The sequence below is a fragment of the Kineosporia sp. NBRC 101677 genome (assembly GCF_030269265.1).
GTDB lineage: Bacteria > Actinomycetota > Actinomycetes > Actinomycetales > Kineosporiaceae > Kineosporia > Kineosporia rhizophila.
This window is the reverse complement of record NZ_BSTA01000002.1, coordinates 380,744-436,432: the sequence shown is the minus strand read 5'-3', so window position 1 is coordinate 436,432 and position 55,689 is coordinate 380,744. Positions and strand designations below refer to the sequence as shown.

General features: G+C 67.7%; 54 protein-coding genes, 2 tRNA genes and 1 pseudogene (1 of these 57 running past the window's edge). 27 read left to right on the top strand and 30 right to left on the bottom strand.

The window, feature by feature from the left end:
• The first annotated feature begins 164 nt into the window (after positions 1-164).
• Complete coding sequence (locus QSK18_RS07485; RefSeq protein ID WP_232813841.1) at positions 165-1,001, top strand: hypothetical protein; 837 nt, start codon at positions 165-167, stop codon at positions 999-1,001.
• Between the two features lie 116 nt (positions 1,002-1,117).
• Entirely contained in the window at positions 1,118-1,582 is a 465-nt protein-coding gene (locus QSK18_RS07480; RefSeq protein ID WP_232813842.1) for a lamin tail domain-containing protein, read from the top strand.
• A 75-nt stretch (positions 1,583-1,657) separates the two neighbouring features.
• On the opposite strand, the gene QSK18_RS07475 is transcribed toward QSK18_RS07480, so the two are convergent.
• From QSK18_RS07475 to QSK18_RS07460, 4 genes are all read right to left on the bottom strand, one after another.
• The gene (locus tag QSK18_RS07475) at positions 1,658-3,190 is read right to left on the bottom strand and encodes a hypothetical protein (protein WP_285617441.1); all 1,533 of its coding nucleotides are present in this window, start codon (positions 3,188-3,190) and stop codon (positions 1,658-1,660) included.
• 114 nt (positions 3,191-3,304) lie between these two features.
• Positions 3,305-4,063, bottom strand: a complete 759-nt coding sequence (locus tag QSK18_RS07470) for a hypothetical protein (protein ID WP_285617439.1) — start codon at positions 4,061-4,063, stop codon at positions 3,305-3,307.
• 108 nt (positions 4,064-4,171) lie between these two features.
• On the bottom strand, positions 4,172-4,456 hold the full coding sequence (locus tag QSK18_RS07465; protein WP_285617437.1) for a hypothetical protein: 285 nt from the start codon (positions 4,454-4,456) through the stop codon (positions 4,172-4,174).
• A gap of 131 nt (positions 4,457-4,587) precedes the next feature.
• Positions 4,588-4,941, bottom strand: coding sequence for a hypothetical protein (locus QSK18_RS07460; protein ID WP_232813846.1), 354 nt, complete (start codon positions 4,939-4,941; stop codon positions 4,588-4,590).
• Between the two features lie 974 nt (positions 4,942-5,915).
• On the opposite strand from QSK18_RS07460, the gene QSK18_RS07455 reads away from it, so the two are divergent.
• Together QSK18_RS07455 and QSK18_RS07450 are read left to right on the top strand one after the other, a co-directional pair.
• Positions 5,916-6,992, top strand: coding sequence for a helix-turn-helix domain-containing protein (locus QSK18_RS07455; RefSeq protein ID WP_232813847.1), 1,077 nt, complete (start codon positions 5,916-5,918; stop codon positions 6,990-6,992).
• Entirely contained in the window at positions 6,989-8,275 is a 1,287-nt protein-coding gene (locus tag QSK18_RS07450; RefSeq protein WP_232813848.1) for a hypothetical protein, read from the top strand. Before QSK18_RS07455 ends, QSK18_RS07450 begins: the two co-directional genes overlap by 4 nt.
• Here QSK18_RS07450 and QSK18_RS07445 read toward each other — a convergent pair.
• A complete protein-coding gene (locus tag QSK18_RS07445) occupies positions 8,158-8,760 on the bottom strand; it encodes a GNAT family N-acetyltransferase (protein WP_232813849.1) in 603 nt (200 codons plus the stop codon). The two genes, QSK18_RS07450 and QSK18_RS07445, sit on opposite strands and share 118 nt — an antisense overlap.
• Positions 8,761-8,964: 204 nt before the next feature.
• Here QSK18_RS07445 and QSK18_RS07440 point away from each other — a divergent pair, with 204 nt between their 5' ends.
• Positions 8,965-10,014, top strand: coding sequence for a helix-turn-helix domain-containing protein (locus QSK18_RS07440; protein WP_232813850.1), 1,050 nt, complete (start codon positions 8,965-8,967; stop codon positions 10,012-10,014).
• A gap of 24 nt (positions 10,015-10,038) precedes the next feature.
• On the opposite strand, the gene QSK18_RS07435 is transcribed toward QSK18_RS07440, so the two are convergent.
• Together QSK18_RS07435 and QSK18_RS07430 are read right to left on the bottom strand one after the other, a co-directional pair.
• Positions 10,039-10,614, bottom strand: coding sequence for a GNAT family N-acetyltransferase (locus tag QSK18_RS07435; protein WP_285617430.1), 576 nt, complete (start codon positions 10,612-10,614; stop codon positions 10,039-10,041).
• 243 nt (positions 10,615-10,857) lie between these two features.
• On the bottom strand, positions 10,858-11,418 hold the full coding sequence (locus QSK18_RS07430) for a uridine kinase family protein (RefSeq protein ID WP_285617869.1): 561 nt from the start codon (positions 11,416-11,418) through the stop codon (positions 10,858-10,860).
• 109 nt (positions 11,419-11,527) lie between these two features.
• On the opposite strand from QSK18_RS07430, the gene QSK18_RS07425 reads away from it, so the two are divergent.
• Positions 11,528-12,502 carry an asparaginase gene (locus QSK18_RS07425; RefSeq protein WP_232813853.1) on the top strand — a complete coding sequence of 325 codons (975 nt, stop codon included), beginning with the start codon at positions 11,528-11,530 and terminating at the stop codon, positions 12,500-12,502.
• Positions 12,503-12,511: 9 nt separating this feature from the next.
• Here the strand turns inward: QSK18_RS07425 and QSK18_RS07420 are convergent, their stop codons facing one another.
• From QSK18_RS07420 to QSK18_RS07395, 5 genes and pseudogenes are all read right to left on the bottom strand, one after another.
• Entirely contained in the window at positions 12,512-13,516 is a 1,005-nt protein-coding gene (locus tag QSK18_RS07420) for an oligopeptide/dipeptide ABC transporter ATP-binding protein (protein WP_232813854.1), read from the bottom strand.
• Entirely contained in the window at positions 13,513-15,441 is a 1,929-nt protein-coding gene (locus QSK18_RS07415) for a dipeptide/oligopeptide/nickel ABC transporter permease/ATP-binding protein (protein WP_285617428.1), read from the bottom strand. The genes QSK18_RS07420 and QSK18_RS07415 overlap by 4 nt, the downstream gene beginning before the upstream one ends.
• Positions 15,438-16,378 (bottom strand): annotated as a pseudogene (locus QSK18_RS07410) (ABC transporter permease). Before QSK18_RS07410 ends, QSK18_RS07415 begins: the two are co-directional and overlap by 4 nt.
• 14 nt (positions 16,379-16,392) lie before the next feature.
• Positions 16,393-17,988, bottom strand: a complete 1,596-nt coding sequence (locus QSK18_RS07400; RefSeq protein ID WP_232813857.1) for an ABC transporter substrate-binding protein — start codon at positions 17,986-17,988, stop codon at positions 16,393-16,395.
• Positions 17,989-18,111: 123 nt separating this feature from the next.
• Entirely contained in the window at positions 18,112-19,305 is a 1,194-nt protein-coding gene (locus QSK18_RS07395) for a M20 metallopeptidase family protein (RefSeq protein ID WP_285617419.1), read from the bottom strand.
• 208 nt (positions 19,306-19,513) lie between these two features.
• On the opposite strand from QSK18_RS07395, the gene QSK18_RS07390 reads away from it, so the two are divergent.
• Complete coding sequence (locus tag QSK18_RS07390) at positions 19,514-20,302, top strand: alpha/beta fold hydrolase (protein ID WP_285617418.1); 789 nt, start codon at positions 19,514-19,516, stop codon at positions 20,300-20,302.
• On the opposite strand, the gene QSK18_RS07385 is transcribed toward QSK18_RS07390, so the two are convergent.
• The gene (locus QSK18_RS07385; protein ID WP_232813860.1) at positions 20,303-20,479 is read right to left on the bottom strand and encodes a hypothetical protein; all 177 of its coding nucleotides are present in this window, start codon (positions 20,477-20,479) and stop codon (positions 20,303-20,305) included.
• A 106-nt stretch (positions 20,480-20,585) separates the two neighbouring features.
• Between QSK18_RS07385 and QSK18_RS07380 the strand changes: the two genes are divergently transcribed.
• A tRNA-Arg gene (locus QSK18_RS07380) sits at positions 20,586-20,658 on the top strand.
• 270 nt (positions 20,659-20,928) lie between these two features.
• Here QSK18_RS07380 and QSK18_RS07375 read toward each other — a convergent pair.
• The 8 genes from QSK18_RS07375 to QSK18_RS07345 form a co-directional block, all read right to left on the bottom strand.
• Positions 20,929-22,299, bottom strand: a complete 1,371-nt coding sequence (locus tag QSK18_RS07375) for a tyrosine-type recombinase/integrase (protein ID WP_285617415.1) — start codon at positions 22,297-22,299, stop codon at positions 20,929-20,931.
• Positions 22,296-22,463 (bottom strand): helix-turn-helix transcriptional regulator, encoded by a 168-nt coding sequence (locus QSK18_RS35865; protein WP_352396474.1) that lies wholly within the window; start codon positions 22,461-22,463, stop codon positions 22,296-22,298. The genes QSK18_RS07375 and QSK18_RS35865 overlap by 4 nt, the downstream gene beginning before the upstream one ends.
• Before the next feature lie 78 nt (positions 22,464-22,541).
• Entirely contained in the window at positions 22,542-24,296 is a 1,755-nt protein-coding gene (locus QSK18_RS07370) for a replication initiator (protein ID WP_285617413.1), read from the bottom strand.
• The gene (locus tag QSK18_RS07365; protein ID WP_285617411.1) at positions 24,293-24,754 is read right to left on the bottom strand and encodes a hypothetical protein; all 462 of its coding nucleotides are present in this window, start codon (positions 24,752-24,754) and stop codon (positions 24,293-24,295) included. The genes QSK18_RS07370 and QSK18_RS07365 overlap by 4 nt, the downstream gene beginning before the upstream one ends.
• Complete coding sequence (locus QSK18_RS07360) at positions 24,751-26,277, bottom strand: FtsK/SpoIIIE domain-containing protein (protein ID WP_285617409.1); 1,527 nt, start codon at positions 26,275-26,277, stop codon at positions 24,751-24,753. Before QSK18_RS07360 ends, QSK18_RS07365 begins: the two co-directional genes overlap by 4 nt.
• Complete coding sequence (locus QSK18_RS07355) at positions 26,277-26,546, bottom strand: hypothetical protein (protein ID WP_285617407.1); 270 nt, start codon at positions 26,544-26,546, stop codon at positions 26,277-26,279. The genes QSK18_RS07360 and QSK18_RS07355 overlap by 1 nt, the downstream gene beginning before the upstream one ends.
• Positions 26,546-26,740 carry a hypothetical protein gene (locus tag QSK18_RS07350; RefSeq protein WP_285617404.1) on the bottom strand — a complete coding sequence of 65 codons (195 nt, stop codon included), beginning with the start codon at positions 26,738-26,740 and terminating at the stop codon, positions 26,546-26,548. Before QSK18_RS07350 ends, QSK18_RS07355 begins: the two co-directional genes overlap by 1 nt.
• 116 nt (positions 26,741-26,856) lie before the next feature.
• Positions 26,857-27,174, bottom strand: a complete 318-nt coding sequence (locus QSK18_RS07345) for a hypothetical protein (protein ID WP_285617402.1) — start codon at positions 27,172-27,174, stop codon at positions 26,857-26,859.
• 355 nt (positions 27,175-27,529) lie between these two features.
• Between QSK18_RS07345 and QSK18_RS07340 the strand changes: the two genes are divergently transcribed.
• Positions 27,530-27,955 carry a helix-turn-helix domain-containing protein gene (locus QSK18_RS07340; RefSeq protein WP_285617400.1) on the top strand — a complete coding sequence of 142 codons (426 nt, stop codon included), beginning with the start codon at positions 27,530-27,532 and terminating at the stop codon, positions 27,953-27,955.
• On the opposite strand, the gene QSK18_RS07335 is transcribed toward QSK18_RS07340, so the two are convergent.
• Complete coding sequence (locus QSK18_RS07335; protein WP_285617398.1) at positions 27,938-28,195, bottom strand: DUF4350 domain-containing protein; 258 nt, start codon at positions 28,193-28,195, stop codon at positions 27,938-27,940. The two genes, QSK18_RS07340 and QSK18_RS07335, sit on opposite strands and share 18 nt — an antisense overlap.
• Positions 28,196-28,836: 641 nt before the next feature.
• Between QSK18_RS07335 and QSK18_RS07330 the strand changes: the two genes are divergently transcribed.
• Complete coding sequence (locus tag QSK18_RS07330; RefSeq protein ID WP_285617396.1) at positions 28,837-29,778, top strand: helix-turn-helix domain-containing protein; 942 nt, start codon at positions 28,837-28,839, stop codon at positions 29,776-29,778.
• Complete coding sequence (locus QSK18_RS07325) at positions 29,765-30,961, top strand: hypothetical protein (protein ID WP_285617394.1); 1,197 nt, start codon at positions 29,765-29,767, stop codon at positions 30,959-30,961. Before QSK18_RS07330 ends, QSK18_RS07325 begins: the two co-directional genes overlap by 14 nt.
• A gap of 304 nt (positions 30,962-31,265) precedes the next feature.
• Here QSK18_RS07325 and QSK18_RS07320 read toward each other — a convergent pair whose 3' ends face one another.
• Complete coding sequence (locus QSK18_RS07320; protein ID WP_285617392.1) at positions 31,266-35,231, bottom strand: NACHT domain-containing protein; 3,966 nt, start codon at positions 35,229-35,231, stop codon at positions 31,266-31,268.
• Positions 35,232-35,761: 530 nt separating this feature from the next.
• Between QSK18_RS07320 and QSK18_RS07315 the strand changes: the two genes are divergently transcribed.
• Entirely contained in the window at positions 35,762-35,944 is a 183-nt protein-coding gene (locus QSK18_RS07315; protein WP_285617390.1) for a PIN domain-containing protein, read from the top strand.
• A gap of 44 nt (positions 35,945-35,988) precedes the next feature.
• A tRNA-Arg gene (locus tag QSK18_RS07310) sits at positions 35,989-36,063 on the top strand.
• 349 nt (positions 36,064-36,412) lie between these two features.
• Here the strand turns inward: QSK18_RS07310 and QSK18_RS07305 are convergent.
• From QSK18_RS07305 to QSK18_RS07280, 6 genes are all read right to left on the bottom strand, one after another.
• Positions 36,413-36,640: a hypothetical protein gene (locus QSK18_RS07305; protein WP_232813861.1), complete on the bottom strand. Its 228-nt coding sequence runs from the start codon at positions 36,638-36,640 to the stop codon at positions 36,413-36,415.
• A 110-nt stretch (positions 36,641-36,750) separates the two neighbouring features.
• Positions 36,751-37,368, bottom strand: coding sequence for a response regulator (locus tag QSK18_RS07300; protein WP_232813862.1), 618 nt, complete (start codon positions 37,366-37,368; stop codon positions 36,751-36,753).
• Entirely contained in the window at positions 37,365-38,522 is a 1,158-nt protein-coding gene (locus QSK18_RS07295; RefSeq protein WP_232813863.1) for a sensor histidine kinase, read from the bottom strand. The genes QSK18_RS07300 and QSK18_RS07295 overlap by 4 nt, the downstream gene beginning before the upstream one ends.
• 164 nt (positions 38,523-38,686) lie before the next feature.
• Entirely contained in the window at positions 38,687-39,190 is a 504-nt protein-coding gene (locus QSK18_RS07290; protein WP_232813864.1) for a hypothetical protein, read from the bottom strand.
• Positions 39,187-39,771 (bottom strand): ATP-binding cassette domain-containing protein, encoded by a 585-nt coding sequence (locus tag QSK18_RS07285; RefSeq protein WP_285617388.1) that lies wholly within the window; start codon positions 39,769-39,771, stop codon positions 39,187-39,189. The genes QSK18_RS07290 and QSK18_RS07285 overlap by 4 nt, the downstream gene beginning before the upstream one ends.
• A 335-nt stretch (positions 39,772-40,106) precedes the next feature.
• Positions 40,107-42,665 (bottom strand): class III lanthionine synthetase LanKC N-terminal domain-containing protein, encoded by a 2,559-nt coding sequence (locus QSK18_RS07280; RefSeq protein WP_285617386.1) that lies wholly within the window; start codon positions 42,663-42,665, stop codon positions 40,107-40,109.
• Positions 42,666-43,047: 382 nt separating this feature from the next.
• On the opposite strand from QSK18_RS07280, the gene mpaB reads away from it, so the two are divergent.
• The 12 genes from mpaB to lanKC all read left to right on the top strand — a co-directional run bounded on the left by mpaB (position 43,048) and on the right by lanKC (position 54,047).
• On the top strand, positions 43,048-44,034 hold the full coding sequence (mpaB, locus tag QSK18_RS07275; RefSeq protein ID WP_285617385.1) for a daptide biosynthesis RiPP recognition protein: 987 nt from the start codon (positions 43,048-43,050) through the stop codon (positions 44,032-44,034).
• On the top strand, positions 44,031-44,834 hold the full coding sequence (gene mpaM / locus QSK18_RS07270; RefSeq protein ID WP_232813868.1) for a daptide-type RiPP biosynthesis methyltransferase: 804 nt from the start codon (positions 44,031-44,033) through the stop codon (positions 44,832-44,834). Before mpaB ends, mpaM begins: the two co-directional genes overlap by 4 nt.
• Complete coding sequence (gene mpaD / locus QSK18_RS07265) at positions 44,831-46,144, top strand: daptide-type RiPP biosynthesis aminotransferase (RefSeq protein ID WP_285617382.1); 1,314 nt, start codon at positions 44,831-44,833, stop codon at positions 46,142-46,144. Before mpaM ends, mpaD begins: the two co-directional genes overlap by 4 nt.
• Positions 46,141-47,352 (top strand): iron-containing alcohol dehydrogenase, encoded by a 1,212-nt coding sequence (locus QSK18_RS07260; protein WP_285617380.1) that lies wholly within the window; start codon positions 46,141-46,143, stop codon positions 47,350-47,352. The genes mpaD and QSK18_RS07260 overlap by 4 nt, the downstream gene beginning before the upstream one ends.
• Positions 47,353-47,363: 11 nt before the next feature.
• Complete coding sequence (locus QSK18_RS07255; RefSeq protein ID WP_232813871.1) at positions 47,364-47,543, top strand: hypothetical protein; 180 nt, start codon at positions 47,364-47,366, stop codon at positions 47,541-47,543.
• A gap of 75 nt (positions 47,544-47,618) precedes the next feature.
• On the top strand, positions 47,619-47,765 hold the full coding sequence (locus tag QSK18_RS07250; protein ID WP_232813872.1) for a daptide-type RiPP: 147 nt from the start codon (positions 47,619-47,621) through the stop codon (positions 47,763-47,765).
• A gap of 54 nt (positions 47,766-47,819) precedes the next feature.
• A complete protein-coding gene (locus QSK18_RS07245) occupies positions 47,820-47,945 on the top strand; it encodes a daptide-type RiPP (RefSeq protein WP_269810923.1) in 126 nt (41 codons plus the stop codon).
• Between the two features lie 198 nt (positions 47,946-48,143).
• Complete coding sequence (locus QSK18_RS07240; RefSeq protein WP_232813873.1) at positions 48,144-48,347, top strand: hypothetical protein; 204 nt, start codon at positions 48,144-48,146, stop codon at positions 48,345-48,347.
• Positions 48,344-49,069: an ABC transporter ATP-binding protein gene (locus QSK18_RS07235; RefSeq protein WP_232813874.1), complete on the top strand. Its 726-nt coding sequence runs from the start codon at positions 48,344-48,346 to the stop codon at positions 49,067-49,069. The genes QSK18_RS07240 and QSK18_RS07235 overlap by 4 nt, the downstream gene beginning before the upstream one ends.
• Positions 49,062-49,868: a hypothetical protein gene (locus tag QSK18_RS07230; protein WP_232813875.1), complete on the top strand. Its 807-nt coding sequence runs from the start codon at positions 49,062-49,064 to the stop codon at positions 49,866-49,868. The genes QSK18_RS07235 and QSK18_RS07230 overlap by 8 nt, the downstream gene beginning before the upstream one ends.
• A complete protein-coding gene (gene mpaP / locus QSK18_RS07225; protein WP_285617375.1) occupies positions 49,865-51,541 on the top strand; it encodes a daptide biosynthesis intramembrane metalloprotease in 1,677 nt (558 codons plus the stop codon). Before QSK18_RS07230 ends, mpaP begins: the two co-directional genes overlap by 4 nt.
• Positions 51,542-51,560: 19 nt before the next feature.
• Positions 51,561-54,047 (top strand): class III lanthionine synthetase LanKC, encoded by a 2,487-nt coding sequence (gene lanKC, locus QSK18_RS07220; protein WP_285617373.1) that lies wholly within the window; start codon positions 51,561-51,563, stop codon positions 54,045-54,047.
• Between the two features lie 23 nt (positions 54,048-54,070).
• Here the strand turns inward: lanKC and QSK18_RS07215 are convergent, their stop codons facing one another.
• The gene (locus tag QSK18_RS07215) at positions 54,071-55,045 is read right to left on the bottom strand and encodes an LLM class flavin-dependent oxidoreductase (protein WP_232813878.1); all 975 of its coding nucleotides are present in this window, start codon (positions 55,043-55,045) and stop codon (positions 54,071-54,073) included.
• 254 nt (positions 55,046-55,299) lie between these two features.
• On the opposite strand from QSK18_RS07215, the gene QSK18_RS07210 reads away from it, so the two are divergent.
• Both QSK18_RS07210 and QSK18_RS07205 read left to right on the top strand, forming a co-directional pair.
• Positions 55,300-55,485, top strand: a complete 186-nt coding sequence (locus QSK18_RS07210; protein WP_232813879.1) for a hypothetical protein — start codon at positions 55,300-55,302, stop codon at positions 55,483-55,485.
• 4 nt (positions 55,486-55,489) lie between these two features.
• Positions 55,490-55,689, top strand: the beginning of a protein-coding gene (locus QSK18_RS07205; protein WP_232813880.1) for a GOLPH3/VPS74 family protein. 484 nt of this gene lie beyond the right edge of the window; the window shows 200 of its 684 coding nt (coding positions 1-200); the start codon lies at positions 55,490-55,492; its stop codon lies beyond the right edge, outside the window.

Here is a 55,689-nt window from a genome sequence, read left to right as displayed (position 1 = left end):
TTCGTGCGTCGCTGTACCTTACGCGTCATTCCTGAGACGACGAGAACCGCCGGTCGGGTGACGTCCGCCTGGGTGACAGTTCCGCCGACCCCGCCCAGATGCCCGCGGCGCCTGCCGATGCACCCCCGGCAAGGGTGACGCGACTGGTCGAGGAGGGTGTTCGGGTGGCACGGGCGAAGAACAATGGACGGCCGGTGCGCCCGAGCGGGCCCCTCACCTCCCAGCCCACAAAGGTAAGCCGAACAACCCCGTCGCCCCCATCGTCCACTGTTCGTAGCAAGAAGGACCGCACGACGCTCCTGGCCGCCTCGCTGGGACTCACCGCGATCGCCGGGGGCCTGTTCGCCACCGGGGCGCTCGATCCCGTCGTGCACGACGCCGTCGCGCTGGTCAAGGCCAAGGCTGCGGCGGACAAGGACGAGTCGGCCGAGCGCCTGAACGCGGGCAAGGTCGTGGACTGGATGTACTTCGAGGACGTACCGGAGTGGTCGCAGATCCGTAAGGTGCCCCAGGCGCCACGGGTCACCGAGCGACCGGAGGAACCGGCGCGCCCGGCCATCGCCCCGCCCGAGCACCCCCACCGCGTGCTGTTCTCCGGACCGCCGCCGATGCCGACGGTCAGCCTCCAGCCGCCCGACGCCTGCATGCAGCCGCACAACCCGGTGTCGATCGTGCGCAACTACGTGGTGACGGCAACCGGTGGCGGGGCGGTGTCGGTGCGCTGGTACGACATGGGCGACCCGGACACCCAGTGGTACGAGGTGGTGGCGGTGCCGGAGAACGTGATCCAGTTCGACTACAGCCGACCGGTGCCGCAGCCGCCCAAGAAGTTCACGAAGGTCGCCGCCGCGGACGGGTGCCAGCAGATGAACGCCCAGGTGACCGGCCTGCAACGCGGGGCGAAGTACACCTTCACGCTGATGGGGATCAACAAGTCGCCGCTGAACGGCCGGGTCTACTCGATCACCCGGCAGCGCAGTCAGGTCATCACCATCCGCTGAGGCCCGGTCTCCCCCATTCGTATGACACTGGCTGATGTCGGAAAAGCTGGGCGACAGGTGTCCCTAATCTGGGCGGCACCTTATGTCCCACATAGCCCGAAGGAAGCATCCGACCCATGCTCACCCTTTTCCGCCGCACCGGCATCGCCGCCGCCGTGGCCGCCTCCGCCCTCGCCCTCACCGTCGTCTCCCCGGCCTCTCCGGCCCAGGCGGCGAGCAAGGGGGTACGGATCATCACGGTGCAGTACGACAGCCCGGGGGCCGACCGGCGCTCGAACGAGAGCCTCAACGCCGAGTGGGTCCTGATCAAGAACACCGGCAAGAAGGCCCGCAAGATCGGCGGTTTCACGCTCTCCGACGAGACCGGCTACACCTACACGTTCAAGAAGCGCACGCTCAAGCCGGGCCAGACGATCCGGGTGCGCACCGGCAAGGGTGAGGACGCGAAGGCCAACAAGTACTGGGGCCGGGGCTGGTACGTCTGGAACAACGACGGGGACACGGCCTACCTGCTGAACGCCAAGGGCGGCACGGTGGACACGTGTGAGTGGGACGGCGGGGACACGCAGCAGAGCTGCTGAGGTCACTGTGGGCGGGATCGGCGTCATAGCCGGCGGCGGTCCCGCCCAGTCGCGCGACCTGGTTTTCGGCCTTCTTCAGTCGGTGTAACGGCGCGACCCCGAAGCCGCTGCCGCCAGTTCAGCCACCAGTAACGCCCCCGGCCCGACGGTCGAGCGAAGCACGACTGCGGCGCCCTCAGAAACGCCTTCCAAGTCAGCGTCTTTCCGAAGCAGGCTTCGGAGCCTGTTGTCGCCAAGCCGCACCAGTTCCTGCAGCTCAGACTTGACAGGCCCACCCACCCAGAGCGGCAGGTCGGGATCCGCAGACTGTTCCCGGCCGAGGCACAGCGCGGAGACGATGCCGTTGAGCCGTTCGGTCAGGGAAAACCTGGTCGGCTGAATCAGGGTGTCGGCGACCAGTTTTCGCCATGACCCGAGAAAGAAGACCGCCTTACGCACCCGCCGCAGAGCCTCACGGTCGTTGCCACTACCGGGTGGGGCACCGGCAGCTTCGTCGTAGACCTCCACCCGCACCGCATCGAGTGGCGACCCCATCAGAGGCAGTTCGCCGGTGAAGGCGCTGGCGCCATCTGCCTCGAACCTTTGTAATGCGGGCCTGTGCAGGACGCCGCACGACACTTCCCGACCATCATGGTCGACCAGACGCATACTCAGCAGCTCGTCGTCGAAGGATCGTTCTCCGGCCGGCCGGAAGGCTTGTACTCGAACGTGCACATGTCCATCACCAGCCGGAACAATCTGAATCTCCGGCGCATCCGGATCGCATCCGAGAGACAGGAGCCGAGCCGGGAACAACCGAGGGTCGAGCAGGTCACGGCCCGCGCCGGACACCGGATTCATGTCAGCACAGGCGCCCGGCTCGGCGCGACCTTCGCTCCAGGGCCACTCGGAGAACTCGTGCCAGGTCTTCTGCACAGCGGTGAGGGCCGAGTCGAGCTCGCTCAGACCGGTTCGCGGGTCACGCACCTCTTTCGCAAGAGCTCCGTAACCGACGATCAGCGGTCGGATTGCATTTTCCAGAACAGCCGGCGGTCTGGCTCCCCCCGACATAAGACGCTGCAAGTACCGGGTCACCCCCGGAGACGCCAGCCGGGCACGGCCAAGGGCCTGTTCGATCAGGCTCTTTCGATTGACGCTGTCGAGTGGCAGCGTCTCGGCAACAGCCATCTGGACAGTGGCTCGTTCCGCCTCGACCAGCAGCTGGTCCAATGAGAGCTGAAGCCAGCGATCGAACGACTCAACCGCTGCATAGCGCAGCCAGGCTTCGCGATCCCCGGTGGGATGCTCAGCGAACGGCGCGGTCAGATGGGTTGTTTCGTCATCATCTTCGGTCAGCCTGTCCATCACCCGGGGCAGTCCTCGGGCCACACCGTCACCAGCCAGTCCCCGTAAGACCGGCGCCGCCTCACTCACCGACGGCCTCTCGAACTGAAGGCTCTGCCACCGGTCCGGCGTCCAGGGCGTCCAGCTCAACTGAACGCTGGCCCCGATCATTACTCGATGAGCAAGATCAGGTACCTCTGCCTCCTGCTCCTGCGGTCTGATCACGAAGGTGGGCCGATCTGTCTCGCGCCCGCCGTCCGGCGACGTATTCACGGTGAAAGTCATCGCGGGCTCGCCTCCAGCACGTGGGCCGACGCTTCGAACTGCCGTCTCCGCGAGTTCAACTGAACTTAATCAATCCTCGTCGGAACAGACGATCGCACTTCCGAATGCTGCTGGCTAGGTTGTGTCTGTCGTCAAGACATCCGCTTGCACCTGCTGCGCGTACTGGTACGCGCAGAGCCGTCCCAGCCGCACCGGCGGCCGTCCGTCTTTCGGCAGGGACCGGGCCAAAGACTCCCCGGCCAGCTTCCTCAATGCCCGGGCTCGTACGCTCCATTCACCTCCCATACGATCCCATGTCTTCGATGCCACGTCGCCTCGTCGTGACTGTCCGAACTGGCGCAGCATTGTTGCCCGGTCGCAGAGGTCGTGCTTGTTCATCAAAGCCGGACGGTTGAAGTGCTGCGTCTGCTCGGGACCGTGCTTGCCGAGAAGGAACGGATCGAACTCGACCCAGGTATAGAACTCGATGCAGGCCAGGACAATCTCGCCGCGTCCTTTCTCGGCATCGACCACCAGTCTCCGCAAGAACTCCAACTCCTTCTGCTCGCGCTCCAGCAACCACCAGACGTTGCGGCCCAGCGCCACCGCCTTGGGCGGGCCGGGCAATTTGAGCAGGTGCAGGCGCCCAGGGCCGCCCACTGCCAGATCGTGCGCCTTGCCGAGCGCCCGGTCCGCCTCAATCAGGCGCCCCTGCGTCTGCAGGCACATGCTCTGAGCCACGAGGTGCGCGATCCGGAGGTTGAGCACGCCCAGGGCGGAAGCACCGGTCGCGGGAACACCTCCGGGCAGGAAGGCCAGCTCGAACCAGTCCCCCCGGGCCAGCCTTCGCACAGCTCTGATCAGGTCATCGATGCTCTGGTCCGATGCGGTCATGAGTGCTTCTCCTGACGCCCGCTCACCGAGGACACTGCGCTTCATCCGGGTCTCGGTGAGGCATCTACAGTGCTTCACGACCCGGCCCGCATTCCAGTCCCCGGCGGATCAGCGGCTTAGCTTGATCAGCAGTCCGACGAAGCTTCCGCCGAGAACGACGAGCAGGACCACGCAGGCCAGACCCGCCGTGGCGATCACGGTCGCAACGGCGGCGACGGCGAACAGGAGCCGGGCCGGTGCGGAGGCACGACCGATGTCTTCGACGGTGGCGGCCAGCGCGGCCAGGATCACGAAGCTCGCAGTGGCCAGCACCGTGACCAGGTCGGGGTGGCCGCCGAGGGTGAACACGGCGAGCAGGCCGTGTTCACCGAGCCGGTCTCCGACCGCCGTCATCCAGGCCACGGTCACCACGTTCAGGAGCAGTAGCGCCGGCAGCGACCGGCCGATCAGTCCGTCCGTTCGCGCTCGGGATCCTAAGGTCCGGCCCATCGTCACGACCTCCTCTGGTCAACGGTCTTTCGGGATCAGCGGGTCAGGTCCCCGTGGGTCGCACCCGCCATGACGCTGACAATCGCGATCCCAGCGACAACGACCAGGGAAAGCACAAGAGCCGACATCAGCAGCACACCGACGGCGGCGACCAGCCCGACGACCGTCAGAACGGCCAGGAGCACCGCGGTCAGCGCGCCGACCCGGGTCAGCCCCCCGGTGAACGGAGCAATACCGACCAGCACCGCGGCAACGATCAGGGAGATCACCCCGGCGGCCTGCGCATGCCCGTTCAAAGTGGTTACCTCGCAAAGTCGCCCGGCACAAGGCATCTTCTGCGCCTCGATGAGCAACAGAGTGGCCCCGGAGAGCAGGTCGATCCCGGCCACACCCCAGAGGAGCCGGGTCAGTCGGCGAGGCAACCCCACCGCGTCGAACGACCGGGAACTCGGGAGCAACGCCGGCTCGGCGGTCTCCGGCTCTGACGAGCCTTCCGATTCGACCGGGGGCCGCGTGGGCAGAGCCTCTTGTGCGGGTACGGAACGGGTCTTGCGGTGCTGGAGTGGGATCTTGACGGAAGTTCTTCTGAGCGTGTCCATGGCTTGAGCGTGCGGCGACGGGACAACGCGCAAACGCTCGAAGCGGGTTTACAAGGACGACTTGTCCTCTAGGTAAGTTGGCAGAGTCGGCGACTCGTCACCAGCACAGCAACACGGCCGGCGGACGCCGCCCGATGTAGACCTTGTCATCCCCGCCGGGGGCGACTTTGGCCAGTTCGAGAAGGACTCTTCGTCAAGCCCTCCCAGGCTCGAAAAATATTTCTGGGCAACAGACCTCATATCCGCAGTTAAACATTGCGGATTATCTTTGCTCGTGTGGGCGCTATCTCGGATCAACACTCGGCGAAGAGAAACCGCTGCCTCGGCGTTGCACTCTCCCAATCTCATCCTCGGGAAGACTTGACCCAAGCTTCTGTTGAAGGATCCGCGCGATGAGCGGATGCAGGGATTGTCCTCCTTTCCACTCCGAGGCTCCCCCTTTCTTCTGACGGCGGCCGGAGCCCATCGCCGGGTCTCTCCCTCGCCCTACCGAAGATGCCTGCCGAACAGGGCAAAGCCCTACCGAACTTGACCGGCCCGGACCGCGGTCGGCGCGAGCCACGCCTCCGGTTGCGCAGGTCGGCCGGAAAGTTCGGCAACACCTCCCGATGCCGACTTCCGCCTAACCGACAGAAAAGTTGCCCTACCCATACCCAACCCCGGGTTAACCTCGCCAAGGGCGTAGGTAAGACCTTAAACTCCGGTTGGCGAGCAAAGCACCATTCGGCCCGCTTTCGGCGCTGCTGACCTGGAGGGGGTTGGGCATGCCCGCAGCATCCGGCAACGCACGGCGTCTGGCGCACCGGCTGAAGGAGCTTCGGGAGAACCGCCCCGGACTCACCCAGACTTTGCTGGCTTCCGCCCTGGGCACCGACAAGCCGGTCGCATCCGCCACCCTGAGTTCCTGGGAGTCGGTCAACAATCCGAAGGCCCCGACCGCTGCCCGCCTCGAGGCCTACGCGCGCTTCTTCGCCACTACGGCTTCCTTCGACGGCCGCAAGGCACGCCTTCCCTCGGCCTCCGAGCTGAGGGCCGTCCCGGACGTCTGGACCGAGTACGAGCGCCTGCACGCAGAACTGGTCGAACTGCTGCAGGCCGACGAGCCGGAACCGGAAGAAGAGGGCCCCCGTCAGCGGATTCTGCTCGACTACGACGACGGTGACATTGTCATTGTCTGCCCCGACGCCCCCGCGGACGCCCGTGGCCCCCTGGCCGCCGACGACTCGCCGAACTACACCCTTCTCCATCAGTTCGCCGATACCGACGCTCTGATCGAGGTGTTCGGCCACATCCGGGCCCTGAACCCGAGCCGGAAGGTCTTCTACCGTACGTCCGACAGCGTCAGCCGCAGCGAGATCCAGAACCATCTGGTCCTGCTCGGGGGCATCGGCTGGAGCCGCACGACCCGGCGACTGCTGTCGATGCTCGATCTCCCGGTCGAGCAAATCGAGCATCCCGACCTCACCACCGGTGAGGTGTTCCGGCTGGCCAAGTCGGTCACGTCCGACGAGAAGGTGTTCTTCCCGGTCGCCGACGAGCAGACGAACGAGCTGATCGAGGACGTCGCTCTGATCGCCCGGGTCGCCAACCCGTTTAACAGCAACCGCACGCTGACCATCCTCAACGGCATACACAGCCGAGGCGTGCTGGGCGCCGCGCTGGCCGTCACCGACGAGACCATCCGCGCCGGCAATCAGGAGTACCTTGCGGAGCGGTTCCCCGAAGGCAACTTCGCCCTTCTTATGCGGGTACCGGTGATTCAGGGAAAAGTCATCGCGCCCGACTTCAAGAACGACCGGGCCAGGTTGTTCGCATGGTCCCAAGAAGAGAGTGAGCAGTGACGCCGGCCGAGGTGCAGCAGCGGCCGTCCCATGTGAAGCTGCTCGACCCCGGCCCCACCCACATCGACTTCGATTGGCCCGAAACGGCCTCAGCCCCGCTGAACGCGATCATCGTGCCGGCCTCTCGAGGGGCCCTTGCACTCCGCAGCGCCATCCGGCTCTCGGCCCACCTCGACGTCCAGCTCGTGGTGTTGTGCAGTCTCGGTACGCACGCTGACGAAGTAGTCGCCCTCGCCACCCGGTTCGCAGCCGGTCACGTGGTCGCCGTCGACATTCCGACCGGCTACCAGCATCCGCTCCTGCCGCGGCGAACCGGCGTTCAGCGTTTCCGCCTGGCCAGCGCAGGCCGTAGCAGCGATCTCAGTCTCAAGCGCAACGTGGGGCTTCTGCTGGCCCGGCTACGCGGTTGGAGCAAGGTCCTTTTCCTGGACGACGACATCGATCCGCTCTCGGACATGTCCGGCCTGGACCCGGCCGTCGTCGGGCGGATCGCCACGGAACTGGACACCCGGCAGGTGGCCGGTCTGGTCTGCAAGTCGTTCCCGGACAATTCCGTGGTCTGTCACGCCCGCCGTCTGGCCGGCCGGGCCCAGGACAACTTCGTCACCGGGGGCGCGCTCGGGGTCAACTGCTCGGACCAGCCGCTTCCGTTCTTCCCCGACATCTACAACGAGGACTGGTTCTTCTTCGCCCAGCAGGCGGCCAACCGGGAGCTCGGCGTCGTCGGCGAGGCGGGCCAGGCCCCCTACCACCCGTACGCGGACCCGCACCGGGCCCGCACCGAGGAGTTCGGGGACCTCCTGGCCGAAGGGCTCTACGCCCTGTTCGAGACCCAGGGCAGCGAACTCGCGTTCGTTGACCGGCTCGCTGCGGCCGATGCCCGGTACTGGAAGCAGTTCATCCGGGCTCGGCGTCAGGACCTGGACGAGACCGCTGTCCAACTCACCGATTGTGCCGACCCCGACCGGGACGCGGCTCTGATCTCCCTGCATGCCTCCGCCGACCAGCTGGCCCGTCTGCATCCAAGGCTGTGCGTCGACTTCATCAAGGCTTGGCGGAAAGATCTGCACTACTGGGCGCAACGTACGCAGCGCCTGGACGAAGAGCGCACCCTCACCGCTGCCCTGCAGCTTCTCGGACTACGGGCGACTCAGCCCGCGGTGTCTCAGACCAGGCACTTGCCCATGCGCCGCTCGACACGCCAGGTCGAGCCGACTTTGATCGGGCTGGTGTCTCCCTCGGGATCCCAGTCCTTGGTCGGCGTGAACTCGAGCGCCGCATAGACGTCCCGAGCGTGCTCATTCTCCTCGAACACCCACAGCAGCAGTTTCTGGATGTCCTGCTCGCGGGCGAGCTTCTCCACCTGTTCCATCAGCAGCCGCACCGCTCCTGAGCCACGACCACGAATGCCCCGGTCGACCCAGACCCCCTCTACGTAGCGGACCTCGCTGCTGGGATCGACGCCGACGTGATCGGGCGACTCGCCCCGAAGACAGGCGATGCCCACCGGCTTCCCGGTCTTGACCATCCGGACCTCGACCCAGGTCGATTCGGTCAGCAGCCGACGCCAGCGCTTCGGGCGGTACCTGCGTTCCTGCTGCAAACTGTGTGCAAACCCGTGTGGTGAGTCTTTCAGCGCGCGCAGCCGCAACTTCCGCAGATCCCGCCAGTCGCTCGGCCCCAGAATTCGCGGTTCCAAGGACGGCCGGGGCTCATCCTTCGTAGCGGCGCAGCCATAGAGCGAATGCTGCCGCTCACCTGTAGTCATCTCGCGCGCCGTCCCCAAGCTGCACTGTGCCTCTGCGGTGTCTGCATGGCTGCTGGCGCCAGATTACCCCCGGTCGTTGCGGGACGCTGACAGACACGTTTCTTCCGGAATCAAGGTGGCGGACATGCCCCGATCACCCACAATGACGAGTGAGGCACCCACGACGGTCCTCCACCTGCCCAGCACCCCGAAGGCGGACGCCAGATGACTGAGGCATTCCAGTTCCAGCCAAGCGCCCTTGCTCGCCGGTTGAGCGATCTGCGGGCAAGTCGGCCCGGGCTCACGCAAGAAGCTCTGGCCAGGGCTTTCACCACGGAACGCAAGGTATCGGCCCCGACCCTGAGTCACTGGGAGTCGGACCGCAAGACTCCGACCGCCGAACGACTTGACGCGTACGCCCGTTTGTTCGCCACTGACCGAGCTTTCATTGGCCCTGTCCTCAGGCCTCTGAGCCAGGCCGAACTGGCGGAAGATGCCGATGACCTTGATCGATATCGGACGCTGCACGACGAATTGCTCAATCTTCTGCAGGCCGGCGAAGACGATTCACCATTACAGCGAACCCTGCTGCAGTTCGACGAGGGCGACATTGTCATCGTCTGCCCCGAGGCCCCCGGCGAAGTCCAGGGAGCACTAGCCGACCCAGCCTCACCCAACTACGCCCGACTGCACCGGTACGCCGATCCGGACGCCCTGATCGAGACTTTCGGTCACCTGCGCGCCCTGAACCCGGACCGCAAGGTGTTCTACCGAGTCCCGGGCAACTTCGCTCGAGGAGACCTGCAGAACCACCTGATCCTCATCGGCGGTATTGGCTGGAGTAAGACCACCCGCCAGATCTACTCCAAGATCAATAATTTCCCGGTTTCCCAGATCGAGCACGAGGACGTGAAGACCGGGGCCGTGTTCCGGGTCAACGATCAGGACAAGATCTTCTTTCCCCAGTTCGACGAGGAGTCCGGAGAGGTCATCGAGGACGTCGCGATGATCGCCCGCGTACGCAACCCGTTCAATTCCAACCGGACCTTGACGATGCTCAACGGCATCCACAGCCGGGGGGTCTTGGCGGCCGCATTGGCCGTGACCGACGAGACCATCCGGGCCGGCAACGAGGAGTTCCTTGCGCAAAGGTTTCCTTCGGGCGACTTTTGCCTGCTCATGCGCGTAGACATCGTCGCCCGCTACCCTCTCGCCCCGGATTTCCGGAACGAGAGCGCGCGACTTTTCGAATGGTCTCCGGGCGACGTCGGATGAGCCTGCACGACTCCGGGCGGACGCTCAGAGCAGGCTCTTCATCAACCGGTTCTCCACGTCCCACCGCCGCCGCACACTGATCGGCTGGGCGATGCCGGTGTGCCGGTAGCCCAGCCGCCGGTACACCTCGGCCGCCACCGTGTTCGACTCCAGCACCCAGAGCACGAACACCCCGACCCCCTGGCGCAGGGCGTTCTCCTCCACCGAGGCCAGCAGGTGCTTCAGCACCCCGTAGCCGCGGTAGTCGGGGTGCACCCACACCGACTCGATGCAGCGGGTGCCGAACGGCGCGTCCGGCCCGCCGACCGGATCGGGCTCGTGCAGCATCCCGGCCAGGCCCACGATCTGCCCGTCGGCCCTGGCCACCGTCCAGGTGCCGGTGCGCAGGCGGCGGCGCCAGACCCGGCGGCGCACCAGCCGCTCGGAGGCGTAGTTGCCGCAGAAGGCATCGGGCGACGACCGCAGGGCCGCCAGCCGGGCCTCGCGCAAGGTCAGCCAGTCGGGCTCGTGCAACTGCACCACCTCGACCGTGCGCCCGGGCGCCCCGGGAGATGTGAAACCCTGCCTCGATCCGATGAACTCGACATCCTGAATCAGCACCGCCGCACCCCGTAAGACAGAAGCCAATGTCACGGAGCCGCGTTTCGCCGATGTTCCCGCCGCTCCGTACGCCTCAGCGCTCTCAAGATTTTCACGCGCCGGAGGGCCGCTGGCAACGGACGACCGGGCTGCGGTGCAGCGCTCATGCGCTTTCCGCAGCGCGCGAAAGCCGCCCAGTATCAAGTAACTTCAGTGCCATCAGGTGCATCCAGTGGTGCTCGCCGATGTTCAGCTGACGTCAGCTCAGGTGCGGAGAACCGCATCGAATCCATTCCTGGTCACCACCCGGCCGAAGTAGTACCGTTCCGCCTCGTCCCAGCGGGTGAACCAGGCGTCGTGCCAGTCGGCACCGTCCCGGGCCCGCAGCCGTTGTCGCCGAACGGTCAGGTCGGCCTCGACCAGCACCCGCAGGTCCACCAGGTCGGCCAGTTCCGGCCGAGCGCTGTAGGCCCCTTCCAGGATCACCACCCGCGCCGGTTCCAGGACCGTCGGATCCAGCCGCAACCGTCCGTCGAAGGCGTCCCAGTCGTAGCCGAACCATTCCGCGCGTTCCCCGGCCCGCAGCGTCCTCAGCACCGCCTGCTGGCGCGACCAGTCGATGACCTGGGCAACCTTCTCGGCCGGGGTGCGCTGGTCCCACTCTTCCTGGGCGCCGCCGGCGTAGAAGTCGTCGCCGTCGATGACCAGGCAGTCTTCGAGCAACTCGGCCACCACACCGGCGAGCGTCGACTTCCCGGCCCCCGAACGTCCATCGATCGCCACAACGAACGAACGTTCGCCGACCGACTCGAGCCGAGCTCTCACCAACCCCGCCAGCCTCTGCGCCTCTCCCGCCATCACCCCAGCGTGCAGCAATCTCAGCGCAGCGTGTTCAATTCGACGCGGCCCACCTCCACGCGCCACATTGCCGCCCATGACCAAAGTCCTGCTGATCACCCTGGGCGGCACGATCAGCTCATCCGGCGAGGGCGGGACGCCCGGTGTGATTCCCCGCAGCGGCGCCGACGAGCTGGCCGGGCAGCTCGCCCCCTACCTGCCCCACGTGCAGGTGATCCCGCACGAGCTGCGGCTGCTGCCCTCGCCCTCGCTGGGCTTCGCCGACCTGTTCGCCCTGCTGGAGCGCATTGCCGAGGCCCGCGACGTGGCCGGGATCGTGGTCTCGCAGGGCACCGACACGCTGGAGGAGACGGCCTTCTTCCTCGATGTGCTGGGAGCCGGTGAGCAGCGCCCGGTGGTGGTCACCGGAGCGATGCGCGACCGGGACACCCCCGGGGCCGACGGCGCGGCGAACCTGATCGCCGCGGTCAACGTCGCCTCGTCGCCGCTGGCCTCCGGAGTGTTGGTGGTGTTCGCCGACCGGATCTTCAGCGGGCGCACCGTGCGTAAGGACAGCGCGGTGCACGCCGACGCCTTCACCGCCTCGCCGTGGGGCGCGCTCGGTCTGGTTCGCGAGGGCGATGTGCACCTGCAGTTGTCGGCGGGCCGGGCGCCGACCCTCAAAGTGCCTTTGGACGTCGATGCCCCCCAAGTAGCTCTCATCAGTACGGGGGTGGACGACGATCTTCGGCTGCTGCCTGAACTGGCCAGATTCGGTTACGCCGGGGTCGTTCTGGAGGGGATGGGCGGCGGGCACGTGGCCGCGCGGGCGATTCCGGCGGTAGAGGCCTGCCCTCTGCCCGTGGTGCTGTGCAGCCGCGCCGGAGCCGGACCGACGCTGCGCCGTACCTATGGCTACCGCGGCGGTGAGATCGACCTGCTTGGCCGGGGCCTGATCTGGGGCGGGCACCTGACCGGGGTGAAGGCGCGCATCCTGCTCATCCTCTGTCTGATGCACGGCCTGAGCGGCGATGCTCTGCAGGAACGGTTCGAGCAGATAGCCAACAGCTGATCGAAGCGCTCACCCCTTTTCGCTCTGAACCAGATCCGAGGCCTCCCGAATCGGATGGATACAGCGGTACCGCACCTCCCCCGTCCTCAATTCTTCTACGGACAGCGCGGGAAGCTGAGCCGCGCACTCATCGGTGGCCCGCCAGCAGCGGGTGCGGAAGTTGCAGCCCGACGGGGGATTCGTGGCCGAGGGGACGCGTCCGGTCAACGGAATCGGGCGGGCGCCGGTGAGCAGGCGGGGAGTCGCAGAGAAGAGCGCGTGCGTGTAGGGGTGGCGGGCGACCTCTTCCACTGCTCCGGCCGGCGCCTCCTCGGCGATCCGGCCGAGGTACATGGTGATGATTCGGTCGGACATCCGGCGCACGGTCTGGATGTCGTGGGAGACGAAGACCATGGCCAGGCCCAGTTCGGACTGCAGGCGCATGAGCAGGTTCAGGATCTGCGCCCGCACCGACACGTCCAGCGCCGAGGTCGGCTCGTCGGCCACCAGAAGATCCGGTTCCAGCGCCAGCGCCCGCGCGATCGCCACGCGCTGCCGCTGACCGCCGGAGAGCTGTGCGGGCACGGCGTCGGCCACGGCTGCCGGTAGTCCGACCAGATCCATCAATTGACGGACGCGGGTGGCTCGGGTGGCGCGGTCACCGCGGCGGTGCACGACGAGCGGGTCGGCGATGATGCGCTGCACGCTGAGCCGGCGGTTCAGCGCGGTGGACGGATCCTGGAAGACGGTGCCGATGCGGGCTCCGAACGTCTTACGCCGGCCGGCGGCCGACATCGACCACAGCGACTGCCCCTGAAAGCTGACCTCGCCGCTGGTGGGTTTCTGCAGACCGACCAGGACCCGGGCCAGAGTTGTCTTGCCACAACCGGATTCACCCACCACACCGACCGTCTCGCCGGAGCGGATGGTGAGACTGGCCTCGGTGAGCGCGTACACCGCAGCACTGCCGAGGAGGCCGCGCCCACGGATCCGGTGAATCACCGAGACATCCTGCAGTTGCATCAGTTCGGTCATGACTGCGCCCCCACCGGGTAGTGACAGGCGACCAGATGATCGTCGTCGCCCTCGACCGGGGGCAGACGCAGCGGGCAGACGTCGTCGTGCGCCGCCGGGCAACGGTCGGCGAAGCGACAGCCCTGGTTGAAGTGCGCCGGGGCCGGCACCACACCCTTGATCTGGGCCAGTACCTGTTCCTGCTGCTCGATCGAGACCACGCTGGCCAGGAGGCCGCGGGTGTAGTGGTGCCGCGACGAGGCGATCAGCTCGGCGGTGCGCCCGGTCTCGGCCACCTGCCCGGCGTACATCACCACCACGCGATCGGTGAGCTCGGCGATCAGGGCCAGGTCGTGCGAGACCAGCACCAGCGCGAACCCGAGTTCCGCCTGCAGGGTGAGCAGCAGCTCCATCACCTGGGCCTGGACCGTGACGTCGAGGGCGGTGGTGGGCTCGTCGGCGATGATCAGCTTGGGGTCGCGGGCGAGGGCCAGGGCGATGAGCACCCGCTGGCGCTGCCCGCCGGACAGTTCGTGCGGGTACGAGCGCAGGGTGCGCCCGGGATCGAGACCGACCAGCTGCAGCAGTTCTTCCGGAGTGCGCCGGCCGCCGCGCCGGGTGACCTGCTTGAGCTGGCTCTTCACGGTCAGCGCGGGGTTCAGGGACGACAGCGCGTCCTGGTAGATCATCGCGATCTGACTGCCCATCAGCTGCCGGCGCTGCTTGGCCGACATGCCGAGCAGGTCGCGGCCCTCGAACTCGACCTCTCCGCCGAGCACCGCGCCGGGCGGCTGCAGACCCATCACGGCCAGCGCGGTGAGCGACTTGCCGCAACCGGACTCGCCGATCAGCCCGAGCACCTCACCGGCCCGCACCGAGAACGAGATGTCCTGCACCACTGCGTTTCCCCGATGACGCTGGGGAAAGCTGACCGAGAGGTGCCGCACGTCGAGCACCACCGGGGCCCCTTCGAGGTCACGGCGGCGCTCGTTCAGCCGGGCCCCGACCTCGCGCAACTGCGCCTCGGGAAGCACCGGCGGCTGGTTCTCCGAGGCGGCCCGGGCCAGTTCGCGCGCGGCCGCCTGCTGGGCCTGCGGTTTGGCCGAGGGCGCCGCCCAGGCGTCGGACACCCCTTCGGCCAGCACGTTCAGCGCCAGCACGGTGATCAGGATGAGCAGGCCCGGGAAGAAGGTGGCCCACCAGCCGCCGATCAGCACCAGGTCTTTTCCGTCGGCCAGCACCGAACCCCAGGACGGGTCGGGCGGCTGGATGCCCGCACCGATGAACGACAGCGAGCTCTCGAACACGATCGCATCGGCCACCAGGATCGTGCAGAACACCAGCACCGGCGCTGCGCAGTTCACCGCCACGTGCCGGGTGAGCGTGTAGAAACGCCTTGCCCCGATGGTCTTCTCGGCCGCCACGTAGTCTTCCGCGTACTGCGCCAGCACATTCGCTCGCACCACCCGCGTCACCTGCGGCACGTAGAGGAAGCCGATGGCCAGGATCAGCACCGGGATGTCCCGGCCGAACACCGCCACCAGCACGGCGGCGAGCGCGATCCCCGGAAAGGCCATGACCACGTCGAGCACCCGCATGACCAGCTCGTCGACCCGTTTGCCGGCGGTGGCCGTGAAGGCGCCCAGCACCGCCCCGCAGAGCAGGGCGAAGGCGGTGGCGAGCAGCCCGATGGCCAGCGACCAGCGGGTACCGTAGAGCAGCCGGGTGAACACGTCGCGGCCGTTGTCGTCGACCCCGAGCCAGTGCTCCGACGAGGGGCCGCCGGTGTCGGAGCTGATCGCGTTCGGCTCGTGCGGGGCGATCAGCGGGGCCAGCAGCGCGACCAGGGCCAGGGTGACGATCACCCCCAGGGCCAGGTAGGAAGCCCAGTTCAGGCGCTGGAAGCGGATGCCCGGCCGGGCAAGGTCGAGCAGTTTCGGCCTCATGACGCCGTCCGCAGGCGGGGATTGGCGATCAGGTAGAGCACGTCGACCACCAGATTGACCACCAGGAAACCGATCGCGATGGTCAGCACGAAGCCCTGGACCTTGGCGATGTCACCGTCGCCGACCGCCTGGATCATGTTCTGCCCCATGCCCGGCAGGGCGAACATGGTCTCGATCACCACCGCACCGCCGAGCATGTAGCCGATCCGCAGACCCAGCACGGTCAGCGGGTTCACCAGGGCGTTGCGCAGCACGTTGCGCCCGACCACGACCAGCGGAGGCAGCCCCAGACCCCGCGCGGTGCGCACGTAGTCCTTGTCCAGTTCCTCCACCACCGACGTGCGGATGATCCTCGTCATCTGCGCCGCTACCGGCAGGGCCAGCGAGAAGGCGGGCAGGGCCAGGGAATTGAGCCAGGGCCCGACGCCTTCCGACGGATTCACGTAGCCCCCGGTGGGAAAGATGCCGCGCCCCACCGCGAGCCACTGGATCAGCAGCAACGCCACCCAGAACGGCGGGGCGGCCACCCCGATCAGGCTGACCAGCCGGATCAGCTGGTCGGGCCAGCGGTCGCGGAACACCGCGGCGGTGACCCCGAGCAGGGTGGCCACGGTGAGCGCGATCGCAATGCCGAGCGCGGTGAGCTGCACGGTCAGCGGCAGCGCGGTGCGGATCGTGTCGAGCACCGGCTGCCGGGTGATCAGCGAGGTGCCAAAGTCGCCCTGGGCCAGGTCGGCCACGAACCGCACGTATCGCACCGGCAGGGGTCGTTCAGACCGTTCGCCTCACGGAACGCCTCGAGCTGGGCGGACGTGGCGCTGCCGCCCTCGAACGCGGCCAAGGCCGGATCGGTGGGGGCGAAGCGCATCACCACGAAGACGAACAGCACCACGCCGAGCACGAGCGGGACGAAGAGCAGCAGACGCCTCAGCAGCATCCGCGCCACCACGGTCACTGCTGGTCGACCCGCTGCGCGCGTATCACGTTGATGCCCGGGTAGCCCTGCGGCTGGATGCCTTCCAGCCGGTCGGGCACCCAGGCGGTGACCAGCCGGGTGAACACCACCGGGAAGAGCACGGCCTGGTCGGCGATCGCGTCGAGCACCTTCTTGTTCTCGGTCTTGGCGGTGGCCGCGTCGGGGGCGTAGGCCGCCTTGTCCATCTGCTCGTAGAGCGCGTCGGCCTCGGGCCCGGAGAACTTGGCGTAGGTGGACGACCAGAGCGACTCGGGGCTGTAGTAGAAGCGCTGCACCAGGTCGGGGTCGTTGCCGAACTGCTGGGGATTGCCCGAGGCGGCCACCACCTGGTAGTCCTCACCGCCGTCGAGCTTGGAGAACAGGGCCTTGGTGTCCTGCGGGTTCAGCGTGGTGTTCACGCCGATCGCGTCCCAGCCCTCCTTGATCACGTTGATCGTGTCGGCCACCAGAGAGGTGTTGGTGGAGCCCAGGGTGATGCTGAGGTTGCTGACCCCGGCCTCCTGCAGCAGCTGCTTGGCCTTGTCAGGGTCGTAGGCGAAGTCGGTGGCGGCCTTCTGGTAGGCCTCGAGCTCGGGGTTGAGATAGCTGTCGGCGCCCACCCCCTCGCCCTTCAGGGCGACCTGGACCACCTTCTCCTTGTCGATCGCGTAGTGCAGGGCCTGCCGGACCCGCTTGTCGTCGAACGGCTTCTTGGTGGTGTTGAACATCAGGAAGACGTTGTTCTGCCCCTGCACCGCCTCGACCTCACGGCCGTCTTTGCGCAGCTGCTCGATGTTCGCCGGCGGAATGTTGTCGGCGATCTGCGCCTGCGGCCGGGCGCCGGAGATGGCGGCCACCCGCGGCGCCGCGTCGACGATGGATCGCCAGACCATGGTGTCGTACTGGGCCGGGTGTTCACCGTTGTACTGGTCGTTCTTGACGAAGGTGGTGTGGTCGAGGGCGGCCTGCTCGGTGATCTTGTAGGGCCCGGAGCCGAGCGTCTTGCCGCCGGCCGCGTCTTCCCACTTCCCGTCGAAGACGTGCTTGGGCACGATCATCGCGGTCTGCACCCGGTCGAGGGCGTACTGGAAGGGCTGCTTGAGCTGGAACTCGACGGCGTTGTCGCCGCTGGCCACCACCTTCTCGAGCCAGCCGGAGAAGAAGGCCCGCAGCTGCACGTTCTCTTCCGGGTCGAGGATGCGGTCGTAGGTGAACACCACGTCCTCGGCCGTCACCGGTTGCCCGTCGGACCATTTCGCGCCTTCGCGCAGTTCGAAGGTGATCGTCTCGCCGTCGACCTCGGTGGGCACGGCGGCCAGGCCGGCCTGCGGTTCCCGGGTGATCGGGTCACCACTGACCAGCGGCTCGTAGACGTTGGTGAAGGCGGCCATCGAGAACGCCGAGGCGGTCTGGGTCGGGTCCCAGCTCTGGTTGTTGCCGTAGCCGATCACGGCGGTGAGGGTGCCGGTGTCGGCGCTGCTGTCGGACGAGGCCGGGCCGCCGCAGGCCGCCAGGGCCACCCCGACCGCGGTGGCGACGGCGAGCAGGGCCAGGCGCGACCGGGGTCGCCGGGGGAATGTCGAGCGCTGCATCTGGTGACTCCTTCGTCTGCCCAGCCGGCGGACCACGGGACCTTGCGCACTCAAAGCGTAGGTAGACAGCGGAAATTCTGGCAAACCGGTCTTCCTGCTGCACTCCCCCTTGACCTTTCCGCTCTAGACGGGGTGCGATGCCTTGCGCAGGCGACGCCAGGCCAGCTCGGCCAGCGTCGCGGCCTGCTGCCCGAGCAGCGAGTCGTCGAACACGGCAGTGGCCGAATGCATTGCGGGCGGCTCGTTTACAGACGTTTGTGGCGGCCGGACTCCGAGGAAGACCATCGCTCCGGGAACCTTTTCGAGCACGTACGAGAAGTCCTCCGAGGCCATGCCCGGTGTGTCGAGCAGCTCCACCTGGCCGGGGCCGTGCAGGTCGCCCAGCCACTCGAGCACCTGAGCCGTCTCGGCCGGATCGTTGACGGTGACCGGGTAGTTGCCCACGAACTCGGCCTCCAGCGAGCAGCGGTGCACGGCCGCCAGCGCGGTGAGCATGGCCGGCAGCTCGGTGCGCACGTAGGACAGCGTCTGCGGGGAGAGCGTCCGGATGTTGAGGTCGATCTCGATCTCACCCGGAATGACATTGCGTGCCAACGAATTGCTGGCCAGCCTGGTCACCGAGATCACCGCCGGATCCTGCACGGGGATCCGCCGGGTGACGAAAGCCTGGATGGCCAGGATCATCTCGGCCGCCACCGGCACCGGGTCGACCCCGCCGTGCGGCATGGCCGCGTGCCCTCCGGTGCCGCTCAGCCTCAGGTACATCACGCTGGAGCTCGCCATCAGCGGGCCGGGCCGGGTACTCCAGACACCCAGTGCCTCGCCGCAGTCGACGTGCACCGCATAGGCGGCCACCGGCTGCTCCTCCAGCAAGCCCTCTTCCAGCATGATCCGCGCCCCGCCGGCCCCTTCCTCACCGGGCTGGAACATGAACACCACGCTGCCCGGCAGCTCTTCGCGCCGCTCGTGCAGCAGCCGCGCCGCCCCGACCAGACCGGCCGTGTGCAGGTCGTGCCCGCAAGCATGCATGCGGCCGTTGGTAGCGGCGAACTCCAGAACGTTCGCCTCCCGGATCGGCAGAGCATCCATGTCGCCGCGCAACAGCACCGCCGGCCCCGGCCGACCACCCCGCAGCACCGCCACCACCGAGCTGAGCCCCCGGCCGGTGGCGATCTCCAGATCCAAGCCCTCCAGGGCAGCCAGCACGGTGGCCTGGGTCCTGGGCAGGTCCAGCATCAGCTCGGGCTCGGCGTGCAGGGTGCGGCGCAGCGCGATCAGCTCCGGCGCGATCCGCTCGGCCTGATTCAGAAAGGTCATGGCAAGTCTCCGGGCGGTGTGGGCGACGACGGCGGCCAGGCCCACCGGCTGGGCGACTTCGCTGTCTCACTCGGGACCTTCGCTCCCGGCACCATACCGCCCGACCCTCGCCACCCGTCCATAGGTGTGACCGTAAATCACGGCAGCGGGCCGGTTTCGGAAGCGTGGGCTAAGTTGGTGCGCCCCGGCGAACCGAGAGGACCACCGCATGCCGCTGTTCACCAACGCCGACGTGACCATGGAATACGAACGGCACGGCGATCCGGAGGGCAGGCCGGTCTTCGTGCATCACGGAATGCTCGGCTCAGCGGGGATTGCGCCGCAGTGGGGCGAACTGGCCACCGACGCCGGGGTTTCACTCATCACCGTCGCCCGGCCCGGCTACGGCCAGTCCACCCCCGTGGCCATGCAATCGATCGCCGACTGGGCCGCCCTGCTCGCGCCCCTAGCGGACAATCTCGGCCTACCCCGGTTCAGCGCCCTGGGTATCTCCAGCGGCGCCCCCTACTGCTACGCCCTCGCCGCCGCCCTACCTGACCGCCTGGATCGGGTGGCCGTCCTGGCCGGGGTGGGCATGGTGAACGAACCCGAGACCCGCGCCCACTATCCCGAAGAGGCCCAACGCACCTTCGAGACCTATGCGCAAATGCCCGAGACCGACGTCCGTAAGCAGTGGTTCGAAAACCTGACCGTAGGTCTGGCCCAGATGCCCCCCGAACACCCGCTGCGCCGTCCTTTGACGGATTCGATCGCCCACGAGGCCGCCGGCCCCGCCCGCGAGTGGGTGCTGCAGCAACGCGACTGGGGCTTCGACCTCCGGACCCTGAGCACCCCAGTCACCCTCTGGCACTCCCCCGCCGACGACCAGGTGCCCTTTGCCGCCGCGGAGATCGTCGCGGCCCGCATCCCCGGCGCAGTGCTGCACGAACAGACCGAGCCCGGCCACTTCCCCTCCGAGCCCACCGTGCGCGCCGCCCTCAGCTTCCTGGGCCAGTAGCTACCCCGCGTGCTGGATGCTCAGCAGCCGCGCCACCTGGTTGTCGTACTCACTGATGGCCGGCTCGGCATGGGTGGCGACCTGCTCGGCCACCTGCTGCTCGAGCGGCACATGGGCGGAGCTCTCCAGCTCGGCCAGGCTCACCGCGTACTTGGAACGTTCCCCGGACGTTGGCATACACCGATTGTGCTCCAGAACCTGACCTGGGGAAACAGCTGTCACCAGGCCGCCGCCACCCGGACGGCGGATGGGGCCGCGGGGCTGCGATAGGCTACTGCGGCCCGCCCCCGTAGCTCAGAGGATAGAGCAGAGGTTTCCTAAACCTTGTGTCGGAGGTTCGAATCCTCTCGGGGGCACCCAGGTCAAAGCCTCTTTTCCGCTCCTGACCAGCCTCTTTGCCTCCCTGCTGCGACTGCCGCCGCGTGCCACCAGATGCCGCCAAAAGCAGGGTTACGCCACTGTCTGTGTCCCATGTGTGTCCCAGAGCTGGACCCCTGCGGCCTAGCGACTGCCCAGGTCAGGCCCGCCTTTCTGCATTCCTGCCAGGCCGGCTGTGTCCCAGGACGGGCAGGGACAGACGAAGGGCCGGGACGATACCGTCCCGGCCCAGTCGTACAGCGATGTGGTCAGCTCGATAGAGCCTTGTCGATCTTGCCGTTCGCCTCGCTGGTCCCGTCGTCCATGCAGCCCGCGTAAATCTTGAGCAGGACATCGACGCTGTGCCCGGCTCGCCGGGCGACCTCAGGCGCCGGCACTCCAGAGTTCAGCCACAGAGTCACCCCGCCGTGCCGGAGGTCGTATGGTCGCGCGGCCACCGGAGTTACACGGACGCCTGGTGGCATCCCCAGCGCCCGGGCTCCCTGCCAGACGCGGTAGTAGGTATCCGGCGCGTACGGCCGTCCCATAGCCGTCCGGAACAGCACACCGTCCGGTCCGGTGCCGAAGGTGTCGACGTGATGCCGCAGGATGCGCACCAGTTCTGGCGGGATCGGTACCGGACGAACAGCCCTACGCCCGCGCCACTTCAGCCCCCGCTCCTCGCGCCCCTGGCCGCTGTCGGTCCAGGCCCGGCCGGCTTCCGGGGTGGACGACGAGAGCAGCAGCAGGCCCCAGCCCTTCTCCGGGAGTTCGCAGTCGGTGACCTTCAGCGCCAGGGCTTCGGCTGGCCGGAGCGCGGCGAAGTACAGGAGCGCGAAGAACGCGACCAGGCGAGGCCCCCTCACGCGCCCGACATACGTGCAGGCCGTCAGCAGCTCCCGAACCTGGGCGGGCGAGGCGACCACGCGCCGGTCTACTTCCTCCGACTTGTGCGGCGCCTTCCACTGCACGGTGTCGATTGGGTTCGTCGGCAGCTCCCCCTGTTCGACGCAGTAGCCGAACAGGTTGTAGAGCACCGCCCGCTTCCGCGCCGAGGTGGTCGCCGCTGCCGGTGCCCCGTCCTGCAAGGTCGCGCACGCGTCCAGAACGCGCCGAGTGTGGCGGACGCGAGTATCCGACTCGGCGAACACGCTGATGGGGACTGAATGCGCTTCCAACCAGGCCAGGGCTGCCCGCGCTTCGACCGGCTTGTCATCATCCCGCGTCTTGGCGTTGTAGGCCCACTTGGTCAGGGCATGTTGCAACACAGCATCTTTCGGACGATCAGGCGCCGCATCATCGACCATGCAGACCGCAGCGGTAGCCAGGGCCTGCGCCCGAGCTGAGCGAGACGTGCCAGCCGACCCCGGCCACTTCATATCGACGTAGGCCAGACACGCCTGATGAAACGAACGGGTCTCCGCCTTCGGCCACATCGACTCCGGCAGGCCAGTCTCAACGTCAAAGGCTTCACCACGGCGCGCGGCCTGGAGCAGATCGGAGCGGAAGTTCTCAGCCAGAGCCCGCGTGATGAACGCCTGCCGACGAGGCGCCGGCCCCACCTTCCAACGCACCGTGTACGGCTTCGGCCGGTCCCTCCGAATGCCGAGGCTATAGATCCTTACGTCCTGGCTGATCACGCCGCCTCCCGCAGCGACTCAAGCCAAGCATCCAGCGTCGGCCGCTCCACCCTCAGTTCGCCGTTCGGAAGCCGGAGGCAGCGAGGCCCGGTTCCCAGCTCACGCCAGCGCTGCCACGAGCGCCGAGGCACCCGTAGCTCTTCCAGAACCTCATCGACCGTCATCAGGTCTCGTGTACCCCGCCGAGTACTCACCAAACCTCCACAGCAACAATGGTTTCCTGCTATCAAGTGGTCCAAGCACTACGCCGAACGCAGCTCACCCGGTCGAGCCGGTGGCCCCTGCCCATCCCTGGCCGCCTCATACGCCGCCCTCCAGGTCTGGCGTTGACTGATGGCATGCAGCAGTCGCGTGGATAGCGGTGGCAGTTCGTTCGGGTTGACTGGCTCCCAGACGTAGCGGTCGGCGGTCTTGTCGCCGCGGGTTGCGTCGGCGCTGTCGGGGTCGACGCCGAGCAGGGCCAGGACGAAGGCCCGGCGTTCGTGGCGGTGGTCGGTGAGGGTCTTGCCCGACCACTTACGGGAGACCAGGACGCGCCGGCCGCCGTAGCCGAGGTGTTCGCGGCGGTGTGCTTTGGCCTTGCACGCGCCGGGGATCAGGCCGGGGCGGGCGTCTTTCGGCTGTATCCCGTAGCGCAGCCAGTTCGCGCAGCGCGGGGAGCACGGTTCGTAGCGCAGGGCGTGGACGAGGCGGTCGACGTGCGCCTTGACGGCCGGGTTCTCGTTCTCGCCGTGGGCGGTGCCCATGGACTTAGTGAGGTACTTGGCGAGGTAGCCCACGCGCCGGTCAGCGTCGGGGGATCCGGCCAGCAGGCCCTGGATGTCGGACTGGATACCGAAGCGGACCACGTGCTGTGGTTCCAGGTCGTCCATGGTGTCGAGGTCGTCGAGGGCTTCGTCCCAGGTCGGCAGCACGGCCGCTGTGGTGGGGTCGAGGTAACCGACTGATTCGCTGGCGGGGTTGCCAACCGCATCGGGTGCGTCGGCATCTTCGTCCCAGACGGGTAATTCGTCTTCGCGGACGTAAACCGGCGTATCCGCCTGGGGCCACCAGACCTGGTGATACGTGGCCGCGATGACCTGGCGGACCAGGGCACGCGGGATGGTGCCCCGGATCGCGATGTGGGCGTGTGGGGCCAGGCGCTTCTGGGGTTCGACGGTGGCGAAGTACTGCACGTCATAACCGGCGACGCGGCGCAGGTTCTGCACCAGCCGATCCAGCAGCTTGGGGAAGTGGATCGCATCCCGCGCCGCCCGCCGGTAGTCATACCGTCCCGGATCGAGGGGCACGCCGTTGCCGTCGACGCGCCCATAGCCGGGCAGGGTGACCGTGACGAACATGGACGGCCGGTAGACCTTCCCATCGTTGCCAGGGAACGTCTGTCCCACCGTGGTTTTCGCCATCACCCGCTTGGGCAGATCGGGTGCATCCTGACGTCGACGGGTGGAGCGCTTCCGCCGGGCTGCTTCCGGCTTCTCACGTTCGAGTGGCCCGCGCACGCCCAGTTCGGCCAGTTCAGCGTCGATGGCGTCCAGCGTCTCTGACGCGGCCTCAGCTACACCGAGGTCGCCGCGGGCGAGGAAGTCGTCCCGGACTGCGGTGACGTCCGCGCGGGCCGCCACGAGGTCCTGCTGGGCTGAGGTGGAGGTGTCTTCGTCGGGGATGGGGTCGGAGTCGGCGTGCCAGCCGGCCCGGCACTGGTGCATGCGAAGTCGGCGGGCACGTTGGGCGCAGGTCGGGCACTTGGACTCAAGAGTTGCCCCGCAGGGGACATCGACCAGGGTGACTTCGCCGGTGTGGGTGTCGGTGACGCGCTGAGTGATGGGGCGGACGCAGACGCCGTTGGCGATGGCGACGTCTTCGGCGACGTGGAGGGCGACGGGCATGCGGGCGCGTTCGGCGCGGCTGTTGCGGGTCAGGTTCGAGATCGAGGCTGCGGTCGGCTGCATGGGGTTGCCCAGGTTGGCCGAGGCCGTGGGAACGGGGGTGGTGGTCATCGGCGTCCCTTCAGTCGAGGCTGGAGCCAGCTCGGCAGGTGAGCGATCCGGGGGCGCGGGTCGGCGATGTGGCGCAGGGCGTGAACCCGGACGGCGTCGACGGCCGCAGGCTGGGGTGCGGTGTCGTCCCAGTCGCAGGAGGTGCACCGCACCCGCACCGGCCGATCCGTCAGCGAGGCAGGGGCCAGGGAGAACGAGACGCCCACGTCAGTGACGATCGAGCCGACCGGAGGGACGACGGTCCAGCCTTCCGGCCACACCGCCGGGGTAGGTGCTTCAGGCAGAAGGACGTCGTCGGCCGGGTTGGTCTCGGCGGTGGCGCTCTCGTCGTGGTCGGGGTCCGTAGGGCTGTGGAAGCGGGACCACCAGCCGGGCGCCGGGCTGGTCTGCCCAGTCGGGTTCTGGTCGGGGCTGGGTTCTGGCATGGCCGTTCCAGGGGTGGCCGGGTTATCGCTCACGCGTCGTCACCTTCACCCGTGGTCCAGAAGCGGAAGGGGTACGCCTCATCCGGGCCGGTTTCCCGGCCGGCGGCCGGGTCGGAGGCCGGCGTGTCGGGCAACGGCGTCCAGTCGGTGTTCTCCGGGGCCGGCCACTGCGAGGCCATGTCGACGATGTCGGTGTCGGACAGGTAGGAGAAACGGACCCGGACCGGTTCCAGGGCGCCTTCGACGCGGACGTAGGCGATGCCGGGCAGGCTGGCCGGGATCAGGTGACAGGCCGCGCCCCGTTCCAGCGCTCCCTCCCCGAGGACCATGTCGACGTGGGAGTCCTCGGCCAGCCGCAACGCGATGCGGTAGGTGAACAGGTCCCGGAACGGCAGCACCTCCTTCCGAGGGTCCTGCAACGCGGCCAGGACGCTGTACCCGACCGCCCGACCCTGGGACAGCAGAACCTGCATCGCGGCAGCGACTTTTGCCTTGATGTCCTTGGGGGCGTAGGCGGTCAGGAACGCCAGCTCGTCGATCACGATCACTTCCAGCGGATCTTCCTTGGACGGTGTGAAGACCCGTACCCCAGCGTCTTTCAGCCTGCGTTTGCGGTCGTTCATGTCCGCCACCGCCCGCTCCAGCAGGGCCAGCATGGCGTCCAAGTCTTCATCGGCGTACTCGGCGAACAGCGCCCGGCCGGGGAACAGCTCCATCCCACCCTTGGGGTCCACCCCGCGAAGGCGGACCGTGCCATCAGCAACGGCCGGAGCCAGCGCCCGCACCGTCGACCACAGCGCCGAGCCCTTCCCGGACCCGGATGCGCCGGCCAGCAGGACGTGCCGGCCGTTCAGCCACAGACAGAACACCTCACCGTCCTCCCCAAGTGCCACAGGCAGGGCATCCAGCACCGGGAGCGGCGCAGGTTCCAGCGGTGCGACCAGGTGGCGCAACGGGTCCTTGGCGTAAAACAGCACCCGCACCCGGCCCGGAGCGTCCTCGATCACACTGCACCGGTGAGCGGCGTACACATGCCGCAGGCCCTCAGCCCGAGCCGCCACATCGGCTGGTGTCTGGCCGTGTAGCAGGCGCAGGTGCAGCGTGTCCACCACCGGCGTGGAGCGGACACGGGTCACGGCCGGGACGTAGACCTCACGGTCGGGGGTGACGCGAGTAAGCCCCGTTCCGTCCATCGCCGGGTGCCAGCGCCGCTTGTATTTCGTCCACCACCGCCACACACCCCGGCTCGGTTGGGAGACCGCGACGTCGAAGGAAGCCGGCCACCGGTAGGCCCAGACCAGGCCCAGCGCGAGCCACCAGGTCAGCGCCGTCAGCGCCCACAACCCGCCCAGCCGCGACCAGATCACCAGCAGGACGAACGCGGGCAGGGACAGCCCCCAGTAGGTGAACGCCTGCCGCAGCAGCCACCGTGAAGCTCTGGCCAGGTACTTGGTAATGAAGAGCGGGACTGTGACCCACAACGGGACGACGTAGCGCTGTCGGGTGGTGAGGCCGGTGCCGGCCAGGTCTTCCACGCGGGTGCCGTTGACCAGCATCAGAGGGTGCTCCCATCCGTGGAGTCAGTTGAGGTAGTCGTGGTGGTCGAGGTGGTGTGGGTGTGCAGGGCGGGCGCATCGGGCAGGCCGAGGGCCGCGCGCAGGTCATCCACGACGTCGCGCAGGCGCACCAGACGATCGGTGTCGTCCCAGCGCTCATCCGGATCGAGCAGGGAGCCGGCCATGCCCACGGCGCGGCAGGCCGCCAGGACCCGTTGGTTGCTTTCCTGGTACTGGTCGAACCAGAACGAGTCCAGGCCGCGGGCCATCACAGGTCACCGCCGCTGGTGTGGCTGGTGAAGGAGATGAACCGGCCACCCTCACCCCGCAGCGGGAGAGCGACCAGGTGCGCGCAGTCGGGGCACTGCCCGAAGTGCAGCCGCCCCACCGGGTGAACCTCGGCGCAGGTACGGCACGGCTTGGCCAACGGACCACGACGCTTACTGCCAGTGCTGGAACGCATTTCAAACCTCAATCCTGGGGAACATGTGCTGATCGACGACGGGCGATGCCCGGGAGGGGCGCCCCGAACCCGATGGAGGGACGGGGCGCCACATCACCCGAGCGCGAGCACCTGGACTACGACGCCTGCCGCTGCGCCCGTGCCGGGGCGCGGAAACCCGTTGCCCGGTAGGCGATCGCGACGCGGGGCTTGGCGCGGTTGGAGTCCAGGTAGGGGATCACCTGCAGCCCGTCGAACTCCGCCGGAGCCATCAGCCCGGCCGGCGGTACCGGCTGGTGATCGGCCGGGATCTTGACCTTGATCTCGCGTCGTCCCTGCTGCGCGGTCGGGTCCAGGATGCTGACCGCCCACAGGCGCTGGCCGGTCTGCTTATCCAGTTCCTGGGGGTCGACATTGCCCGCCTTGCGCTTGTCGAAGTCCTCCACGGCGTCCACCGAAAGAACCATGATGGGCTGGGTGAACACGTCCTCGTGACGGACATTGATACGGCCCTCAACAGCCATTTCTTCGGCTCCCACTCTCGCCATTCAACCGCCCACACTCACCCGCCCCAATCGAGCGGTGTGAAGTGCTTTCTCTGCGGTGTCAGCCCTGTCTGAGCTGCGAGAACATCGTGAACCGCTTAGCAAGCGCGCATCAACGCTTAGGTAGGCGGTACAAGGCAGACCTAATATTTTCTATGCCAACCCCATATGGGCGGCAGGCCGGAAATAGACATGGTTTGCATAGTGGCCAGAAAGGCAATGCGTGGGGGTAAGAAATGCCCGTCTCGGCGGTTACTATTCCGGCATGGCTGAGCGGGGAACGCCTACGGTGTACACGGCCCGGGGGCAGGTCAACGGCGAAGACTGGCAGGCAGTGGCAGCAGCGCTCAACGAGCGCATGGCAGCCCGCAGGATCGGCCAGCAGGAACTGGCACGCCTGTCAGGCATCTCCGTCTCGACACTGCGCACGGTCCAGCACGGGGCGAGTCGGCGCGTGCAGAACAAAACGCTGGAAGCGATCGCCGTTGCCCTGGATTGGCCGGCCGATCACCTGATCAGCATCCTGGTGACGACCCAGCGACAGGTGCCGGCCGAAGAGCCCGGCGGGGACCAGGTGGCCGTTGCGATAGCCAGGGTCGAGCGCACGTTACAGCAGCTCAGCGACAGGTTGGCCAGTGTCGAGAACCACCTGCGGGCCGAACGGCCGACCGGCTCAGACCCACGCGCGTGAGTTCAGGCCCAGGGACGAGTACGTCACGAACATGACCCACGGCGTGATGGCCGAGAACTTCACCGAGCTCACCCCGTCGAGCTGCATCACGCAGCCACGAGCCAGTTCCCGCTGATTGCGCGTCGGATCCAGGAACACCGCCACTGCCGACTCCCCGGTGAGCGCCCGAGGTAGCGGCGAGGTGCGCTGCACCGTGACCCCGTGCTCACGCAGCATCGAAGCAAGCTCCTCTGCATCCATCCCGACTCCCTTTAGCCAGCAAAACGGGAAGCCCGCGCGCACTTTCCCCGTCGAGTGCGCGCGGGCAGTCAATGTGTGGGTGCGTGCCGGCCTTCATCCCGAATGAGGCCGGCACGCACCCCGGCGCCGCTCTTACCGCAGCGGAGGGAGGCTGACCGGGAGCCAGGCGCCGCCCCCGGCCCTCACTGGCCGGGAGTCTTCTGTCGAGGGATCACGGCGCGTCGAGCCGGACCCTTCGGTGGTTCGCTTCCGCGTTGTTCGGCCGGCACCGCTCTTGCCCGTCCTACTCTCACGCGTTGCCCCGCCGTACGTTGGCGTGGAAAACGGCTCAGATTCACAGCTTCCCTCCCGCTCCGCTCCTTGGAGCCGGCCTCTCCCGAGGACTTGCGCCGCTGTCACCCGGGAAAGGCCGGTGAGAAAAGCCTGCTTCGCGGCAAGACCTGCGGAAACGCACGGCGCATCTATACCGACCCTGCATGGACCCTGCCCAGAACGGATGCCTGTCGGCGGTTGCCGAACGCTTTCGGAGCGCCCGAGCGCTTGAAAAGCGGCATGCCGCTCATACAGGGTTGACTTGGGCGCGGTAACCTTCCGTCTACCGAGCGCAACGCAGCAGTGGGTGGGACCAGCGAGGGGGAAGCATGCGGGAGCTGTCGGACTACACGGTCTCGGAAGACCTTCTGGCCCGCGCCGACTTCCAGGAAGCGTGCCGAGAGCGCGACTTCCAGCGCATGTTCCACCTGATGAGGCAGTGGGACCACGCCAGCCAGGACCGCATTGCCGCCCCGATCGAGAACATGACCCAATCGCGGGTCAGCCGGATCATGACCGGCAAGGACCGCATCGCATCCGTCGAGGTGGTCGAGCGGATCGCAGACGGCCTGCACATCCCCGGCAGCTTCCTCGGCCTCGCGCCCCGGCTATGGGAGAGCCACGACCCGAACCGGACCACCACCGACACCGCAGCTACCGGACTACCGGGCGCCCAGCGTCCTCAATTCGCTCCCGCCACCACGGCTGGTGAGCTGGTCGATGAGCGTCTGGACGTCACGCTCGACGTCTACCCGGACGGGCGCGTCGATGTCCGCCAGGTCCACCACCTGAACAACCACGGTGACACCCCGGTCACCGGCCTCACCCGGCAGGTCTGGTTCAAGCACACCCACGCCCCGATCGTGGTCGAGGCCACCGACAGCGACCGCAGCGTCTTCATCAAGCCTATTCACGACGTGGGCGTGCAGGTGAAGTTCATGGCGCAGATCTTCCCCGCCGTCGGCCCCAATGAGTCCGCCACCGTCGGCTACACCGCGACAGGCGGGCAGTTCGCCAGCGAGCTCTACTGGCGTCAGACGGTTTTCCTCCCCACTCAGCTCCTTCGGTTGCAGCTACGCCTGCACGGGGTGGAAGCTCTCAGCGGTTGCACGGCGGTTGAAGAGCGCCTTGACGGCTCCGAGATCACCGCGACCGAGAGCCTGTCTTTGGAGTCTGAGGAGAACGTGACCGTGATCGATCTGACCCGCCGCGACCTGCGGTCCAACCAGAGCGTGACGCTTCGATGGGACGTGGCCCGTGCGACTGCGTGACCAGGTCGAATCCCTCGTCCGTTCCTGGGGAGCCTACGAGGAAGCGCGCGGCGGCCGGCAGGTCATCGACTACGACTGCGCCCCCACCAACGCCCCCATCACCCCAGCTACCAGCCGCATCGACGTCTACGACCAGCTCACCAAGCTCAACCAGCAGGCCAAGGCCGACGGCGAGACCAAGGTCGAGCAGACCACCCGCGCCCACCTCGCCTACCTCTCCTGTGTGCTGGGCGAGCGGCCCGAGCTCGACGCGTACATGCGCGCCACGCAGGGATGCGGCACGGCCGGCTGGTCCGAGGAGTATGTGACCGAGTTGGGCGATCGAGCCCGCAAGGCGTACGCCGACCTGGGCATCACCTGGGACGCGAACCTGGCCGACGAGGTGACCCAGCTCGAAACGCCCATGACCATCGAACGGGCCGCGACACAGGTCCAGGTACTGGCCGACGAGGCCGAGCCCGTCGTACGCGAGCTGACCGGAACCACGGCCACGTACACGGTGGACGTGCAGGTCGTCGACATCGACGACTACTGGTCGTTCTGGGTCGACGGGGCCGGCCACCACTCACGCCTGCGGTTCAACCAGCGCACCGCAGTGTTCACCGAGGACGGGCTGCGGTTCTTCGCCCAGCACGAACTCCTCGGCCACGCCTTACAGCTATCCAGCTTCGCCCAGACCGCCGAGAACGAAGACGTCGACTGGGTGCGCACCATGACGGTGCACCTGCCCTACCAGCCGCTGCTGGAAGGGTTGGCGACGGCGTGGCCGATCTACACCGAGCCCCACAACGCCCCGCTCATGGCCAAGGCCCGACTCAACCACTACCTGCACATCGTCCGTGGTGAAGTGCACCGGGCGATCAACGCCGGCTTCCCGCTACGCGACGTTGCCGAACACGTCCGCGCCCGCGCACCGTGGCTGAGCCTGGACCAGATCGGCAACCTCCTGTCCGACCGGGGCACCGACCCACTGCTGCGGTCCTACCTGTGGTCGTACACGGCCGGCACCGACTGGTTCATGAACCTCGGGGACCAGGCCGACGAGGCGACCATCAAGAAGGTCCTCACCGCCGTCTACCACCACCCCCACAACCCGACCGAGCTTGCCAAACTCTGGCCGGCCGGTCCCACCTTCGGCGGCGACGGCGCACCCATCGTCCTCCGACGACCCGCCGCAGCCTGACACCAGGCCCCGACATGACGAGGGCAGGAGGCACTAGCGGTGTGCTTCCTGCCCTCCACTCATGCCCGGACCCCGGTTGCCGAACAACCGCGACCGTGTCCCCGTCCACGGCAGAGCCTCAGCGACGGCAGCACGCAGACCAGTTGCCGAACACCGAGGGAGGCCGGGATGCCCCGCCGGGCATGCGGCACCTGCGGCACCGACCCGACGGGGCACCCGGCAGCTCGACACCAGCAACTCTCGTGCACTGCCGAATTACTCTCTTCTGGATCAAGGCCCTGCAGCCACCACCACAATCAAATTCCTAGGCATCCAGCAGCCCGCCGGGAAGCCCCAAGTCCTGCCACCTTTCCTTCTTACCAAGCAATGTCTTTTCTTCCTCGACGAGCTGGGTCAGGTGACTGCGTGCTGAGGAGCGGATCTGCGGCGACAGATTCTCCCGACAACTTACGAGCTCCACAAGCAGTTCCGATACTTCCGTCAGGCCTTCCGTGCGCATCCTTGCCGCGGAAAGGATCCCCGAAAGTGGATTAATGAAGCGTTCATCACTTTCCCAGCTTTGAAGCAGGCTGACCGTCTTGCTTACATCAATTCCCAGAAAACGTGAGTCGATAATTATACGTGCACAGTCGCGTAGATATCGATCAGCCTCTTTGACGTTTCGGCAATACATGTCCGCATCAAATGGTCGCGCGTCTCTCTCGAACGCAGCTTCAAATGCGATCTGCACCAGGGCACCTACGTCATTCTGCTCATTAAGTAGTCGCTCGCGAGCATCAGGGAATCTTACTTTAAGCCTGTCTCCAAACGCGTACAGGCGAAGCATTTTACTTATGTAAGTGAGTCGCTCTTCTGGGGGGAGGCATTCATTCTTTTCTATCTCTATGGATCCGAGGGCCCACGAGCCATCGACAGGAAAGGGCTCGTCCGGAGGGAACAGGGATCGATACCCGTGAGCTACGACATCAGGCGCGTCGGAGGCGTGCATATACAGGAGCCACATATTTAGCAGATTGAGGGAGTTGGCACGCATTTCGCTGATTTCCATGCCTTTGATCTTAGAGACCAAGTCGTCAAAATTCTCACTGATCAGCGCGCCTGAGAACCCGGAGACCTCTCCTCTTTGTGGATGCAAAAACATCTGTGCCCTTGCTTGCGAGAGAGGCATGCTTCCAGTCGAACACAAGGCAAATTCGCGAGGATCTCCTGCGGCTTGGTTCACGCTCGCAACGAATGAGAAGCCTACGGACCGCCACTCCTGCTCTGCAGATAGCCAAGACTCCACGACGGATTCGGAGACGTCGGAGAATACATCCGTTAGATGCGGGAGCTCTTTTTTGATCCAATTGAAGTGCCCAAGTATCCACGGCAAAATGGCTTGAAGGTCAAGCGTAGTTGAAAAGCGGCCGTCGAAGCTACAGGCCTGTTTGAAGCTTTCCATGGAGGGGGTCAAAGAGAACCTCAGCACAGCGGCCAGATAAGCCCAGCCCGGATGGGCAGAAGACCTAAGATTTTCGGGCATGAAGTCGGCCGACAAGCTAGCACCGAATTTGCCGATCTCGACAATATCGAAATGAGTGTTGGGTATCTCCTTGCAACTGACGGAGGCACGAGAACGGGTCCTCCGCGATAGCGTTCGAATAACTGTGACCAGTGGATCATCGGTTTGTATCAGCGGGAAAGATTCTCGACCGTGGTCTAGCGAGTTGACTATGCGACGGCCACGCAGGATAACCTCGAAAGGATTTAATTGCGGCAGCATTCGGAGGAGGAAGGCACAAAGATCAACGTTAGTTTGAGCAATGGCAGCGCACCGCCACCATAGTGAGGGCGAGAATACCAAGGGGGCGTGATTTCGGGCTTCCGCCTCCCAAGCGGAGTATTGAACCGTGCCTCTCTCGATAAGACTCGCCAAGAACTCCCACGAAGCGTCACCGCTGGAGCGAGATGAGATTCCCTCAGTGACGAGCTGCTGCGCAGTCTCTACGGTGTCCACGGTGACGAGACTCGCCAGTTGAGTGGGACTGGTCGGCTCTTTACCGAAAAGATCAAACGCAAGCCGAAGAAGTTGCCTCGCATATGTAGGAGCACGTCGGGGACCGCCATCCTGCAGAAGAGCTAAAGCAAGGGTGGAGCCTGCCCTTACCAATGCATGGGGCTTCGATGCCGAAAAGTCGTTTAGCTCGTGACAAATATGCACGATGTCAGCGCGGAGCGACCGCCGCAGGCGGAAGCATTTCCCTACCGCGAAGAGAAACACGTTGCGCCAATGAGGGCTCCCAGCGATGGTCCGTAACCGTTCCGGGATTAGTTCATCGCCATCCTCAGTCAAAGCTTCAGCGGCCATGAACTCCTGAAGCGAACGAATTTCGAAGCCAACGCGATCGTCCTCAACTCCGACCAAGAACACGAGCCGTTGTGCCGACGCGTCAACGATCCTGCGGGTCAAGTCATCAATGCGCTCCGGCGCATATTCTTCAATCCGTAGGTGTTCTGCCACAATGTTACTAAATGTCTCGGTTGTGAGCCGTGCATTTGCACCGCCAATGACCTCCGCTTGGACCTGTAGCAGGAGCCCAGCTAGGTGATGGACTCGGTCAATCTCGGCTTTATGCTCCCTCAGAAGCTCTGAGGCTTCAATATCACGTTCGATCTCGCGATTGTAAATTAACTGGTAGTACCTATCAAAAAGATCCCATCGATCTTCTGGTGGCTCCCCTTGTTGGTCGACGAGAAGAACCATAATTGTTACCTGCAAGGGAGATGCCATCAATCGCACAGTGGCATCAGTTCGCACCGCTCTAGTAAGGCGGCGATTGATTCGTTCGGCTCTGTCAGGGTTGTGCTTAAATTTTTGTTCTGCCAGCATTGCGCCGTACTGAAGTGCAGTATTCGGGTCAAGGGGAGTGAGCTGCCAGTGTTGATAGTACTTCGGTGAGAGTTCTTCGTTGTACCCCTGAGGTCGGGTGGTAACCAAAATCAGAGCATCCAACTCACGCATTCTAACGTCAATCTCAAAATCATTTATTGCCGTGAGCAAACGTGTGCGATTGCCACTGGCTGGAACCTCGTCCAGCCCATCCAGGATTAGCACAAAGGGGTATGCGTCAAGAAATCGATCGAGAGATTCCGGTGACATTGCACGGCTTGCGCGCTTATTGATAATCGAAGTTACGTGCTCTAGCAGGGAAAGATCGGGATTATTAGCTAAGTCATCAGCGAACTCGCTAAGAACAACACGCATTGGGAAACGCCCGCTCGTGGGCAAATCCAAATTTCGCTGCTCCGCTCCTGACTCGAGGTCACGTGCGATATCCAGAGTTTGGGGCGTCAAGACCTGGGGCGGCATTTTTGCTAGAAGGGCCAACCTGAAGAGTTGCGAGGCATATTGACCAACCGTGGTCTTGCCCTGACCAGGCCCTCCAATCAACACCACCCGACCCTGTTTTGATTTCCCTCCCTCCGCGTCATAGGTTATGGGCGTTTCAGCGAGCTCAATAAAGCTCTCAACAAACCAGATGTCGTCATCTTCAACTGCGAAAGGGTGAGCATCTCTTGCACTTGACAACATTTTAATTGGTACATCAATAAAGATTTTAGCAAGGGAAATTTCTTCTTCGGGTGCATGACCGCCTTGCTGAAGAAGCGCGTTCTGGTCACGAGCCAATTCTTTGGCAAGATACGTTGCCAAAATGCTCGCTAGGTCAGCTTCTTCGATCGCCATGGAAGAAATCAACCTGGCTAAAACATCTCCTGGGGTCGTCCACGCAGAGTACGTTTGCCGAATGGCCGCGTGATCATCAAGGAAAGTTCCTATCTGGTCGTAATCCCAAAGAGCCCAACCCTTGAGTCCATGCTCTTTGGAAAACTTCTCCAACCGTGCACTTAAGGAGTCTTTTCCGCCAGCCGTAGGGTATGGCGTGAGGGGTACATTGGTTGCGAAGATATAGTAATCTGGAAGGGTGCGGAGGCTGTCGTCCTTCTCGTATTCACGTAGTTCCGACTCTAGGTGACCCAAAGCCCATTTAGTGTTCGATTCACTGCCTGGCTGGTCTTCGCGCTGGCGGAACTTCGCTTGAATGACGCCGTAACCGTCCCAGCAGGCGTCGGGTGTCGGGTAGAGCGTTGCTCCTTGAAAAATTGCCTCTCTTCCGCCATCTCGTCCATCGCCGAATACTTGGACCATAGGCCCAACGACAGCAACGGCCAATGCTTGCACAAGGCTCTCAAATGACCTAGTCGACAGACGACTGAAATCATAATCAGACACGCGATCTCCTATTGCATGATTGCTACATTGCTCTCACGAGAGGGTAGCGTCAGCGCAAGGCGTCTGACTAGCGGAACTGCTAACTAGGTGCGTATTTCTGGAGGATTTAGCCCGGAACCTCAGCGCTAGGCAGTCGCGTCAGCAAGGTGGAGCGCAAGCGTTTCGCACGTAGATGCGCCTTGAGTGCGCTGTCCGAATCAACACCCTCGGCTTTCGGGGGACGTCAAGCTTTGGCCGCCCTGAGGATTGTCCTGTTCTTAGACAGCTTGTCGCGGTCCTGTGCAACCGCGATCTGCGGTTGAAGCATACTTCGGTGAAGCTACGCCCGCCTGTAGACTTGGTATTCGGGACCCATCGCGGCAGGAAGGGGATAGGAGCGGTGAGCGCTTCCGCAGAGCAGTACCCAGTGCCGGCCCCACGCCCCCGCCGTACGGTCGAAGAGTTGCTGGCAGCTAAGGGCACGCAACACGCGGCGCTAGAACTTCTCCGACTGGCTCTCAGGTTTCGCTGTGGTGGAGGGTGATGAGCGTGTGGCCACGACATGGGGACGGATCACGGGCTCGGCTCAGTTACGAGGACAGACCGGTCCGCAGAACGACAGTTGGATCGCGGCGGCTTGCATCACCCATGATCTGCCGCTGGCGACGCTGAACGTCAAGGACTTCCAGCGCTTCCTCGACCACAACGGCCTGCGTCTGATCACGGCTGAGTAGGTCTGTGTCCCACCTGTGTCCCACGGCCAGCCCCGCGGACGGAGAGCCCAGATCAGGGGCACAAGAGCAGAGGTTTCCTAAACCTTGTGTCGGAGGTTCGAATCCTCTCGGGGGCACCACCGGTCAGAGCCAGTCACGCCAGAAGGGGACCACCTCTGACGGCTCCTGGAACTCCCGCACCACGTAGTCCTCCAGGTCAATCCCGTACACGACGGTGTCGGACAGCCAGTGAACCGACAGGACAGAGTGCCCGCTCGTGCCTGATCCGGTGGGCAGGTATCGATGGGCATACACAGGCACTAACGTCGGTACCTCTGCCAGTAGTCGCTCTGCCTTCGCCACTCTCGAATCTTCGCTCTTCGGGCGCTTACCCCACCCACTGGGCCAGTTCCCCTCAGCGAGGTGTCGGCGAATGCTGTCTTTCGGCCAGTTGATTTGCCTGTGCAGCGTCTTTGACCCGAGATCGCGTCAGGCGGGCCACCCCCAGCTCGCCTGACTCGTACGCTCATCGAGCCCCTCCCGGACCGGCAGGCCCGCGGCCAGGAAGGAGCGGTGGTCATCGGCGAACTTGAAGCCAAAGTGTCGCTCTATACGCGCGAACTCGGCATCGGTCAGCCCATCCTGTATTTCTGCCGCCCCTGATTGCACCAAACGCTTGGCAGCCGCTTCGCCAATATTGCGGCTCCAGGCATTCATGCTCCGACGCTACGGGAGTAGGCAAGCAGCTTGTCCGCGCCGGGCTGGTACCGGGCGAATCATCGGAACAGCCCGTGTCGCAACGAGCGCCCATGTCACGAGCGCGTAGCTCAGAACCAGCCGCGGTGCCGGGCGGTGCGCACCGCCTCGACCCGCGACGAGGCGTCGAGCTTGGTCATGGTGGAGGAGAGGTAGTTGCGGACTGTTCCGTGGGAGAGGAACAGCTTGGCCGCGATCGTGCGGGTGTTCAGGCCCTGGTCGACGTAGCGCAGGATCTCCTGCTCCCGCTCGGAGAGCGGGTTGGGCCCGCTGCGCAGGGCGTCGGCCGCCAGCTGGGGGTCGATGACCGTGCCCCCGACCGCGACGGTCTTGACCGCGTCGATGAGCCGGGCCCCGGTGGTCGCCTTGACCAGGTAGCCCGAGGTTCCGGCGGCCAGGGCCTGGTGCAGGTGGCCGCTGCCGGGCAGGGCCGTCAGCAGGATGACCTTGCAGTCCGGGAACTGGGCGGTCACCAGCCGGGTGGCCTCGATCCCGGTGGCGCCGGGCATGTCCACGTCGAGCAGGGCGATGTCCGGCCGGTACTTCTCGACCGCGGCCAGCACGTGGTCACCGCGGCCGACCCGGGCGACGACCTCGAAGGCCGGCTCGGTGCTGAGCAGGGCCTCGAAGGCCTCGGCGACGAGCTCGACGTCTTCCGCGATGAGAAGTCTGAGGGTTTCCTGGGTCACGAGGCTGCCGTCTCCGGGCTGTTGGTGAGTTCTAGGGCCGCGTCGCCGTCCGGCGTGAGCGCGGGAACACGGGGAACCCGTGCGATGACGCGGAACTGGCCGCCGGGCACCGGCCCGGCGGTCAGCACACCGCCCAGCGACTCGACCCGGGCGCGGATGTCGTCGAGACCGGTGTGGGCACCGCCGTCCTGGGCGGTGCTGGTGACCCCGTCGTTGACCACGCTGACCACGATGGCCAGCGACTCGTGCCGGACCCCGATGCGGCACCAGGTGGGCTGCCCGTGCTTGAGGGTGTTGGTCACCGCCTCGCGCACGACCGCCGCCAGGGTCTGGTCGATGGCCGGGTCGTCGACCACCACCGCGTCGACCTCGGCCCGCAGCCCGAGGCGCTCGAACAGCTCACGGGCACTGGCCAGCTCGTCGTTGAGGCCGATCAGGGTCGGCCCGCTGGTCAGGGCCCGGAGCCGGGCCTGGCCGTCGATGATCGACGACCGGAGCGCGGTGAGCTGGTCGCGGCAGCGCTCGATGTCGTGGTCGAGCAGCCGCAGAGCGGCCTCGTTGCGCAGCGAGGCCGAGACCAGGGTGCGGCCGAGCAGGTCGTGCAGGTCCCGGGAGATCCGCAGCCTTTCCTCGTCCACCCGGACCCGGGCGATCTGCTCCCGGGTGCGGCGCAGCTCGTCGAGCACCACGTAGAGCCGGGTCATCGAGTAGAGGGTGAAGGCGATGACGACGGTGGTGACGCAGATGACCAGGATGGACTCGTTGCTGGTGCCGTCGTGCCGCCCCAGCATCACGGCCACGTCCAGTGCACCGAGCCCGGCCACCAGCAGGAACCGCTGCGGCCAGGCCGTCAGCAGCAACACCGTGGTGAGGGCCAGGGCCAGCGTCATCCAGGCGCCCCCGAGCGCCAGGACCAATAGCGAGGCCACCACCTGGGCCCCGGCCAGGGTCCGCAGCTGCCGCCCCGGCCTCCCCCTGACCAGCAGCGACTGCATCCGCAGGAAGCAGGCGACGACGACCAGGCTGAGCAGGCCACAGAAGATCTTGACCAGGAGGGTCGAGTCCTCCTGGGCGACGACCTGGCCGATACTGACGAACAGGATGAGCGTGGCTGCAGACCACGCCCCGACCACCCCCGAAGAACTCCCCCGCACCATAAGACGATCCCCTTGAGCCCATTGCAGTCGGCAAATAGCACCGCACGGCACATCACTGGTTCGGCGCGCGTGACTGCACGCCTCGAAGTGCCCCCCTTACAGTGACACTCTATTCTGTCACTTTTGCTACCTGTGGGGTAGTAGATGGCATTCGGGGGAAGTCAGGCGGATGGACGGTGCCGCAGCAGGAGTGCGGTGGACATGCCGACCGCGGTCACGCCGACCAGGTCGCCGAAGGCGCCTCCGAGCAGGCGGGGGGTCACCGCCGAGCCCATCAGGGCGGCGACCACGGACACTGCGACCAGCACCGTCGGCAACGACAGGACCAGGGCCCAGATGCTCGACTCGAGCAGCCAGCGGACGTGGTAATCGGTCTGCTCGGGGCGCGTGGCCTGCGCGGCGGTGAGAGCGCTGCGGTCTCGGCGCACCCCGGCCACCACCAGGCGCCGCCACGGAAGCACCACGTTCATGACGGCGACGACAGCCACGCCCCACCCCAGGACGACCGGGACGGCAAGGACCGGCGACACCCCGCTGTCGGTGTGCCGGCCCAGGCCGATGAGCAACAGGGGGGCGGTCAGTCCGACGACGATCCCAGCGACGACAGCCGCGATCAGATGCGGTCTCGCCGGAGCGGCACGACGCCCCCAGGGCGCCGCCGTCATGCGTTCGTTCCGATCGGCCGGCCGTCGAGCAGGGTGAGGACCTGGTCGGCGCCGGCCTGGACGATCGGGGTGGCCAAACTGGTGACGATGGTGCGCCCCTCGAGTCGGACCAGGTCGACGAGCGTCCGGGAGAGCTGGTCGAGTCCGGCCGACCCCGGGTCGGCCGCGACCACGAGCAGGTCCGGGTCGTACGCCAGCGCCATCGCGATGGCCACCCGTTGCTGCTCGGCCGGGTCCAGCTCGGCCGGCCAGCAGTCGTTGACCGCGTCCAGGCCGACCGAGCGGCAGAGCTTGCCGATCTCCTCGCGGGGGTGCCGTTTCCCGCTCCACCGCACCGGCAACCCGATGTTGCCGGCCACGCTGAGGTGCCCGAACAGGACCGGCCGGGCATCCACGAACCCGACCCGACGCCGCCACGGCTCCGGAGAGCGGACGGCGTCGGTCCCGCGGCGGGAGACCGGGGCGCCGGCGATCTCGAGCGATCCACCGGCCAGGGCGACGCGTCCGGCCAGGGTGAGCAGCAGGGTGTGGACCTCGTTCGCCGATCTCCCCTGCACCGCCACCAGGGTCCCGGACGTCACACTGAGGTCCCGGACCTGAAGAGCGGAAAGACCGGCGGTGGAGTCCGTTTCGACCTGGACGCCACGCAGTCGGACCGCAGTGGTCAACCGATGGAGGCGGTTCGCTGACATGGCAAGTTCCTACCGGCAGGGTGATCGGTCGGGCACGATCGGTGGCGGAGCCACTGAGATCGTCAGCACCAGAAGTACGAGAACGTACTCATTGCTTCCAGAAAAGCTGCGCTGTCGTCTTTTTCGATTTCCAGGGAGTGCAACTGGTCGAGCGACATGGCTACCTCGTTCCGTGCGGACCATCTCCGATTCCGTTGGCTCAATTCTGGTCCAGCGGTGGTCGCTCACCTAGTGGACGGCGTCACGCACGCATCCTGACGTTTGTCATCTCGAGATGCAGACCAGCTGGTGAGGGCCGGAGGAAGGCTCTGGTGGCGGGGTAGCCGCAGAACGGCGTGCAAGGCGTCCTGGGCCAGCGGCGCGAGGGCGACCAGCGCCCCAGCACTGCCGGTGGCCAGATCGGTGGAGAGCCGGTAGCCCGCGTGGCCGAGCAGGACGGTCGCCGGCTGATCCCCGCCGGGCAGCGGCATGACGTTCCATCCGACCCGGCCCTCGTGCAGCGCCACCCCGGCATCGTCGTCCCCCGCCAGCCTGCGCAGGGTGGCGAGCAGGCCACAGCGCCCGAGACCGAGGCCAGGTCCGGGCGCAGCCGGGGTTCGGCAGGTCTGCCGCACTCCCGCAACGAGCGGCTCGAGCCGGGCGATCTCGGCGGTACCGAGCCCCGCGGCCTCGGGCCGGCTGAGCAGGGCGGCGGCGGCCAGGCCAAGAGCAGCGCTCCCCTGGGCCAGGTCGGGCAGGAGCCGCCCGGTGCCCTGGATCAGTACCGCGGGCCCGACCGTGACGGCGTTCTCGGCTTCCCTGAGCACGGCCTGGTGCGCGGCGCGCAGACAGACCTGAGCCCGGTCGTCGCCGGAGATGTCGGCGATCGCGATCAGCGCGAGCGCGACTCCCGCCCAGCCGTCCAGCAGGCCGCTGCCCGGGCGAGGGCCACTCGCGCTCACGGACAAGGTGGTTGCGGCCAGGTGATGCTGGGCAGGCTCGTCGAACTCGGGCCCCAGCAGACCGGCCAGCTCGGTGAAGGCCAGGGCCCGCCCGGCGTGCCCGTACTCCCAGGACGGGGGCAGCGGACTGCGGGGGTTGGCGGCGGCCCGACGAGCCACCGTGCGGGCCTGCTCGGGGCGGCCGAGCAGGGCGAGAGCCAGGGCCACCCCTTCCAGACCGTGCCCCAACCCCCCGACCGGCCGTTCCCGCCCGGCAGCGGCCACGATCCAGTCGAGCCACGGTTCCGGGACCAGGGCACCGGTCGCCTGCAGGGCCAGGCACACCCCGGTCGCCCCGTGCAGCAGGCCAAGACCTCCACCCGGGGTGGTGAACTGGGCGATGTCCCCAGGCAGGAGCCGGTCGGTGCGGTGCACGGTGGCAGCCGCGGTCAGACCGCGCACCAGCGCCGCGCGGTCGGGAGCCGGTCCGACCACGGCCGGGCCGGGCCCCAGGTCGGCCAGAGCGGCCTGCTCGAGTTCCTGCTCCAGCTCCGGCCGCCAGTTGAGGACGTCGAGGTGCGGGGCGAGGAGAGTCAGCCGGATCAGCTCCACCGCCCGCAGATCGCTGCCGAGCGTGGGGATCGCGTCGCCCGGGATGTTGAGCGCGGTGATACCGGTGGAGACCGCCCGGCCGTCCAGACTCGCCGATTCCAGATCCACGAGCACCAGTCGTTCGTCGCCTTCCAGGACGTTGCCCGGATGCAGGTCCCCGTGAGCAACTCCGTGATCGGCCAGGACCTGCGCCATCACCCGCAGCCGGGCGGCCGTCCGCTCCACCCACCCCAGGTAGGCGGCTTCCTCCGATGCCGTCGCATCCGGCCGGATCGCGGGGTTCGTGGTCAGGCCGGCACTGAGGGTCTGGCCGGGGATGTACTCCAGGACCAGGAAGTCGCTGTCCCGCAGGCTGATCAGGTCGAGCACCTCGGGTACCAGCCCGGTCCCCGCCAGCCGGGTCAGCACCGCGTGCTCGTGCCGCAGCCGGGCGGTGGCGTCGACCCCGGCCACGTCCAGCCCGGCGTGTCTGCGGGCCTCCTTGAGCACGACGGTCGAGCGCCCCCGCCAGCGGGCCCGGTAGACCCCGCCGCCGGTGGACCGGTGAAGCACGACCACTTCGTCGATCTCCAGCTTGGGCTCCAGGTCGGCCGCCCGGAAGCGCTGCAGCGGTTCGGGCAACGGCGGGGCTCCCAGCGCCCCGGCCGGCCCACGCCGGTCGAGCACCGCGCGCCCGGCCCGCGTCCATCCCGGGCGTAGCCGACCGTCGGCGCCGGTGCACCAGCTCTCACCGAAACCGCCGTACCGCAGATAGATCGGCGCACCAGCGACCGGGACCTCACCCACGATCCGGGGTCCCGGCTCATCGGCCAGACCGGCCACCAGGCGCTCGAGCAGCAGTTCGGCGAGTGCCGGGGTGGCCGGGTAGGCCGTCACCACCTTGCCGCTGCTCTCCGGGGCGGCGTACTTGAGCTGGGTCGCCAGGACCGTTCGTTCGGTGCGCAGGGTCTTGACCGGGACACCGAGGTCCCAGCAGGCCCGCACCGCGATGTCGGCCACCCGCCGGGCGTTGCCCGGCAGAGCGGCGACGTGAACCTTCCAGCCCTGCTCGGGCAGGGAGTAGACGGGTGGGACGAAGACCGTCCACGGCCCGTACTCCACCCGTTGCCAGCCGGCCGGCGGCATCTCCGGCATCAGCAGAGGGCTGCTGTCGACGGCCTCCGAGGAGCCCAGGACGTCGTAGAAAAGGCTGTGGGCCATGGTGAACGGGATGTAGGCGGACTTCAGACGCTGGTTCAGGGACGACTTCACAGGACCCCCCCCCGGGTCGGATCGGCACCGTTGATGTGCACCCCCCGGTGCACGTGGCACTGATCCTGCGGCCCCTCCTGTCACATCCGCGAGTGTTCGATGTCAGGACGATGGGATGACAACTGTCAGGACACCCCCTCCGGGGCGCCCGGACACCCGTCTCCGGAGCCCGCCTGGCCTCGGCGGCTGACAGTTGTCACCCGGACAACCTGTAGTCGTTCACCCCGCCCCAGTGACAGCCGCCCCTAGGCGCCCGTCCCGGCCGCTACGTACTGTTCTGCCATGCCCCACCGAAACCGCAAGTCGGGAAGGCAGTCTCGAAAGTTTCGAAAGCCCACCGGTGCCGCGAGGCGCCCGAGCAGGACGAAGGAGTGATGACGCGGTGCCCGACCCGACCAGCCTGACCCACCTCGCTGAGGTCACGACCGGCACGACCCGGTCCCGCGAGGGACGCGGCCGGCTGAGCGTCTTCCTCGAGGACGCCGGCCACCTGCAGACGCTGACCCGTCGCGGCATCGTCGGCCCCGAATCCGTGGTCTTCCTGCCGGATTCCGCCCCGTCGGCCGCACCGACGCTGGTGAATTACCAGGGCGGCCTCGGGACGCCGGGCGACCAGCTGTGGCTCGACGACTCCTTCGTGATGGAGGTCCAGTCGTACGCAGTGAGCGGCTTCCTCGCCGTGCACGGCCCGACCCTGCTGCGGATCTGCGGCCCGGAAGACCTGCTCGCGCTCGGCGCTGACGCGGTCGCCGCCCGGGACCTCGGCCGCCTGCCGCGAGTGGCCACCAGTCCGCTGGTGTACCTGGCCGACGGCCCGGCCCTGGGCCGGCCCGGAGCGCACAACCGCAGCCACCGCATCCACGTACGAGCAGACGGCACGGTGACGGTGTCGCCCACGGGGTCGCCGGTGGCCACCCTCGACACCCTCTCGGCCGACACCCTCACCCACCTCGCCGAGTCCGGGGCAGGGGCCGAGACGGCCCTGCGAGCGGTCGTCGACGACGCGGACCTCGAGCGGATCCACCGCGACATCCCCTACCTGACGCGCTATCTCGCCGTGGTCACGGCCGTGCGAGCGGCCCGGGCCTGCGGCGCCGAGGTCGAAGCAGTGTCCGGTTTCGGCCTTCGCCTCGACCCCCGGATCCCCCTCGACGACGGCACCGCGACCGCACAGCGGCCGGTGATCGTCCGGACCGCCGACGGCGCCCTGGTCGTCGACCCGGTCCAGGGCCGGATCGTGCCTCTGGACCTGGCCTCGGCCACCGCTCTGGAACGCCAGCTCGACGGCTCCGGCGACCCCGACGGGGCCCGGCTCGTCACCGCTCTCGGCGCCCGGGGGTTCGGCACCGGAATGGAGCTGGCGGCATGAGCACCACCGTCCACGTCGGCGCCGCCGTCGCTGCCCTCGGCGAGAACGTCCAGCACTGCGATCTTTACGACGAGATCGGCTCGGCGATGTACCACGACATCACTCTCGGGGACGACAGTGAGCTGCGCGAGATCCTGGCCCTGCTGCGATCGGCACCGCCGGGCCCGGTCCTGGAGCTCGCGGCGGGAGCCGGCCGGATGTCCCTGCCGATCGCCGCGAGTGGACGCCCGGTGGTGGCCCTGGACATGTCCCCGAGCCTGCTGCACCTGCTCTCGGAACGTGCGGACACCACGCTCGTCCGGCCCGCCCGTGACCGGGTCGAGCCGGTGGCCGGCGACATGGCCGACTTCCACCTCGGCCGCCGGTTCGCCGTGATCGCCCTCGGCAGCACCTCGATCACCCTGCTCTCGGCCGAGCAGCGGCAGGGCCTGTACCGCTGTGTCCGTGAGCATCTCGAGCCCGGTGGGATCTTCCTGGTCACCGTGCCGGTCCCCTCGCACGAGGCGGCCGAGGTGACCGACATCCACCGCATCGTCACCGGCTGGTCCGGCCGCGAGTACGACATGTACGACGCCATCGTGCCCGGCGAGGACCACCGGACGGTCACCGTGATCCTGCGCTCACCCCCGGACGAGGGGCAGCGGGTGCCGGTGGCGGTGTCCCGGCCCCGGCTGTTCGACGGCCGGGTGATCGGCACCGAACTGGCCGAGCACGGATTCAGCCATCGCACCGACGCGGCGATCGGCGACTGCACCGAGCGACTCGACGTACTGGTCCAGACCTGGGAGATGACGGCATGAGCCCGACCGCGCGACCGCCGGCCCTGTGGCCGGCCCTGATCCCCCGCGCCGACCACCTCCGGGAAGACCTCTGCCTGGTGGGTGCCAAGGGACACCGGGTGCGCTTCGCCGACGGCCGGGAGGCCCTGTGCGGCACGAGCGGCCTGTGGAACGTCAACCTCGGCTACGGCAACGAGGCGGTGGCCGAGGCCTCGGCCCAGGCCCTGCGGGACGCGTCCTATCTCAGCGTCTTCCGCTACAGCAACAGCTACGCCCGGGCCGCCGCCGAGACGGTCGTCGGTCTCGCCGGCCCGGACCGCTTCGCCCGGGTCCTGTTCTCCACGTCCGGCGGGGCCGCCAACGATGCGGTGCTCAAGCTCGTCCGGCACGTACATGCGATCGAAGGACATTCGGCGCGCCGGATCGTCATCGGCCTGCGCGGCTCGTACCACGGCCTCACCTACGGCGGTTTCTCGCTGACCGGTGAGAACCTGGGCCAGCAGCTCTACGGTGTCGACCCACGGTTCGTACGCCACGTGAACCCCAACGCCGTGGACGAACTCACCGAGGTCCTGGCCGAACTGGGCGACCGGGTGGCCGCCGTGGTGGTCGAGCCGGTCCTGGGCTCGGGCACCATCGCTCTGGACGACGACTACGTGGCCGCCCTGCTCGCCCTGCGGTCCCAGCACGGTTTCCTTCTCGTCGCCGACGAGGTCGCCACCGGGTACGGCCGCACCGGGCCGATGTTCGCCTCCTCGGCGTGGCCGGCCGCCCCCGACGTCCTGATCACCTCGAAGGGCCTGACCAACGGGGCCGCGGCCGCCGCGGCGGTCCTGGTGAGCCATCGGATCGCTCAGGCCTTCGAAGGCTCCGACCAGGTGCTGGTGCACGCCGAGACCCAGGCCGGCACCCCGGCCAGCTGCGCCGTGATCAGTGCGGTGGCCGAGGAGTTCGCCCGCCTGGACGCCCTCGGGAACGGGCAGCGCCTCGCCGCCGCCCTAGACGCCGGACTGACCTCGCTGGCAGACCGTCTACCGGTGCCCACCAGCGCTGCGGGCCGCGGACTCTTCCGCACCCTGCACGCCCACACCGCCGACGGAGCACCGGTCGGACCGGCCGTGGTCGCCCAGCTGATCACCGCCGTCCGGGAGGCCGGCGCGGTGGTTCACCCGGGACCCGGCGGTATCCAGCTGATCCCGGCCCTCACCTACTCCGAGGCCGAGGTCACCGAGCTGCTCGGCTGCGTGGAGCTGGGCTTCGCCCGGGTCGCCGCGAGCGGTGGCTTCGGCCGGCCGGAGTCACCGGCACCGGTCCTGGAGCGGGCGTCATGAGGGCCACCTGGCTGAGCGCCGCCCATGCCGTCGAGTCGGCCTTCGTCCGCTCGGGCCGCACCACCGTGCGACTCGTGGTCGACGCCGGGGTCGAGGGTGCTCCCGTCCACGGGCGGGTCCTCTCCTGGCTGGGCGTCCTGGGCGCCCGTCCCGCGGGGATCGAGACCCTGGTGGTTCCCAGCAGCAGTCCCGACCTGACCGGCCCGCTGCTGCCCCCCGGGGACGCGGACGTGACGGTTGTCGTCGGGGGCGGCGCGGTCCTGGACCGGGTCAAGCTCGCCACCCTCGACCACGACTACGCCGGCTGGACCCGCACCCGCAGCGGACTCGTCGCACTGCCGCCCGGGCCGGGCCGGAAGGCCCCCCTGGTCGCCGTCCCCACCACCCTCGGCACCGGGGCAGAAGCCAGTGCCGTGGCCCTGGGGCACCTGGGAGAGCGCCGGCTGCTGGTGATGGACCGCAGTCTCCGACCCACGGCGTACGCCCACGACCCGACGGCCTACCTGACCCTGCCCGGAGCGCTGCTGCGCGAGGGACTCGCCGAGATCCTTTCCCGGCTGGTCGGACCCGTCGTCGGGGACGCCGTCGGGGAGCCGCTCACCGACACGGTGTGCCTGGCGCTCATCGCCCGGCTGGTCGAGCGTGCCGACGAGGTGGTCACGGCGCTCGACGCCGGCCACGAACCGGGCCTGGCCGCGCTGGGTGAGGCCGCCCGGATCGGGGTCCTCGGCCACAGCGACCACGTGCAGCGTCCCCACCAGCCCTGGGCGGTCAAGCTCTGGGCCCTGGCCAACGAGGTGGCCGGCCTGACCGGTGGGGCGAAGATACCGACGACCGTGCGACTGTGGCCCGCCTTCTGGGCCGCGATCGACGCGGGCGCCGAGACCCTGGGCAGTCCGGCCCAGCTCCGCACCGTGTGGGACACCGTCCGCACGGCGCACCACAAGCCCTTGCCGGCCGAGCCCGGCGACGGGATCCGCGTGCTACTCACGCACTGGGGCGTCCAGGCCGACTCGTCGTGCGACGCCTTGCCCATCCCGCTCGTCACCGAGCGGGTGCTCCGGGCCTGGGGGGCGGGGCTTCCCCCGTACCAGGGCGTCCGGGCGGGGGACATCGGGCAGCTGCTCGAGCGAACCCGCACCATCACACCGGTCGGCACGTTCACCGACATCACCCCGCCGCGCACCGGCGCGGTGCTGACACGCTGAAAGGACGCGAGATGCCGGAGACCAGAGGCGCTTTCGAGCCCTATCCGGAGGGCCCCCAAAAACGACCCGCCATCCACCTCGACATCCAGGAACTCGAGCCGTTCGAGTCCCCGGACTGGGTGACCATGGGCAGCCTGGCTGCCGGCGGGGTCATCTTCCTGAGTGCGGTCGCGTTCGCGGTGGCCACCTGAGCCCTCAGGCGGCCACCTGACCACGGTCAGGCGGAACAGCACAACCGAAAATCACCGAGAGAAAAGGAAAACGCCATGAGCGAGAACAACACCCCGAAGCAGGCCGGCGCCGAGCCGGCCGAGCTGGAGCTGCAGGAGCTGGAGTCGATGGAGGCTCCCGGCTGGTGGACCGCGGGCGGCGTCGCCGTCGGCATCTCGATCACCGTGATCGCCGCCACCTGATCTGCCCGTCCCGCAGGAAAATCCGAGAAAACCCTTACCCGAAGGAGCATGACCATGCCGAACGCCGACCAGAACAACGAACTCGAACTGCAGGAGCTCGAGGAGATGAGCGCCCCCGGTTTCTGGGAGGGCGTCAGCGTCGGGGTGACGATCGTCAGCACGATCATCGCCGCGACCTGAGAGCCGCAGCACCCCTGAGAACGTCTGCCGAACCACCTGCTCGGGTCTAGACCACCCGATCACTGCACCAGCGCACCACTTCATCACCGGCCGGGACCTGTATCTGTTGGCGCAGTGCAGGTCCTGGCTGGTGATGCTACCCGCTGACCGCCGTCAGCGCGAGACCGCAAGCCCATCCGGATCGAAAAGGACATCACCATGCCCACGCTGTCTGTCCCCGCCGCCCTGACCACCGTGCCCCCCATCACCAAGCCGATCCTGCTGGCGTTCGGCGGCATCGTCGCGGTCCTGCCCGTGCTGCCCCTCTCGCCCGCCGCCCGCACGGCCAGCGCCATCGCCCTGGCGGGCCTGCTCACCGGCGCGCTCGGCCACGACGTGGCCACGAAGCGGCTGTCCCGATGACGACCCCCGTCATCCGGGTGGAGAACCTCACCAAGCAGTTCCGGGGGGTGCGCGCGGTCGACGACGTGACCTTCGAGGCCGCGCCCGGCCGCGTCGTGGGGCTGCTCGGCCCCAACGGCGCGGGCAAGACCACCCTGATCCGCATGGTGCTGGGACTGGCCGCACCCACGGCCGGGCGGGCCCTGCTGTGGGGCAAGCCCTACTCGCAACTGTCCGACGCCGGCCGCCGGGTCGGCGTCATGCTCGACGGGATGGCCCCGATCGCCGGGGCCAGTGCCCGCGACGAGCTGAAGATCTGGGCCTGTGCCCTCGGCCTGGCACCGGGCCGGGTCGAGGAGGTGCTGGCCCTCGTCGGCCTCACCGACGCCGCCGACCGGAAGGCCTCGGCCTACTCGACGGGTATGAAGCAGCGTCTCTCCCTGGCCGTCGCCATGCTCGGCGACCCCGAGCTGCTCATCCTCGACGAGCCGACCAACGGCCTGGACCCGGAGGGCATCACCTGGCTGCGCGGCCTGGTCCGGGGCCTGGCCGCCGAGGGCCGCACGGTGCTGGTCTGCAGCCACCTCCTGGCCGAGATCGAGCGCACCGTCGACGACGTGGTGGTGCTCGACAAGAAGATCCTCTTCACCGGCTCCGCCCCGTCCCTGGTCTCCCAGGCGGGCGGCCTGGAGGAGAGCTTCCTCGCCCTGCTCCGATCCCAGAAGGAGGAGAACCATGTCTAACACCACCTCCACACCGGTGACGCTCGACGCCACCCCGGCCGGTTCCGACCGGGGCCGGTTCGACCGGGTCGTGCGGTCCGAGCTGTGGCGGGCGTTGCAGGGCCGACAGCTTTTGAGCCTGTCGATCGGCGCCGTCGTGCTGTGCCTGCTCACCTCGTACGCGCTGGCCGCCCAGGTGCAGTCGGGCTCCTCCACGCAGGGCCCGGCCGAGCTCACCGAGGGCCAGGTGCGGTCCTGGATGATGACCTTCCTGCTGGCCGGCATCTTCGGCTCGATGCTGTTCACCCGGGACGCCCGGACCGGGGCGCTGACCCGGAGCATCCTGATGAGCAGCCGGAGCACCGTGTTCGCGGCCAAGATCGTGGTGAGCGCGGTGGCCGGCCTCGGTTTCGGCGCCCTCGCCGCGGTGATGGCGACGACCACCACCTACGGCATCAACACCGGCCTGGGCGTGCCGTTCTCGTGGACCGCGGAGGCCACCTGGATCACCCTCGGCATCGTGGCCTGCTGCGTGCTCGCCTCCGTCTTCGGTTTCTTCGTCGGGGTTCTCGCCCGCAGCGGCACGATCGCGCTGCTCGTCCTGCTCCTGCAGACCCTCCTGGTCGACCCGGGTCTGCAGCGCATCTGGCCCGACTTCGCCAAGTACCTGTTCACCATCGCGCTCAGCTCGGTCTACCGGGACGTGCTGCCGGACCTCCTGCCGCTCGCCGCCGGCGCCGCCGTCGCCGTGGCCTGGGTCGCAGTCCTCGGAGCGATCGCCTGGACCAGCTTCAGCAGAAAGGACGTCACGACCTCATGAACAGCAGCGGAGCCGTCAGCGGCACCCCGGGGCTCCGCAGCGCGGGTGGGCCGCAGGTCCTGGAGCGGGTCGGTCCGGACCCCCAGAGGCCGCGCCTGGCCGCCGGTGTCACGGTCGTCGAGCCCCTCGCCCCCGAGGCGCCGTGGATCATCCAGGACGGGCCCGACCGGTACTTCCGGGTCTCCCCCGACTTCGCCTCGGTCGCCAACTCCCTGGACGGTTCCACGCCGCTCGACGAACTGGCCTCCCAGCTCGGCGATCCCTGGACCTCCGACGACGTCTGGCGGACCTGGGAGCAACTGGTCGCCAAAGACCTGGTGGGAGACCGGGAACCGCGGCCGACCACCACGTCCGCCTTCAAGTACGTCCCTCCGCTGACCTTCCAGCTCACCGTGCTGGACCCGGCGAAGGTACTGACGCCGTTCACCCGGCTGATCCGGATGGTCACCGGCCACCGGGGTTTCACCCTGCAGATCCTGTTCGCCCTGGCCGGGATCATCTCGCTGGTCCTGCGTCCGTCGATGGTCTGGTCGGCGGCCACCACGCCGCTGAGCCTGACCTCCTACGGCGCCGTCGCCCTCAGCTTCGTGGTCGCCACCGCGATCCACGAGTTCGGCCACGGCGCAGTACTGGTCAGCCACGGAGGCCGGCCGAGCCGGATGGGGGTCATGCTCTTCTACCTGGCGCCGGCCTTCTTCTGCGACGTCAGCGACGGGTGGCGACTACCGGACCGCCGGCAGCGGGTACAGATCGCCTGCTCGGGCATCACCACCCAGGCGGTCGTCGGCGCGGTGGCCGCTTTCGCCTCGCTGCTGCCGGTCACCGCGCCGATCCGGCACGAACTGGTCCTGTTCGCGGCCGGTACCTATCTCGGCGGGATCCTCAACCTCATCCCGTTCGTGAAGTTCGACGGCTACCTCGCCCTGATGAGCCACCTGGACATCCCGAACCTGCGGGAGAAGGCGATGGGCGACGCCCGTCAGTTCGGGGCCTGGGTGCTCTTCGGAGCCCGCCGGGACCCGGAACTGCCGCAGTACCGCTGGGCGGTGGCGTACGGATTCGCCTGCATCGGCTTCCCTTTCGTGATCGTCCTGCAAGCCGTCTCGCTGTGGTCGAGGGCCCTGTCGCAGATCGGGATCGTCGGGCTGGTCGGCATGATCGTCGGAATCCTGGGCTGCGCCCTGGTGGTCGTCCGGGGCTGGCGGCGGATGATCACGTTCGCGGTGCAGACCGGAGCCCCCCGGCTCCGGATCGCGCTGGTCACCGGTGCGGCCGCCGCCGCCGTCCTGGCCGGCTCGGTCCTGCTCCAGGTGCCCCGCACGGTCCAGGGCGGGTACTTCACCGGGGCCGACGGTGCCGTCCACTTCATCATGCCGGCCGGCGCCCACGACGAACTGGCCCGGGGCGACCGGATCGAGCTGTACCGCAGCGGTGTCCTCGGCCGCCAGCTCGTCGCCGAGGCCCGGGTCGCCGACCCGACCTCGACCGCCCAGGTCGGGCCGATCAGCGCGGTGGCCCCGGTGGTCACCACGATGACCACGAAGTACCCGGACACCGTGCGCCTGGCCGTCGCTGCCGCACCGGAGGCGGCGAGCGGGATCGCCATCTGGCAGGGGCCGCAGATCCCGCTGTGGCGCTTCGCTCTCGACTCCTACATCAAGCCCCTCGTCTAGCGCCCGGAAGAGGCCCGCCATGGACTTCGGCATCATCGACTACTGCTTACAGAGGTCACCGTTCTTCGACGTGCCCTCGGTGACCGAGGCCGGCGACTTCGCCAAGACCGGCGAGCCTCTCCCGGACGGCTGGCTGCGCACGGCGGACGAGATCTGGTGCTACCAGCACCCGGCCGCCCAGGAGAGCCGTGAGCAGGGCTGGAAGGTGCACGTGTCGACCACGCCGGACGACGCCGAGAAGGTGCTCGACGTGGTCTGGTCCTACTGCCTGAAGCAGCTGGTCCCGTTCAAGTTCCTGCGCTCGCCGCAGCAGGTGCTGGCCCGCAACAGCAAGTACGCCGACCGCACCACCAGCGGCAAGTTCATCGCGATCTACCCCCGCACCGAAGGCGACCTGGCCGGCGTCCTCAATGATCTCGACCTGCTCCTGGCCGGTTTCGAGGGGCCGGCGATCCTCACCGACCTGCGCTACCGCACGGCGCCCGTCTACGTCCGGTACGGCGCGTTCGTCGAGCTCGTCGGAGCGGATGCGCACGGTCTGCCGGTTCCTTCGGTCCGTCGTCCCGACGGGGTGCTGGTGCCCGACGTCCGGCGGCCTTCGTTCTACGTCCCGGACTGGGTCACCCCTCCCGAGTGCGTGCTGGAGGCCCTGGAGCGACGACGGGCCGGATCCAGCCCTCTGCCGTTCAAGGTGCAACGGGCGCTGCACTTCTCGAACGGCGGGGGCGTGTACGACGCCGTCGACCGGGCCACCGGGGCCCGGGTGCTGGTCAAGGAGGCCCGGCCGATGGCCGGGCTGGACGAGCAGGGCCGGGACGCCGTGCACCGGCTGGAACAGGAGCGTTGGGCCCTCGAGGAACTGGCCGGGGCGCCGTACGTGCCCCGGCTGGTCAGCTACCTGCGCGGTGACCGGCACTACTACCTGGCCCGGGACTTCGTGGACGGCGACTCGCTGCTCACCCTGGTCCAGCGTCACCATCCGGATCTGCAGGGCGAGCGGGACCTCGACCGGGCGGCCTACGCCGACTGGGCGCTGACCGTCGGAGACCGGGTCGCTGCGGCTCTGCACGACATGCACGGGCGTGGGGTCGCCTTCGGCGACGTCCATCCGAACAACGTCCTCGTCGGGGCCACCGGCGAACCCATGTTCATCGACCTGGAGACGGCGAGCCGGACGGTCGACGACCAGCCACAACGCATCGGGGCTCCGGGTTTCCGGGCCCCTGACCACCTGCGCGGCACGGCCGCCGACCGGTACGGCCTGGCCTGTCTGAGGCTGGCCCTCCTCCTGCCGGCCACCATCACGCTGAGCTGGGGCCCGGAGAAGGTCTTCGACCTGCTCGAGGAGATCCACGCCCGCTTCGACGGCGCAGTTCCCCGCACCTTCGACGAGCAGGTCCTGGCCGATCTCGGCATCGACACCGCCCGGCCGGCCCGGGTAGAGGTGTCCGCCGACGACGTCACCGCGTTCACCCTGGCGAACGCCACCCCACGCCGCGACGACCGCCTCTACCCCAGCGCCGCGAACCTCTTCCGCACTCCCGGGGGCAGCCTTACCCCGGCCTACGGGGCCAGCGGCGTGCTGTGGGCGCTGCGCCGGCGCGGGAACGAGACCCCCGCCGAACACCTTGAATGGCTCGAAACCCGGCTTCCCCGGCTCGACTGCGGGCCAGGTCTGTTCGAGGGCTGGGCCGGGCTGGGCCTGACCCTGGCCGATCTCGGGCTCGAGGACTCGGCCCGCCAGGCCCTAGACCGTGCCCTCGAGCAGGCCGCCGACGACACAAGGGCCGACCATTCGCTGACCCGGGGCCGGTCCGGTGCCGGTGTCGCCGCCCTCCAGGCCGAGGCCCTCGTTCCCGGTGCGGCCGAGGCGGCCCTGGCGATCGGTGAGCACCTGATGGCCACCGAGGCATGGACCCGGATGGGCACCCGCCGCGGCACCCCCGCCTGGGGTCTGCTCGACGGTCCGGCCGGGCCGGCCCTGCTCTTCGTCCGGTTGCACGAACGGTTCGGATCGCCCGAACTGCTGACTGCCGCCCGCGCCGCGCTCAAGACCGAGCTCGACCTGCTCTTCCCGGGCGGAGGCGGGGCCGAGGCGCCCGTCGCACCCGGCCCCTGGCGCCGGCCCACGATCCACCGTGGCAGTGCCGGTACCGCAATGGTTCTCGCCGACTACCTGGCCCGGACCGAGGACACGGAGCTGGAACGCGCCCTGGCCCGGCTCGGCACGGCCCACGACCTGTGGCACCACGAACAGCCGGGCCTGTTCACCGGACGGGCGGGCATGATCGCTGCGCTACGCCACGTGGGCGCCCGCTGGCCCGGCCACGAACAGCAGATCGCCCGGCAGACCGAGCTCCTCGCCCTGCATCGGGTCACCGACCAGGGCGTGGCCGGATACCTGGGAGATCACGGGCTGAAGATGTCGTGCGACCTCGGCACCGGTTCGACCGGCATCGTCTGGGTGACCGAGGGCGGCACTGTCCCGTTCTGCTTCCCCGAGTGAAACCGTTCCCCCACCGCTGGAACTCAGGCGACCTTCGTGGCCCCGGCGGTGGGGCAGAGCGCCTCGAGGAGCTCCGCCGCCTCGTCGTACGCGGCATCCGGCCCCTCGAGAGCGTGAACGCCAGAGAGGTTGAGGACGACCTCGTCCACCCCGGCCTCGACGTAGGCACCGAGCCGCTCACCGAGCCCGTCCACGTCGTCATGAAGGAAGGCGCCACCGTCGAGGACGGCCTTGGCGGCCGGCCCCGGCCGGTCGATGTCGAACTGGATACCCGCCTTGGCCAGCATGTCCTGGTAGTGCGGGCCCTGGAGATGGCCGTAGTTGCTGGCCAGGACCGTGCGGTAGGGGTTACGACCGGGGCGGCGCAGCGCGACCGGGACCACGCTGCTGATCAGCGGCCGGGTCACTCCCGCTGACTCGGCGCCCTCACGCAGGGCGGGCTCGACCACCGATCCGACGTAGTCGGCGGGAGCGAGCCAGGTGACCGCGACGTCCGCGATCTCGCCGGCGAGCCGGGCCATCGCGGGCCGTAGAACCCCCAGTCCGAGCCGAACCTCGGGACTTTCCAGGCGGTGCAAAGGCATGCTCGAGGTAACCGTTTCGCCGGGCTCTGAAGTGTCTCCCGCGAGCAGGTCCCGAACGGCGGTGACGTACTCACGCACCGCCCTGAGCTGGCTGGCCGGCCGGGCACCGAGCAACTCTTGGAAGACGACCGGCCCGGGGCCCAGCCCGTAGACGACGGGGTGCCCGGTGATCTGCGCCAGCGAGCGTGCCTCCATCGCCGCCTGGAACGGGTGCTTCAGCGGCATCAGGGTCACCGACAAGCCCACCGGCACTCGGTGACCGGCTCCGGCGACATAGGCGAACGACTGCAGCGGGTCGAGGGTGACGGCCTGCCCCTGCCACAACCGTCCGGGTGACGGTTCGAGGAGAGCGGCCCACCGCACCAGCTCGCGGGGATCCTTGGGCATGAACGGCACCAGGAGCGACAGTTTCACTCGAGGCCCCCTTTTCGTGGTCATGGGCCCCGAGCGAGGCCGGATCGCTCGATCCTGACGCGCATCCGGGTGCGGATGAAGCGCGGGCGCCGGATTCGTGAGTCATGGCGGAGCGGTCGATGACAGGTGTCATGCCGAGGTCCTGACCACTGGCTCTGACGCGACGGCCCGCCGCTTCCTAGGCTGGTTGACGTACCGGTTGATCTTCGGGCCGACCGCCAGGCCCCCCGGAGGGGCGGAGAGTGAGGAGCAGCATGTCCAGCATCATCACCACCAAGAGCCCGGTCTTCTGGGTCATCGTCTGCGCGGGCGTGGTCCTGCCCGCGCTCAGCCTGGAGGGGCCCGCCCGGATCGCGGTGACGTTGTTCGTCGTCGCGTTCGTGGTCATCGGCTTCGTGCGGGCCCGGCGGCAGGGGCGCGGCGTTGCCGCGCGGAACTGACCCGGTGTCCGCCACCGAGGGCCGGACCGGCCTGCTGATCTGCGAAGAGGTCTTCCTGCTGCTGACCACCGACGCCGGCGTGCGGGAGGGCTTCGGGACCCAGCGCGGGATCGGTCTGACCGCCGCCGTCATCGCCGACCTCGCCGCCCTGGGCCGGGTCACGGCCGAGGAGGACAAGGAGCACCGGGTCCACGTCACCGACCC

Excerpts from the sequence above, each read along its gene's own strand:
- QSK18_RS07480 (WP_232813842.1), top strand. The coding sequence starts at position 1,118 with ATGCTCACCCTTTTCCGCCGCACCGGCATCGCCGCCGCCGTGGCCGCC.
- QSK18_RS07475 (WP_285617441.1), bottom strand. The coding sequence starts at position 3,190 with ATGACTTTCACCGTGAATACGTCGCCGGACGGCGGGCGCGAGACAGAT.
- QSK18_RS07470 (WP_285617439.1), bottom strand. The coding sequence starts at position 4,063 with ATGACCGCATCGGACCAGAGCATCGATGACCTGATCAGAGCTGTGCGA.
- QSK18_RS07465 (WP_285617437.1), bottom strand. The coding sequence starts at position 4,456 with ATGACGGCGGTCGGAGACCGGCTCGGTGAACACGGCCTGCTCGCCGTG.
- QSK18_RS07455 (WP_232813847.1), top strand. The coding sequence starts at position 5,916 with ATGCCCGCAGCATCCGGCAACGCACGGCGTCTGGCGCACCGGCTGAAG.
- QSK18_RS07445 (WP_232813849.1), bottom strand. The coding sequence starts at position 8,760 with ATGACTACAGGTGAGCGGCAGCATTCGCTCTATGGCTGCGCCGCTACG.
- QSK18_RS07440 (WP_232813850.1), top strand. The coding sequence starts at position 8,965 with ATGACTGAGGCATTCCAGTTCCAGCCAAGCGCCCTTGCTCGCCGGTTG.
- QSK18_RS07425 (WP_232813853.1), top strand. The coding sequence starts at position 11,528 with ATGACCAAAGTCCTGCTGATCACCCTGGGCGGCACGATCAGCTCATCC.
- QSK18_RS07420 (WP_232813854.1), bottom strand. The coding sequence starts at position 13,516 with ATGACCGAACTGATGCAACTGCAGGATGTCTCGGTGATTCACCGGATC.
- QSK18_RS07415 (WP_285617428.1), bottom strand. The coding sequence starts at position 15,441 with ATGAGGCCGAAACTGCTCGACCTTGCCCGGCCGGGCATCCGCTTCCAG.
- QSK18_RS07400 (WP_232813857.1), bottom strand. The coding sequence starts at position 17,988 with ATGCAGCGCTCGACATTCCCCCGGCGACCCCGGTCGCGCCTGGCCCTG.
- QSK18_RS07395 (WP_285617419.1), bottom strand. The coding sequence starts at position 19,305 with ATGACCTTTCTGAATCAGGCCGAGCGGATCGCGCCGGAGCTGATCGCG.
- QSK18_RS07390 (WP_285617418.1), top strand. The coding sequence starts at position 19,514 with ATGCCGCTGTTCACCAACGCCGACGTGACCATGGAATACGAACGGCAC.
- QSK18_RS07385 (WP_232813860.1), bottom strand. The coding sequence starts at position 20,479 with ATGCCAACGTCCGGGGAACGTTCCAAGTACGCGGTGAGCCTGGCCGAG.
- QSK18_RS35865 (WP_352396474.1), bottom strand. The coding sequence starts at position 22,463 with ATGACGGTCGATGAGGTTCTGGAAGAGCTACGGGTGCCTCGGCGCTCG.
- QSK18_RS07370 (WP_285617413.1), bottom strand. The coding sequence starts at position 24,296 with ATGACCACCACCCCCGTTCCCACGGCCTCGGCCAACCTGGGCAACCCC.
- QSK18_RS07360 (WP_285617409.1), bottom strand. The coding sequence starts at position 26,277 with ATGCTGGTCAACGGCACCCGCGTGGAAGACCTGGCCGGCACCGGCCTC.
- QSK18_RS07355 (WP_285617407.1), bottom strand. The coding sequence starts at position 26,546 with ATGGCCCGCGGCCTGGACTCGTTCTGGTTCGACCAGTACCAGGAAAGC.
- QSK18_RS07350 (WP_285617404.1), bottom strand. The coding sequence starts at position 26,740 with ATGCGTTCCAGCACTGGCAGTAAGCGTCGTGGTCCGTTGGCCAAGCCG.
- QSK18_RS07340 (WP_285617400.1), top strand. The coding sequence starts at position 27,530 with ATGGCTGAGCGGGGAACGCCTACGGTGTACACGGCCCGGGGGCAGGTC.
- QSK18_RS07335 (WP_285617398.1), bottom strand. The coding sequence starts at position 28,195 with ATGGATGCAGAGGAGCTTGCTTCGATGCTGCGTGAGCACGGGGTCACG.
- QSK18_RS07330 (WP_285617396.1), top strand. The coding sequence starts at position 28,837 with ATGCGGGAGCTGTCGGACTACACGGTCTCGGAAGACCTTCTGGCCCGC.
- QSK18_RS07305 (WP_232813861.1), bottom strand. The coding sequence starts at position 36,640 with ATGAATGCCTGGAGCCGCAATATTGGCGAAGCGGCTGCCAAGCGTTTG.
- QSK18_RS07290 (WP_232813864.1), bottom strand. The coding sequence starts at position 39,190 with ATGACGGCGGCGCCCTGGGGGCGTCGTGCCGCTCCGGCGAGACCGCAT.
- mpaM (WP_232813868.1), top strand. The coding sequence starts at position 44,031 with ATGAGCACCACCGTCCACGTCGGCGCCGCCGTCGCTGCCCTCGGCGAG.
- mpaD (WP_285617382.1), top strand. The coding sequence starts at position 44,831 with ATGAGCCCGACCGCGCGACCGCCGGCCCTGTGGCCGGCCCTGATCCCC.
- QSK18_RS07260 (WP_285617380.1), top strand. The coding sequence starts at position 46,141 with ATGAGGGCCACCTGGCTGAGCGCCGCCCATGCCGTCGAGTCGGCCTTC.
- QSK18_RS07255 (WP_232813871.1), top strand. The coding sequence starts at position 47,364 with ATGCCGGAGACCAGAGGCGCTTTCGAGCCCTATCCGGAGGGCCCCCAA.
- QSK18_RS07250 (WP_232813872.1), top strand. The coding sequence starts at position 47,619 with ATGAGCGAGAACAACACCCCGAAGCAGGCCGGCGCCGAGCCGGCCGAG.
- QSK18_RS07245 (WP_269810923.1), top strand. The coding sequence starts at position 47,820 with ATGCCGAACGCCGACCAGAACAACGAACTCGAACTGCAGGAGCTCGAG.
- QSK18_RS07240 (WP_232813873.1), top strand. The coding sequence starts at position 48,144 with ATGCCCACGCTGTCTGTCCCCGCCGCCCTGACCACCGTGCCCCCCATC.
- QSK18_RS07235 (WP_232813874.1), top strand. The coding sequence starts at position 48,344 with ATGACGACCCCCGTCATCCGGGTGGAGAACCTCACCAAGCAGTTCCGG.
- QSK18_RS07230 (WP_232813875.1), top strand. The coding sequence starts at position 49,062 with ATGTCTAACACCACCTCCACACCGGTGACGCTCGACGCCACCCCGGCC.
- mpaP (WP_285617375.1), top strand. The coding sequence starts at position 49,865 with ATGAACAGCAGCGGAGCCGTCAGCGGCACCCCGGGGCTCCGCAGCGCG.
- lanKC (WP_285617373.1), top strand. The coding sequence starts at position 51,561 with ATGGACTTCGGCATCATCGACTACTGCTTACAGAGGTCACCGTTCTTC.
- QSK18_RS07210 (WP_232813879.1), top strand. The coding sequence starts at position 55,300 with ATGTCCAGCATCATCACCACCAAGAGCCCGGTCTTCTGGGTCATCGTC.